45 protein-coding genes (1 of these 45 only partly in view) are annotated in these 57671 nt (G+C 33.1%); 21 read left to right on the plus strand and 24 right to left on the minus strand.

The features are described from left to right. Positions 1-509 precede the first annotated feature (509 nt). The 5 genes from radA to panC form a co-directional block, all read right to left on the minus strand. Entirely contained in the window at positions 510-1868 is a 1359-nt protein-coding gene (radA, locus tag M4I23_RS03165) for a DNA repair protein RadA (protein ID WP_158846759.1), read from the minus strand. 44 nt (positions 1869-1912) lie between these two features. Beyond that, positions 1913-3064 carry an alpha/beta hydrolase gene (locus M4I23_RS03170; RefSeq protein WP_158846761.1) on the minus strand — a complete coding sequence of 384 codons (1152 nt, stop codon included), beginning with the start codon at positions 3062-3064 and terminating at the stop codon, positions 1913-1915. A gap of 74 nt (positions 3065-3138) precedes the next feature. Beyond that, a complete protein-coding gene (locus tag M4I23_RS03175) occupies positions 3139-4110 on the minus strand; it encodes a lysylphosphatidylglycerol synthase transmembrane domain-containing protein (protein ID WP_158846763.1) in 972 nt (323 codons plus the stop codon). A gap of 4 nt (positions 4111-4114) precedes the next feature. After that, a complete protein-coding gene (gene panD, locus M4I23_RS03180) occupies positions 4115-4465 on the minus strand; it encodes an aspartate 1-decarboxylase (protein ID WP_042499542.1) in 351 nt (116 codons plus the stop codon). 13 nt (positions 4466-4478) lie between these two features. Then, positions 4479-5330 carry a pantoate--beta-alanine ligase gene (gene panC, locus M4I23_RS03185; RefSeq protein ID WP_158846765.1) on the minus strand — a complete coding sequence of 284 codons (852 nt, stop codon included), beginning with the start codon at positions 5328-5330 and terminating at the stop codon, positions 4479-4481. A gap of 162 nt (positions 5331-5492) precedes the next feature. On the opposite strand from panC, the gene M4I23_RS03190 reads away from it, so the two are divergent. The 7 genes from M4I23_RS03190 to M4I23_RS03220 all read left to right on the plus strand — a co-directional run bounded on the left by M4I23_RS03190 (position 5493) and on the right by M4I23_RS03220 (position 16515). After that, positions 5493-6302: a glycogen/starch synthase gene (locus tag M4I23_RS03190; RefSeq protein ID WP_158846767.1), complete on the plus strand. Its 810-nt coding sequence runs from the start codon at positions 5493-5495 to the stop codon at positions 6300-6302. Between the two features lie 28 nt (positions 6303-6330). Beyond that, positions 6331-8016, plus strand: a complete 1686-nt coding sequence (locus tag M4I23_RS03195; RefSeq protein WP_249753428.1) for a DUF4270 domain-containing protein — start codon at positions 6331-6333, stop codon at positions 8014-8016. 11 nt (positions 8017-8027) lie between these two features. Continuing rightward, positions 8028-9881 (plus strand): glutamine--fructose-6-phosphate transaminase (isomerizing), encoded by a 1854-nt coding sequence (gene glmS, locus M4I23_RS03200; protein WP_158846771.1) that lies wholly within the window; start codon positions 8028-8030, stop codon positions 9879-9881. 217 nt (positions 9882-10098) lie between these two features. Continuing rightward, a complete protein-coding gene (locus M4I23_RS03205) occupies positions 10099-12882 on the plus strand; it encodes a TonB-dependent receptor (protein ID WP_249753429.1) in 2784 nt (927 codons plus the stop codon). Between the two features lies 1 nt (position 12883). After that, positions 12884-14455 (plus strand): G-D-S-L family lipolytic protein, encoded by a 1572-nt coding sequence (locus M4I23_RS03210; RefSeq protein WP_249753430.1) that lies wholly within the window; start codon positions 12884-12886, stop codon positions 14453-14455. 158 nt (positions 14456-14613) lie between these two features. After that, on the plus strand, positions 14614-16122 hold the full coding sequence (gene atpD / locus M4I23_RS03215; protein ID WP_158846775.1) for a F0F1 ATP synthase subunit beta: 1509 nt from the start codon (positions 14614-14616) through the stop codon (positions 16120-16122). Positions 16123-16236: 114 nt separating this feature from the next. Beyond that, complete coding sequence (locus M4I23_RS03220; RefSeq protein ID WP_158846777.1) at positions 16237-16515, plus strand: F0F1 ATP synthase subunit epsilon; 279 nt, start codon at positions 16237-16239, stop codon at positions 16513-16515. 78 nt (positions 16516-16593) lie between these two features. On the opposite strand, the gene M4I23_RS03225 is transcribed toward M4I23_RS03220, so the two are convergent. Beyond that, positions 16594-17040, minus strand: a complete 447-nt coding sequence (locus tag M4I23_RS03225; protein ID WP_158846779.1) for a LexA family transcriptional regulator — start codon at positions 17038-17040, stop codon at positions 16594-16596. Positions 17041-17143: 103 nt separating this feature from the next. Continuing rightward, positions 17144-17926: a LexA family transcriptional regulator gene (locus tag M4I23_RS03230; RefSeq protein WP_158846781.1), complete on the minus strand. Its 783-nt coding sequence runs from the start codon at positions 17924-17926 to the stop codon at positions 17144-17146. A gap of 79 nt (positions 17927-18005) precedes the next feature. On the opposite strand from M4I23_RS03230, the gene M4I23_RS03235 reads away from it, so the two are divergent. Further along, positions 18006-20999, plus strand: coding sequence for a DNA polymerase III subunit alpha (locus M4I23_RS03235; RefSeq protein WP_249753431.1), 2994 nt, complete (start codon positions 18006-18008; stop codon positions 20997-20999). A 76-nt stretch (positions 21000-21075) separates the two neighbouring features. Here M4I23_RS03235 and M4I23_RS03240 read toward each other — a convergent pair whose 3' ends face one another. From M4I23_RS03240 to metG, 5 genes are all read right to left on the minus strand, one after another. Continuing rightward, positions 21076-21780: an OmpA family protein gene (locus M4I23_RS03240; RefSeq protein WP_158846785.1), complete on the minus strand. Its 705-nt coding sequence runs from the start codon at positions 21778-21780 to the stop codon at positions 21076-21078. A 9-nt stretch (positions 21781-21789) separates the two neighbouring features. Next, positions 21790-22263 (minus strand): lipocalin family protein, encoded by a 474-nt coding sequence (locus M4I23_RS03245; RefSeq protein WP_249753432.1) that lies wholly within the window; start codon positions 22261-22263, stop codon positions 21790-21792. A 459-nt stretch (positions 22264-22722) separates the two neighbouring features. Then, positions 22723-23241, minus strand: coding sequence for a ferritin (locus M4I23_RS03250; protein WP_158846789.1), 519 nt, complete (start codon positions 23239-23241; stop codon positions 22723-22725). A 67-nt stretch (positions 23242-23308) separates the two neighbouring features. Next, positions 23309-24712, minus strand: coding sequence for a hypothetical protein (locus M4I23_RS03255; RefSeq protein WP_249753433.1), 1404 nt, complete (start codon positions 24710-24712; stop codon positions 23309-23311). 74 nt (positions 24713-24786) lie between these two features. Further along, on the minus strand, positions 24787-26853 hold the full coding sequence (metG, locus tag M4I23_RS03260; protein WP_249753434.1) for a methionine--tRNA ligase: 2067 nt from the start codon (positions 26851-26853) through the stop codon (positions 24787-24789). A gap of 164 nt (positions 26854-27017) precedes the next feature. Here metG and M4I23_RS03265 point away from each other — a divergent pair, with 164 nt between their 5' ends. Beyond that, on the plus strand, positions 27018-28037 hold the full coding sequence (locus tag M4I23_RS03265; protein WP_249753435.1) for an LD-carboxypeptidase: 1020 nt from the start codon (positions 27018-27020) through the stop codon (positions 28035-28037). Positions 28038-28077: 40 nt separating this feature from the next. Further along, on the plus strand, positions 28078-28311 hold the full coding sequence (locus M4I23_RS03270) for a hypothetical protein (RefSeq protein ID WP_158846799.1): 234 nt from the start codon (positions 28078-28080) through the stop codon (positions 28309-28311). Positions 28312-28393: 82 nt separating this feature from the next. On the opposite strand, the gene M4I23_RS03275 is transcribed toward M4I23_RS03270, so the two are convergent. Beyond that, complete coding sequence (locus tag M4I23_RS03275; protein ID WP_158846801.1) at positions 28394-28846, minus strand: DUF1569 domain-containing protein; 453 nt, start codon at positions 28844-28846, stop codon at positions 28394-28396. A gap of 460 nt (positions 28847-29306) precedes the next feature. Beyond that, positions 29307-30308, minus strand: a complete 1002-nt coding sequence (locus tag M4I23_RS03280) for an NAD(P)H-dependent glycerol-3-phosphate dehydrogenase (RefSeq protein ID WP_249753436.1) — start codon at positions 30306-30308, stop codon at positions 29307-29309. Positions 30309-30483: 175 nt separating this feature from the next. Between M4I23_RS03280 and M4I23_RS03285 the strand changes: the two genes are divergently transcribed. The 4 genes from M4I23_RS03285 (at position 30484) to M4I23_RS03300 (ending at position 35055) form a co-directional block, all read left to right on the plus strand. Next, positions 30484-31428, plus strand: a complete 945-nt coding sequence (locus tag M4I23_RS03285; protein WP_158846805.1) for a nicotinic acid mononucleotide adenyltransferase — start codon at positions 30484-30486, stop codon at positions 31426-31428. A 203-nt stretch (positions 31429-31631) separates the two neighbouring features. Beyond that, on the plus strand, positions 31632-32129 hold the full coding sequence (lysM, locus tag M4I23_RS03290) for a peptidoglycan-binding protein LysM (RefSeq protein WP_158846807.1): 498 nt from the start codon (positions 31632-31634) through the stop codon (positions 32127-32129). 204 nt (positions 32130-32333) lie between these two features. Beyond that, positions 32334-34460 carry a Tex family protein gene (locus tag M4I23_RS03295; protein WP_249753437.1) on the plus strand — a complete coding sequence of 709 codons (2127 nt, stop codon included), beginning with the start codon at positions 32334-32336 and terminating at the stop codon, positions 34458-34460. Positions 34461-34779: 319 nt separating this feature from the next. Continuing rightward, a complete protein-coding gene (locus M4I23_RS03300) occupies positions 34780-35055 on the plus strand; it encodes a GIY-YIG nuclease family protein (RefSeq protein WP_249753597.1) in 276 nt (91 codons plus the stop codon). 169 nt (positions 35056-35224) lie between these two features. Here M4I23_RS03300 and M4I23_RS03305 read toward each other — a convergent pair whose 3' ends face one another. From M4I23_RS03305 to nhaA, 8 genes are all read right to left on the minus strand, one after another. Next, positions 35225-36067, minus strand: coding sequence for a DMT family transporter (locus M4I23_RS03305; protein ID WP_249753438.1), 843 nt, complete (start codon positions 36065-36067; stop codon positions 35225-35227). Positions 36068-36144: 77 nt separating this feature from the next. Continuing rightward, on the minus strand, positions 36145-36540 hold the full coding sequence (locus M4I23_RS03310) for a hypothetical protein (protein WP_249753439.1): 396 nt from the start codon (positions 36538-36540) through the stop codon (positions 36145-36147). Positions 36541-36557: 17 nt separating this feature from the next. Beyond that, on the minus strand, positions 36558-37151 hold the full coding sequence (locus tag M4I23_RS03315; RefSeq protein WP_158846813.1) for a TetR/AcrR family transcriptional regulator: 594 nt from the start codon (positions 37149-37151) through the stop codon (positions 36558-36560). A 6-nt stretch (positions 37152-37157) separates the two neighbouring features. Next, a complete protein-coding gene (locus M4I23_RS03320) occupies positions 37158-38573 on the minus strand; it encodes an efflux transporter outer membrane subunit (protein ID WP_249753440.1) in 1416 nt (471 codons plus the stop codon). Positions 38574-38578: 5 nt separating this feature from the next. Next, positions 38579-41716: an efflux RND transporter permease subunit gene (locus M4I23_RS03325; RefSeq protein ID WP_158846817.1), complete on the minus strand. Its 3138-nt coding sequence runs from the start codon at positions 41714-41716 to the stop codon at positions 38579-38581. 22 nt (positions 41717-41738) lie between these two features. Beyond that, complete coding sequence (locus M4I23_RS03330) at positions 41739-42872, minus strand: efflux RND transporter periplasmic adaptor subunit (RefSeq protein ID WP_249753441.1); 1134 nt, start codon at positions 42870-42872, stop codon at positions 41739-41741. Between the two features lie 11 nt (positions 42873-42883). Next, positions 42884-43387 (minus strand): GbsR/MarR family transcriptional regulator, encoded by a 504-nt coding sequence (locus M4I23_RS03335; RefSeq protein ID WP_158846821.1) that lies wholly within the window; start codon positions 43385-43387, stop codon positions 42884-42886. A gap of 163 nt (positions 43388-43550) precedes the next feature. Next, the gene (gene nhaA / locus M4I23_RS03340; RefSeq protein ID WP_249753442.1) at positions 43551-44858 is read right to left on the minus strand and encodes a Na+/H+ antiporter NhaA; all 1308 of its coding nucleotides are present in this window, start codon (positions 44856-44858) and stop codon (positions 43551-43553) included. A gap of 310 nt (positions 44859-45168) precedes the next feature. Here nhaA and M4I23_RS03345 point away from each other — a divergent pair, with 310 nt between their 5' ends. Continuing rightward, on the plus strand, positions 45169-47526 hold the full coding sequence (locus tag M4I23_RS03345; protein WP_249753443.1) for a prolyl oligopeptidase family serine peptidase: 2358 nt from the start codon (positions 45169-45171) through the stop codon (positions 47524-47526). A 302-nt stretch (positions 47527-47828) separates the two neighbouring features. Next, positions 47829-49046, plus strand: coding sequence for a DNA polymerase IV (gene dinB, locus M4I23_RS03350; RefSeq protein ID WP_249753444.1), 1218 nt, complete (start codon positions 47829-47831; stop codon positions 49044-49046). A gap of 92 nt (positions 49047-49138) precedes the next feature. On the opposite strand, the gene M4I23_RS03355 is transcribed toward dinB, so the two are convergent. After that, positions 49139-50254 carry a formylglycine-generating enzyme family protein gene (locus M4I23_RS03355; protein WP_249753445.1) on the minus strand — a complete coding sequence of 372 codons (1116 nt, stop codon included), beginning with the start codon at positions 50252-50254 and terminating at the stop codon, positions 49139-49141. A 155-nt stretch (positions 50255-50409) separates the two neighbouring features. Here M4I23_RS03355 and M4I23_RS03360 point away from each other — a divergent pair, with 155 nt between their 5' ends. The 3 genes from M4I23_RS03360 (at position 50410) to nadD (ending at position 52509) form a co-directional block, all read left to right on the plus strand. Continuing rightward, on the plus strand, positions 50410-51267 hold the full coding sequence (locus M4I23_RS03360; protein WP_249753446.1) for a YicC/YloC family endoribonuclease: 858 nt from the start codon (positions 50410-50412) through the stop codon (positions 51265-51267). Positions 51268-51330: 63 nt separating this feature from the next. Continuing rightward, the gene (gene gmk / locus M4I23_RS03365) at positions 51331-51918 is read left to right on the plus strand and encodes a guanylate kinase (protein ID WP_158846839.1); all 588 of its coding nucleotides are present in this window, start codon (positions 51331-51333) and stop codon (positions 51916-51918) included. A gap of 12 nt (positions 51919-51930) precedes the next feature. Beyond that, complete coding sequence (gene nadD, locus M4I23_RS03370) at positions 51931-52509, plus strand: nicotinate (nicotinamide) nucleotide adenylyltransferase (RefSeq protein WP_158846841.1); 579 nt, start codon at positions 51931-51933, stop codon at positions 52507-52509. Between the two features lie 131 nt (positions 52510-52640). On the opposite strand, the gene M4I23_RS03375 is transcribed toward nadD, so the two are convergent. Beyond that, complete coding sequence (locus M4I23_RS03375) at positions 52641-53933, minus strand: aminopeptidase P family protein (RefSeq protein ID WP_249753447.1); 1293 nt, start codon at positions 53931-53933, stop codon at positions 52641-52643. 151 nt (positions 53934-54084) lie between these two features. Between M4I23_RS03375 and M4I23_RS03380 the strand changes: the two genes are divergently transcribed. Then, complete coding sequence (locus tag M4I23_RS03380) at positions 54085-55815, plus strand: T9SS type A sorting domain-containing protein (protein ID WP_249753448.1); 1731 nt, start codon at positions 54085-54087, stop codon at positions 55813-55815. A 561-nt stretch (positions 55816-56376) separates the two neighbouring features. Then, positions 56377-57671, plus strand: the 5' portion of a protein-coding gene (locus M4I23_RS03385) for an aspartate:alanine exchanger family transporter (protein ID WP_158846847.1). Its footprint extends 322 nt past the window's final position; the window shows 1295 of its 1617 coding nt (coding positions 1-1295); the start codon lies at positions 56377-56379; its stop codon lies off the right edge, out of view.

The raw sequence follows: 57671 nt of genomic DNA on the forward strand, positions 1-57671 counted from the left end.
GATATGTATGCTAAATGTTTTTTTGTAACAAGACATTGGTTATCGTAATTTATCCTCATAGGTTAAAACTTTAATTAGTTTGGGACTATTAAATTTTGACTATAAACTATTTTTTGATAAATGGATATATTAAAAAAATATTTACGAGGGAAGTAAACTTATAATGTGTTAATTTTTTTCGGTTTGTAAATCTAAATTAGACTTATATTGAATGTAATATTAATACTTTTCATCGTTATAAGAACTAAAATAATCGTTAAAAAGCATTTTTTTGATATAAAACACTTAAATAATCGTTAAAAGGTGTATACGGAGGGAAATTTTATTGTTTTTTAAATGTATTCTAGCTAATTGAAATATATCGAGGGAGTAAATTTTCAATTATTTAAAACTGTTCCGTATAAACATTTCGACAAAATTAAAGAACTAAATTTGTAATTCAATAAATATTCGTTGAAACAGCTGGTTTTTAGCGACCAATTGCGCTTTACAGTAGTTTAATAGATTTTTTAAGTCAAATTTGATACTAAATCTTCAATTTTAGATATTAACTGAATTTTAATCGTTGTGTTTTTAAGAGAGATTTTATTGTATTTAGATACAAATATGGTTGCGAATCCAAGTTTTTCAGCTTCTAAAATACGCTGTTCAACACGTTGAACGGGACGGATTTCTCCAGAAAGTCCAACTTCGGCTGCAAAACAAAAATCTTTTTGTAGAGCGACATCTTCATTAGAAGACAGGATAGAGGCAACCACAGCTAAATCTATTGCGGGATCATCTACTGTTATGCCTCCTGTAATATTTAAAAAAACATCTTTTGCGCCAAGGCGGAAACCTGCTCGTTTCTCTAAAACAGCTAAAAGCATGTTTAAGCGCTTGGCGTTAAAGCCTGTGGCGCTTCGTTGTGGTGTGCCATAAACGGCTGTGCTTACTAAGGCTTGCACCTCTATCATGAGCGGGCGCATGCCTTCAAGTGTTGCGGCAATGGCGTTGCCTGATAAATCTTCGTCTTTTTTAGAAATTAAAATTTCACTTGGGTTAGTAACTTCACGCAGACCAGAACCTTGCATTTCATAAATGCCTAATTCGTTTGTTGATCCAAAGCGGTTTTTGTTTGCTCTTAAAATTCTAAATACATGATTTCGGTCGCCTTCGAATTGTAAAACTGTATCTACCATGTGTTCTAAGATTTTTGGACCTGCAATGTTACCGTCTTTGGTAATATGGCCAATTAATAACACGGGTGTTGCTGTTTCTTTTGCAAATTTTATAAGTTCGGTTGTACATTCTTTTATTTGAGAAATACTTCCGGAAGACGATTCGATATAATCGCTATGCAAGGTTTGAATAGAATCTATTATAACAATATCGGGCTCTAAAGCTTCAATTTGTTTAAATATGTTTTGCGTTTTAGTTTCGGTTAGAATGTAGCAGTTGTTATTGTTAGGATTAACGCGTTCTGCACGCATTTTTATTTGTTTTTGGCTTTCTTCACCTGAAACATATAAAGTTTTATAAGGTAATTTTAATGAAATTTGAAGTAGTAGTGTGCTTTTTCCAATACCTGGCTCACCGCCTAAAAGTGTTAATGACCCTGGTACAATACCACCTCCTAAAACGCGATTAAATTCACCATCAAAAGTGTCTAGTCGCGCTTCTTTAGAAGAATCTATATCTTTTATCCTTAATGGAATCGATGCTCTTTTCGTCGAGGATGTTGGTGTTTTCCAATCACTTTTTTCTGGTTTTTGCACTACCTCTTCAACTATGGTGTTCCAGTTTTTACAGGCATTACATTGCCCTTGCCATTTGGCGTATTGCGTGCCGCAGTTCTGGCAAAAAAAAGTGGTTTTTACTTTAGCCATTTTTTAGATTTGGAATTTAAGTTTTGTTTTGAAAATTTTAATAGTTAGTAACCAAAATCTTCTTTAATAAGGTTTGCTTTTTCTAACATTTCATCTTTAGTAATACCAGCAACCTCCTCTAAAGTATAGGCAGATTGATAAGTGCGCATCGCTTTTTTAGGTTCACCTGTCTCTTCGTAAAAACGTGCGATATAATAGGAGCCTAAAAGTGTTTCGGGATATTCTTTTCTTGCTATTTTGCCTAATTCTTCATAATACTCGTAAAGCTCATTTTTTTCGATTGCTGCCGAAATTGCTTTAAAATCATTAATTAGAATTTTTTTGTCAATTCCGAATAATTCGTTGATAGCATCGTATTTTTCTTGAAGATATAAAGCCGGTGAAATTTCTAATTCGAGAATGGTTTCTTTATATTCCTTTTTTGAAATAGGTTGAAATATCTGAAATATATCTTCGATAGCATTTGGAATAGCATGTGTTGGCACAGAATAATGTGATGGGCCATCGAAACTATCAAAATTATAAACTATATTTTTATTATCTAATGCTGCAATATCTGTGTTTAGAGCCTTGGTCATTTTTTTTATAGAAGACCCGTCGTTATTCGTGTTTGCTAAATAATAGAATATTTTAGATTCTGCTTTAGCTAAGCTTTCGGGAATATAATCTATCATGCTTGGCGCCAATTCGGGACTAATAGATATATAACCTTGAAATAGTGGTTGAGGTTTTAATAAATAATAATTAATAAAATTTGCTGTTTGTCCGTGACCAACGACAACTCTAAAATTTACTGTACGGTATGTTTTTTCGATATAAGGAACTAGTTCTTGGCCAATAAATTCGAAAAATGCTGCTCCAGTTTCAACAGGTAAAGAGTTTTGTTCAGAATATAAACAATCGTCATATCTGGTTTCCATTTGGTTTACCCCAACGACTATAGATGCTGGCATATCTTCCCAGTAGGAATAGTAATCTACATTTCCAGCTACGGCTTCAAATAGATAATCGCCATCTAGAACAATGAAAATAGGATAGCTTTTATTATCGTTAGAGTTGTAGCCACGTGGTAGTTGAATTTTTATCTGGCGCGTTTCTCCAAGTTTAGAAGATTCGATAGTTTCATATTTTACTTGAGCTTCAGTATTATTAATAACAAGGCTAAATAGGAAAAATAAAAGGATAGATTTCTTCATTTTAATGATGATTTGAGATTTAATATGGCAAGGTATGAAATATGCATTTACAATTCAAAAAAAGATAATTTGTTCTATTGCACAGTTTTATTTGTTTTTTTTCTATTGTAAATTGGAAGGTAAATTAATGAAAGGCCACCAAAAATAATAACCATTAAAGTTTGTGATGCCCACATAATCCAGCCGAAAGCAATACTTGGTTCTTCTGCAATTCCAAAAATTGAAAAGGCTGCGTAAATAGCTAAAGGGTAGGAGCCTATTCCTCCATTGGTGGCAGCAATACTAAAGCTTGCCGAAATAAAACCTATTAAAATGGCGCCTGCAGAAATACCGTGTAAATCTGTTAAGGAAAAGGATGTTATGTAGAACATGAGTAAGTACATGCCCCAAATGAAAAGAGTGTGGAAAATGAACGCCCATTTCTTCTTCATTTTAAAAATGCTCAATGCGCCTTCAATTAATCCGTTAGCAAAACTTCTAATTTTTAATGCTATTTTAGAATGACTTCTTCTTAATAATCGTAAAAATAAAAAACCTAGCAAAATACATATAGCAAGTGCTATTCCTATTTTTACAGGATTAAACTTTTCGACTAAAAAACCATAAATAAAATCGAATTGTAGAAAGAGTGTTATTGCAATAATACTAAGCATAACAATCATGTCTGCGATACGTTCGGCAACAATAGTTCCGAAGCCTTTTTCGAATGGCACACCTTCGTAATTTGTAAGTATCGATGCTCTTGCAACTTCGCCAGCCCTTGGTATGGTGTAGTTTATTAAATAAGTTGCAAAAACAGCCATGATGCTATTTCCGAATTTTATTTTGTAACCCATGGGTTCTAGCATAAAAAGCCAGCGGTAAGAGCGTGATAAATGACTTAATAAACCTAAAAAGACACCTAATATAATCCATTTATAGTCGGCATTTTTCGCGTATTCAATGATTTCTTCTATCGATACTTTAGATAGTGAATACCAGACTAAAAAAACTCCCAATAGTAATGGGAGTGTGATTTTAAGTATATTTTTTGCTTGTTTATTCAAAAGCTTATTTCAGTAGATTGGTCGCTTCATCAGGAAATACTAACGATGGTTTAAATACTTTAGCTTCTTCAATATCCATGAAGGCATAAGTTATTAAAATAAGTACATCGCCAGGTGCAACTAATCTTGCAGCAGCGCCGTTTAAAGTGATTTCGCCACTGTTTCTTGGTCCTGGAATGGCATAGGTTTCTAGTCTTGCTCCATTATTGTTGTTTACAATTTGGACTTTTTCACCCTGAATAATGTTAGCAGCTTCCATTAAATCCTCATCGATAGTGATACTACCAATGTAATTTAAATCGGCACCTGTAACTTTTACTCGGTGTATTTTAGATTTTACTACTTGAATTTGCATGCGGCAAAGATAATTAATTTAGTGCGATATTATCAATTAGTCTAATATCGTCTGCATATACTGCAATAAACGCTCTATATGCTTTGTTGTTCGTTTTTCGTTTTAAAGGTTTTAATGTTTCAACTTCGGAAATTATGAAATACTCTAATTCTAATAAATCATGATTTTTAAATTGCCTCTCAACCCATTCCATTACTTTCTTAGCACTTTTTGTGCCAAATTTTATTTTGGCAGTTTTTAGTGTTTCATAGATGAAGGGTGCTGCTTTGCTGAAATGCGGTTTTAGCCTTGTGTTTCGTGAGCTCATAGCTAAGCCATTAGCTTCGCGATGAATTTTACAACCCACTATTTCTAATGGCATTTGATGTTTTTCAACTAATTTTTTAATAATTTGAAGTTGTTGGAAATCTTTCTCACCAAAATAAGCTTTGTTTGGTTTTACAATTTCAAAAAGGCGTTTTACTATGGTTCCAACACCATTAAAATGCCCATCACGAAATTTGCCTTCCATTTCAAATTCTAATCCGTCGAATTCAAAGTCTTCCGAAACCGTATTGCCTTCATAAACATCATCTACAGAGGGTGCGTAAACCATAATTTTGGTTTCACTAACTGTTTTTAATAATGCGACATCACTTTCCAATGTCCTCGGGTACTTATCGAGGTCTTCAGGATTATCAAACTGGGTTGGGTTAACAAAAATGCTAACCACAACCATATCATTTTCTTCTAAAGCCTTTATTACTAATTGCAAATGCCCTTCATGTAAAGCGCCCATTGTAGGCACTAATCCTAAAGTTAGTTTTTTAGCTTTTACAGCATCAATTGCAGCTGTAATTTGTTGTTTTTCCGAGTAAACTTCCACCTTTTATTTAAAATTTAACGCTTGCAAACTTAAGATTTTACAAGCAATCTGCATAAAATTTTGTACTTTTGCGTGTTTTTTAACGAGAATTCGCAACAAACTAAGGGTTTTTTCAATGAATTTTTATAAAAAAATAAGTTAAAAGTCATCAAAAATATACATATGAAAGATAAGAGGGTATTATACGTATCATCTGAGGTAGTTCCTTATTTACCAGAAACGGAGATTTCGTCAATGTCGTTTGAAGCGCCAAGATTAGTAAATCAACAAGGAGGGCAAATAAGAATCTTCATGCCTAGATACGGGAATATTAATGAGAGAAGACATCAATTACACGAAGTTATTAGGTTATCGGGAATCAATTTAGTGATAAACGATTTAGATATGCCTTTAATTATCAAGGTTGCATCTATTCCGAAAGAACGTATTCAGGTTTATTTTATCGATAATGATGAGTATTTTAAAAGAAAAGCGACGTTAACGGATGAGGCTGGGAAATTGTTTTCGGATAATGACGAACGTGCTATTTTCTTCGCAAAAGGCGTGATTGAAACGGTTAAGAAACTTAATTGGTCTCCAGATATTATTCATATACATGGTTGGTTAGCATCATTATTGCCAGTTTACTTAAAAGAATATTATAAAGATGAGCCTCTTTTTAACGAAAGTAAAATTGTGACTTCGATATACAATCAAAGTTTTAACAATACGTTAAATAAAGATCTGATTAATAAAGTTAAATTTGACAATATTAATGAAGATGCTATTAAAGTGCTTGAGGAGCCAACTTATAACAACCTAATGAAAGTTGCTATTGATTACTCTGATGCAATAATAGTAGGGTCTGAAGACATAACAGAAGAAGTAGATGCGTACATAAAAGCATCTGACAAGCCTATTTTAGAGTATAAAACTAAAGATGAATTTGGTGAAGCTTATACAAACTTCTTTAATAACGAAGTTTTAGGCTAGCCTACTCAAAATTCATTTAAAAAAATTTATGAAAAAGACATTTAAAGCCCTTAAATTCCCTGCTGCATTCCTATTTTTATTAACTAGTTTTGTTGCTTGCGATAAAGAATTTACCGAGTTGGATAGTGCCGTTTTAGGAAAAGACAACGCTAATTTCGATACTGGTTTATACGAAATTCCAATTGTAGCGTATAATAAAAAGTTAGAGTCTGTTCAGGTTAATAATTTGGCTTCTTATTTATTAGGAGTGTTTAACGATCCTGCTTACGGACAAACTACCGCTAGTATTGTTACGCAAGTAACCCCATCTAGTTATGATCCAGATTTTGGTGATAATCCGGAGATAACTTCAGTCGTACTTACAATTCCTTACTATAGTAGAATTAATAATTACGATGAAGATGGTAATGCGGAATATACTATTCAAGATTCTTTATTTGGTGATTATACGGGTACAGTAAAACCGTTTAAGTTGTCTATTTATAAAAACGACTATTTTTTAAGAGACTTTGATCCTTTTGCTGATGCCGATGGAGATACTACTCAAAAATATTATTCATATCCCGATGGGAGTTCTGATAATGTGGCCTACAACGGAAGCTCTACTATTAATTTCGATAATCTAAAAGGAGAATTAATTTTTGAGGATGAAAGTGTGGAGCCGAGTTCTGATGTTATTATAACTGTTACAGATGTAGGAACCGATGATGAGTTAACAACAAGAAGTGCACCCGCTTTTAAAGTTGAGTTAGATCCTGAATTTTGGAAAAACCTTATAATTGAAAAAGAAGGTGAATCAGAATTAAGTAATGCTAATAATTTTAATAATTATTTTAGAGGTCTGTTTTTTAAAGCAGAAGCTGTAGATGATGATGGGAGTATGGTTATGCTTGATATGAGTTCTACAGAGGCTAATATTGTTATTAACTATAGTTATGATTCTACTATTGTAGACGAAACTATAGAAGGAACTTATACTTTGTCTTTTACAGGTAATACACTAAATACTTTTGTAAATAAAATTACAGAGGTTACTCTAGCAGATGGAGATGAAACTAATGGAGATGAAGAACTTTATTTAAAAGGTTCTGGTAATTCTATGGCTGTGGTTGATTTGTTTGAAAATGATGAAGCTAAAAAAGACTTCTTAGATAGTTTTAGAATTCCTAGTGGAGATAATTACGAAAAAGACGAAGATGGTAACTATATTTTAAACAGGTTAGTGAATGATGCACAACTTGTTATATATGAAGATGAGGTTATGCAGGCGTTTCCAGACGATTCTAATGGTAATAACTATAGTCATTTCAATAGAATTTATGCTTACGATGTAAATAATAGTCAATCTACTATCGATTATGATTTCGACCCAATTGAATCAGATACGGATCCGTTTAATTCTAAATTAATTAGCCAAGGACAACGTGTTGGTGATGAAAATGGTAATTATAAATATAAAATTCGTTTAACTGAACACTTAAATAATATCTTGGTTAACGATTCTACAAATACTAAAATTGGTTTAGTATTATCTACCAATGTGAACTATATAACAAATGCTAAAATCGCGGATAGTGATGATGAAGATGTTACTAATGTACCTGCAGCATCCGTTATTACCCCAAGAGGAACAGTATTGTATGGTTCTAATGAAAGCGTTGATCAAGAGAAAAAAATTAAACTTAAAGTGTTCTATACAGAGCCAAACAAATAAAACATTAACATATGTGCGGAATTGTAGGTTATATAGGTTATAGAGAAGCTTATCCGATAGTAATAGAAGGGTTAAAACGATTAGAATATAGAGGGTATGATAGTGCCGGAATTGCTCTTTTTGATGGCAAAGATCTAAAAGTTTCTAAAACTAAAGGTAAGGTTGTTGATTTAGAAGCACGTGTAAAAGCTGAGATTACAAATACAGGTAGTGTTGGTATTGGTCACACACGTTGGGCAACTCACGGTGTACCAAACGATGTTAACTCGCATCCACATCTTTCAAATTCTGGTGAATTAGTTATAGTTCACAACGGAATTATTGAAAACTACGATTCCCTTAAGCAAGAGCTAATTTCTAGAGGATATACATTTTATTCTGACACGGATACTGAAGTCCTTGTTAATTTAATTGAAGATGTAAAAAAGAAAGAAAACGTTAAGTTAGGTAAGGCTGTACAAGTAGCCTTAAACCAGGTTGTTGGTGCTTATGCTATTGCTATTTTTGATAAAAACAAACCAGAAGAAATAGTTGTGGCTCGCTTAGGAAGTCCATTAGCTATTGGTATTGGGGAAAACGAAGATGAGTTCTTTATTGCAAGTGATGCTTCACCATTTTTAGAATATACAAAAAATGCTGTTTATTTAGAAGATGAAGAAATGGCTGTTATTAGATTCCATAAAGGAGTTAAAGTTCGAAAAATAAAAGACGATTCTATCGTTCAGACTTACGTTCAAGAGCTTCAATTAAACTTAGAGCAAATTGAAAAAGGTGGATACGAGCATTTTATGCTGAAAGAAATTCATGAACAACCAAAGGCAATAACAGATACTTATAGAGGTAGATTGTTGCGAAATGAAGCGATTATAAAAATGGCTGGTGTTGAAGATAATATGAAAAAGTTTTTAAACGCTAATCGTATTATCATTGTTGCTTGTGGAACGTCTTGGCATGCTGGATTAGTTGCAGAATATATTTTTGAAGATTTAGCTAGAATACCTGTAGAGGTTGAATACGCTTCAGAATTTAGATATAGAAATCCAATAATTACAGAGAACGATATTGTTATCGCTATTTCACAATCTGGTGAAACTGCCGATACTTTGGCTGCTATAAAATTAGCAAAATCTAAAGGTGCATTTGTATTCGGAGTTTGTAACGTAGTTGGTTCATCTATTGCTAGAGAGTCCGATGCTGGAGCATATACTCATGCAGGTCCAGAAATTGGAGTGGCATCTACTAAAGCATTTACAACTCAAATTACGGTTTTAACGCTTATTGCATTAAGATTAGCAAGAGCAAAAGGAACAATTAGTAGTTCTGATTTTCGTCAGCATTTATTAGAATTAGAAATGATTCCCAAGAAAGTTGAAAAAGCTTTAGAATCTGATGCTCATATAAAAATGATTGCGGATATCTATAAGGATGTTAGTAATTTCCTTTATTTGGGTAGAGGTTTTAATTTCCCTGTTGCTTTAGAAGGAGCATTGAAACTTAAAGAAATTTCATATATACATGCTGAAGGTTATCCTGCTGCCGAAATGAAGCATGGACCAATTGCATTAATTGACGAAAATATGCCAATTGTGGTTATTGCAACCAAAAAAGGACATTACGAGAAAGTTGTAAGTAACATTCAAGAAATTAAATCGAGAAAAGGAAAAATTATTGGTATAGTTACCGAAGGTGATGTGCAAGTGAGAGATCTAGCAGACCACGTTATTGAAGTTCCTGAAACTTTAGAGTCCCTGTCTCCATTATTAACAACTATTCCACTTCAATTATTATCTTACCATATTGCGGTGTTATTAGATAAAAATGTCGATCAACCACGTAACCTTGCAAAATCGGTTACGGTAGAGTAATATTTAGCATAAAAAATAAATTTATTAGCCTGGTTTCATTTTTTTTTGAAATCAGGCTAATTTTCATTTATACCATCTTTATTTTATGAAAATCACAATTTTATCTCTGGTTTTTTGTTAATAAGTGCTATGCGCGCATAATTTTTATGCTTTTTTGTATGTAAATAATACTTAATATACATATATTGCTATTCTAAATTAAAACTAACTAATATAAATGAAAGCAATTCTCCCCCTTGTTATGTTGTTTTTTTGTGGAATAACTTTTTCACAAACTACAATTTCTGGTTCTGTTGTCGACGATAACAGTCAACCTATTCCTGGAGCGAATATTATCGTTCTCGGTACTTCTACAGGAAATATTACCGATTTTGATGGTAATTTTTCTCTAACTTACAATCAAAGTCCTCCTTTCACAGTACAAGCAAGTAGCGTTGGCTTTGAAACGGTTACAATTGAAATTACAAAAAACAATCAAAAAGTCGATTTTATTTTAAAAGAAGGTAATGCTTTAGACGAAGTAGTTATTTCAGCATCTAGAACGCCAGAGCGAGTATTCGAGTCTCCTGTTACAGTAGAACGTTTCGGCCTTAAAGAAATTAAAAATACAGCTTCTGCCGATTTTTACGATGGTTTGGAAAACTTAAAAGGTGTAGATGTAAATACTAATAGTTTAACATTTAAGTCTATTAATACAAGAGGGTTTGCTACATTTTCTAACAACAGGTTTATGCAGTTGGTAGACGGTATGGATAACTCAACACCAGCATTAAATTTTCCTTTAGGGAATTTAGTTGGTATGACAGAAACTGATGTTTTAAGCGTAGAATTGCTGCCCGGAGCGTCTTCTGCATTATATGGAGCAAATGCCTTTAACGGTATTTTATTTATGAGAAGTAAGAGTCCTTTCGATCATCACGGTATTAGTGCCTCTGTTAAAAGAGGGATTACTTCACAAGAAGCTTCTGGTGATAACGCATATACCGATGTTAGTATTCGCGCAGCTTATAAGTTTAGTGATAAATTTGCTGCTAAAGTAAACTTCGGGTATTTAAAAGGAACCGATTGGGCTGCCGTTAGTGAAGAAGATAAAACTAATATCGGTGGAACAAGAGCAAATATAGATTACGATGGTATTAATGTTTATGGAGATGAGGTATCTACAAATTTAAAAAATGTAATAGAAAGCGAGACTTTTTTAGCAAATTTACCTAACCCGTCGTTGGTCGATTTGGTACCACTTGTAGATGTAAGTAGAACAGGTTATGATGAAAGAGATTTAACAAATTATGATGCAAGTAGTATTAAATCCGATTGGGGATTGTACTATCGTCCATGGGAAAACGATTTTGAAATATCTTATGTTGGTAAGGTTGGAACAGGTTCAACAATTTATCAAGGAACAAATAGATATAATATCAATAACTTTTTTCAAGAACAACATAAAATTGAATTCAAAAATGACAACTTTTTTGTAAGAGGCTATGTTGTATCTGATAAGGCAGGAGACTCCTATGATATGGTGTTTACTGGTATTAATATAAATAGTGCTTGGAAAGATAATAATACATGGTTTGGAGAATATACTGGAGCATTTATTTCTGCAACTCTTGGTGGTGCCGATGAAAATCAAGCACATGCAGCAGCAAGAACAGTTGCTGATACAGGAAGATTTCTTCCAGGATCGGATGAGTTTGTAGCAGCTTTTAATAGAAGTATAAATGATCCAGACTTAACAACAGGTTCTAAATTTCAAGATGCTTCTACGTATTATCATGCAGATGCAAATTATAACTTTAGTCATCTTATAGATTTTGCAGATATTCAGGTTGGTGGTTCTTATAGAAAATATAATTTAAATTCATCTGGAACCATTTATACAGATATCGATGGGCCTATTACTTATTCGGAATTTGGAATTTATACACAAATTCAGAAAAATTTGGAATTAAGCGATGATATGGAATTAAAACTAACGGGTTCTGCTCGTTATGATAAATCGGAATTTTTTGATGGATTTATCTCTCCAAGAATTTCTGGAGCTTTAACACTTAATCAAAATCATAACATTAGAGCGTCAGTTCAAACTGGATTTAGAAACCCAACAACTCAAGATTTATTTATTGGTTTAAATGCAGGTAGAGCAATTTTAGTTGGTTCTGCTCCTACTAACTTGGATAGATGGACAAGAAATTATGAGGTATCAGCTGGAGGAAGAGCACTTTTACAACCAGCAAGTATAACGCAAACAGGATCTGCTGCTTATAATAATTCATACACGGCTAGTTCTGCTTTAGAACTTGCAGAGACAGGTAATCCTGCGGTATTAGAAGTTGCAAATCCAGAAATAGTAAAACCAGAACAAGTAACCTCAGCAGAGGTAGGTTATAGAGGTAAATTCAGTAATATTACTGTTGATTTAAGTGCTTATTACAATAGTTATAAAGATTTTATTTCACAAGAAGTTGTTGTTGCACCATATTACGGAACCGTTGGTGATGGAGGCTTATCCATTGCAGCATTAGCAAATGGGGATAGTCAAGCATATAGTACATATACAAATTCTGAGGCAAATGTTAATTCATATGGGGCTTCTGTCGGTTTATCAACTAAAGTATTTGAAGATTTCGATTTAAGCGCAAGTTATACTTACGCAAAATTAGATTTCGATAGAAATAAATACCCGGATTTTGCAACAAACTTTAATACACCAGAACATAAATTTAAAGCTACTTTTGGGAATCCAAATCTATTTAAAAATTTCGGTTTTAACGTAGCTTATAGATTTAGTGATGATTATTATTGGGAAGCAACCTTTGCAAATGGTGTTGTTCCAGAATTTCATGTTGTAGATGCACAAATTAACTTAAAGGTTCCATCTATGAAATCTATTTTTAAGGCAGGTGCAACCAATCTTTTAGGAGATGAATATTTCACAGCAGTGGGTACAGGGCACATTGGGTCTATGTATTATGTTTCATGGACAATTAATAATTTATAAGATGAAGAACACAATAATAAACTCAAAATATATATTAGTATTATCAGCTTTAATTGGTTTTACAAGTTGTAACGAAATTGACGATGTTAGTAGAGAAGAAGCGGCTGAGGTTCTACCAGAGCTAGTTTCTGGGTCAGCAGATTTTACAAACTACGTGTCTCTTGGGGCATCTTTTACAGCTGGATATACAGATGGCGCGCTTTTTATAGCCGGGCAAAATAATTCTTTTCCAAACTTATTGGCCAATCAATTTGCCTCTCTAGGAGGAGGTGATTTCACACAACCTTTAACCGATGATAATTTCGGAGGCTTGGCAGCGGGCGGTACAAGAATAGCAGAACCAAGACTTGTTTTTGGAGGGTCTACTCCGGTGCCTTTAGAGTCGTTGGTTGGCCCAGTAACGGTATCTACAGATATTGTTTTAAATAATCCAACAGGGCCTTTTAGTAATTTAGGTGTGCCTGGAGCAAAAAGTTTTCATTTACTATCAGATAGCTATGGGAATATTGCGGGTGTAGGTTCTTATGCTAATCCTTACTTTGTAAGAATGGCATCAAGTCCAAGTGCAACCATATTAGGAGATGCTATGGCACAAAGCCCTACGTTTTTTACTTTATCAGAAATGGGAGCGAATGATGTTTTAAGTTTCGCTGTTTCTGGTGGAAGTGGTGTAGATCAACAAGGGAATTTAGATCCTTCTACATACGGAAGTAATGATATCACAGATCCTAATGTTTTTGCTAATGTTTTAAGTGGTTTAGTTGCCACATTAACAAGTGGAGGCGCTAAAGGTGTGGTAACTAATGTGCCTTATATAACAGATTTACCACATTTTACAACAGTGCCTTATAATCCAATTCCATTAGATGCAGCTACAGCAGGATATTTAAATAGTGCAGCAGCTTACGGCGCATACAATGCGGGAATTGTTCAAGGTTTTGCATATCTAGTTGGAAATGGTTTAATGGCGCAAGTAGATGCCGATACCGAAATTATAAAACGTACAATTCAATTTTCTGAATCGGCAACTAACGCGGTTGTAATTATGGATGAAGATTTAACCGATTTAACAGCAATAAATCCAGCATTAGTTAGTATGAGACAAGCAACCGCTGAGGATTTGTTAGTGCTTAGTGCCTCTTCTTTTATAGGAACAGAAGCTGTTCCCGGGAACCCGCTAAGTGTAAATGGAGTAGCTGTTCCTCTAGCAGATAAATGGGTTTTAACACCAGAAGAACAATTAGCAATTAAAGATGCTACAGATGCATATAATGTAACGATTAAGGCTGTATCAGATGCTAATGATAATATTGCTCTAGTAGATTTAAATACTATTTTATCAGAATTAGCAACAACAGGAATTTCTTTTGGAAATTACACTTTAAAAGCTAACTTGGTAACTGGTGGAGCTGTTAGTTTAGATGGTATTCATTTAACAGGTAGGGGATATTCTTATATGGCATATAAATTTTTGGAAGCTATTGATGACTCTTTTGGGGCTAATTTTATAGCATCTGGTAATGTGCCAAATCCAGGAGATTATCCAACAAACTATTCTCCAACATTGCAATAAAAAAGTAATTTAAAAAGATACAAAAAGGGTATTCCATCAGGATACCCTTTTTTATTCTAAAAAACGACTTTCATTTTAAATTAAAACCATTATATTTGCACGCGAAAACCCAAAAGGTTTTTGTTGAATTAAAACGCATAATATTAAACATATAAGTAATGTCTAAAGTTACAGGTAAAGTTGCACAAATAGTAGGTCCAGTTATCGATGTTGAATTCGGAGCTGGTGCTGAACTTCCAAAAATTTATGATTCATTAGAAATTAAAAGAGCCGATGGATCGCTTTTAGTACTAGAAGTACAATCTCACATAGGTGAAGATACTGTGCGTACTATCGCTATGGATTCTTCTGATGGATTAAGTAGAGGAACAGAGGTTGCTGCTACCGGTGCGCCTATACAAATGCCTGTTGGCGATGATGTTTACGGACGTTTATTCAACGTAATTGGAGATGCTATTGATGGTCTTGGAGATTTACCTAAAGCTGGAGAAGCTGGGTTACCAATTCACCGTCAAGCACCTAGATTTGAAGATTTATCAACTTCTACTGAAGTTTTATTTACAGGTATTAAAGTAATCGATTTAATTGAGCCTTATGCAAAAGGTGGTAAAATTGGTTTATTTGGTGGTGCTGGAGTAGGTAAAACAGTATTAATTCAAGAGTTGATTAACAATATAGCAAAAGGACACGGTGGTTTATCTGTATTTGCTGGAGTGGGTGAAAGAACTCGTGAAGGAAACGATTTACTACGTGAAATGTTAGAATCAGGAATTATCAAATATGGTGATGACTTTATGCATTCTATGGAAGAAGGCGGATGGGATTTATCTAAAGTTGATAAAGCTGGAATGAAAGAATCTAAAGCGACTTTCGTATTTGGACAAATGAATGAGCCTCCTGGAGCTCGTGCTCGTGTAGCTTTATCTGGTTTAACTATTGCAGAATATTTCCGTGATGGTGCTGGTGAAGGACAAGGGAAAGATGTATTATTCTTCGTAGATAATATCTTCCGTTTTACACAAGCTGGTTCTGAGGTATCTGCATTATTAGGTCGTATGCCTTCTGCGGTAGGTTACCAACCAACATTAGCAACAGAAATGGGTGCTATGCAGGAGCGTATTACTTCAACTAAAAGAGGTTCTATTACATCTGTACAAGCGGTTTACGTACCTGCAGATGATTTAACGGATCCTGCACCGGCTACAACGTTTGCTCACTTAGATGCAACAACAGTATTGTCTCGTAAAATTGCTGAGTTAGGTATTTATCCTGCGGTAGATCCATTAGATTCTACTTCAAGAATTTTAACTGCTGATATTTTAGGTGATGATCACTATAACTGTGCACAACGTGTTAAAGAGTTATTACAACGTTATAAAGAATTACAAGATATTATTGCTATTCTAGGTATGGAAGAATTATCTGAAGAAGATAAACTAGCTGTAGGTAGAGCAAGACGTGTACAACGTTTCTTATCTCAACCTTTCCACGTAGCAGAGCAATTTACTGGTCTTAAAGGTGTTTTAGTAGATATTAAAGAAACTATTAAAGGATTTAACATGATTATGGATGGTGAATTAGATCACTTACCAGAAGCAGCGTTTAACCTTAAAGGAACTATTGAAGAAGCTATCGAAGCTGGAGATAAAATGCTTGCAGAGGTATAAGCCGAAGAAGTAAATACCGAACTTGGTTCGGTCTCTAGTATCTTTTAAATAGAATTTTCAATAAAAATTAAAAAGACTCTGAAATAAATTCAGAGTAGTAAAATAAGTTTTACTATGTATTTAGAAATTGTATCGCCAGAAGCAGTATTATTTAGCGGAGAAGTAACTAGCGTTGCTGTACCAGGAGTTAATGGTGAATTCGAAATGTTAAATAATCACGTGCCAATTATATCTATTTTAAAAGAAGGATTTGTAAAAATTTCGGGAAACATAGAATTAGATGAAGAGGTTCAGGATAAATTTACTAAAAATGCAAAAGGAGCGACATTATTAAAAATTAACTCTGGAACGTTAGAATTAAAAAACAATAAGTTGATTGTTTTAGCAGACTAAAATATCGATTTTATTTTATATTAAAAATGCGAAGTGTAAAGCTTCGCATTTTTTTATGTTCTAAATTTAACTTTAAAATTATACTTTTTTAATTACATTAGTAACAATTCCCCAGATAAGAAATTTGTTGTCACTGGTGATTTTAATAATAGGATAGTTTGGGTTTTCTGGTTTTAACCACATTTCATCTTTATCTACTTTTAAACGCTTCACCGTAAATTCACCGTCTAGAAAGCAAACTGCAATTTTATTATTTGTTGGTTCTATACTTCTATCTATAACCAACAAATCATTGTCGTCTAAACCAGCTCCAATCATTGATTGCCCACTAACACGTGCATAAAATGTGGTTTCTTTATTTCGTACAAGTTCATTATCTAAAGATAAGTGTTGCTGTTGTTGACTAAAATCTTCGGTAGGAGCAGGGTAACCTGCAGAAATTCCTGTATCGAAAAAAAGGGCACCTAAACTATCGGTTTCTTCAGGATTAAAAAGCGTTAATGGTGTTGATTTTGGTCGTAGCATGGCGGTGGTTTTTATTTTTTAATGATACTTTGGTTTTTAAAAGAACTTAATTAATTATCATTATTACTCTGGTTAAATATAGTATTAAAATCGAATTTGGTTATTATAAAGCATAGTTTTCTAAACCTTTAATAGATTTTAATTCAATTTTTAGTTCCTGAAACATGTTTATAATACTACTTAGTTTAAGTTCTTCCTCACTATATTCTTGTGTATTGATACAGCAAGTAAATTCCCATATTTCCATAATATCGGCAGTTTTCACATCGTAAGGCGTGTATAATTTATTATCAGATCGAAGTTCTAAACAGTTTTTTTCTTTAATTTTATTATAAACTCTTTTATAAACAAGTCCATCATCTTTAGTTAAAACAATATAAGTTCGTCCGTTTTTCACATCGTTTATAGAATCGATAAATTTAGCAACAATAAAAGATCCGTCTTTTACAGGTAGCATAGAATCTCCACTTATCGGAAATGCACGATGTGTTCCCGTAGGTAAAAACGGTAATTTTATTTTCTGAAGTTGCTCAATATATTCAGGATCGGCATAACCTTGTAAATAACCCGCCGAAGCTTTCGTAGGGACAATCTCGATTAAATCTTCGTCCATATCGTTTACCGTTACCGGAAATAACACACGCTTGTTCCCTACCTCTATAAACGACGTGTTTTTAGTGCGGCGTAAGTCATTTTTAACCAAAATATCTATTGGTATATTAAAGTAAGTAGAAAGCTCAATTAAACGATCTATTGGTGGCTCTGAGCGTCCTTCTTCATATGAACCCACAATTGAGCGCGTCCAACCTAATTCGTCCGCAAAACGTTCTTGCGAAAAACTTTTCAGACTTCGTAAATGTTTAATATTCGATTGAATAAATTTCATTAACCTTTAAATATTTAATTTGGTTTACTACAAATGTAAGCAACAATTACTTTTAAATGTAGCTAATTTTGTAAAACTTATGTATTTAAATTGTCATTCATATTTCAGTCTGCGTTACGGGGCAATAAGCCCTGAAAAACTACTTGCTATTTCTTCCGAAAAAGGGTTTGAAACTATGGCGTTAACTGACATTAATAATACATCGGCTTGTTTAGATTTTGTTCGGTTATCGGAGAAATATAAAATAAAGCCAGTCTTGGGTGTCGATTTTAGAAACGGAGCAAAGCAACAATTTGTAATGCTTGCTAAAAGTAATCAAGGCTTTCATAATATTAATACATATTTGTCAACCTTTTTACATAATACTAGTTTTGTTATACCCGATATAGCTCCCGTATTAGGCGATACATTTGTTATTTATCCTTATAAGCATGATAGAGATTTCAATCTAAAAAAGCATGAGTATTTAGGTGTGAAACCGCAAGATTTGAACCGACTTAAATTCTCTAAAAAAAATAATAGTCGAAATAAATTAGTGATTTTACAAGCGGTTTCTTTTGAAAATAAAAAGGGATTTAACACGCATAGATTACTTCGGGCGATAGCCAATAATTGTCTGTTAAGTAAATTACCTAAAAATGAAGAAGGACAGGAAACGGATGTGATGCTTTCTGCTAAGGAGTTATTTGAAATTTACCATGAATTCCCTGAACTTATTGAAAATACTAAGTCTATTTTAAATAAATGTTCTGTGAATTTTGAATTTTCAACAGGGATACCAAACAATCAAAAAGCATATACCAAAAGTGAAGATTTAGACTATAAATTACTAAAAAAGCTTACTTATGATGGTTTACCATATCGCTATCAAAAGCCTGATACCGTTGTTTTTAATCGTATAAATAAAGAATTAAGTATTATTAAAGAGAAGAAGTTTGTGTCTTATTTTTTAATGAATTGGAAAATTTTGAAATATGCGAGAAGTAAAAATTATTATTATGTAGGTAGAGGTAGTGGAGCCAATAGTATTGTAGCGTATTTATTAAGGATTACAGATGTAGACCCCGTAGAACTTGATTTATATTTTGAGCGTTTTATAAACCTTTACCGTAAAAATCCACCAGATTTTGATATCGATTTTTCGTGGACCGATCGTGATGATATTACGCAATTCATTTTTAAAACTTTTAAAAATACGGCGCTTTTAGCAGTTTATAATACGTTTAAATTTAAAGCTTCGGTGAGGGAGTTAGGAAAGGTTTTTGGATTACCAAAAGCTGAAATTGATATGCTGAGTAAGGGGAGATATAATGTAAAAACCTTAGATAAATTGTCTCAATTAGTGATTATTTACAGTGAGTATATTCAGGGTTTTCCTAATTATTTGGGTATTCATGCTAGTGGCATTATCATTTCAGAAAAACCTATACATTGCTATACGGCAACATTTTTTCCGCCGAAAGGCTTTGCTACTACACATTTTGATATGGTAGTTGCTGAAGATATTGGGCTTTATAAATTTGATATTTTGAGTCAGCGTGGTTTAGGGAAAATTAAAGATACAGTAGATATTGTAAAATATAATCATCCAGAAAAACCGCCTATTGATATTCATGATATTAAAGGTTTTAAAATAGACGAAAAAATAAAGCACATTTTGCGACATGCTCAAGCTATTGGTTGTTTTTATGTGGAATCGCCTGCTATGCGTATGTTGTTGAAAAAATTACAAGTCGATAATTATTTAGGTTTAGTGGCTGCGAGTTCTATTATTCGTCCGGGTGTTGCAAAATCTGGTATGATGCGTGAATACATTCTGCGTTATCGAGATCCCGAACGTTGCAAAAAGGCACACCCTGTTTTACTCAAGATTATGCCTGAAACTTATGGTGTTATGGTGTATCAAGAAGATGTGATAAAAGTAGCGCATTATTTTGGAGGTTTAACTTTAGCTGAAGCTGATAAGTTGCGCCGTGGCATGTCTGGTAAATTTAGATCGCGCGATGAGTTTTTATCTGTAAAAGAGCTCTTTTTTAATAATTGTAGGCAAAAAGGAGAACCTCATGATGTAGTTGAAGAAATTTGGAAACAAATTGAAAGTTTTGCTGGCTATGCATTTGCAAAAGGGCACTCGGCTTCTTATGCTGTAGAAAGTTATCAAAGCCTTTTTCTAAAAGCCTATTTCCCGTTGGAATATATGGTAGCAACTATTAATAATTTTGGCGGTTTTTATAGTACAGAACTTTATGTGCACGAAGCCCGAATGCATGGTGGTATTATTGAAGCACCTTGTGTTAATAGAAGTTTTAATGAAACTATTATCATGGGTAAAAATATTTATTTAGGGTTTATGTTTTTACATGGTTTAGAAGTTAAAACTATTAAAAAATTACTTTTAGAGCGTACAGAAAATGGTGCTTTCAATTGTTTAGATAATTTTATTCAACGCATGACTATATCAGTCGAACAAACGGCCATTCTTATAAAAATAAATGCATTTCGATTTACAGGGATTAACAAACGTGAATTGCTTTGGGAAGCACATTTAAAAACAAGTAAAACAGTGGTTCAAGAACATGTTATTAATTTATTTGAAACTGAGCGTGTTGATTATAAAACACCAGAATTATCAAGCACAACATTAGAAGATGCTTTTGATGCTATGGAACTTTTAGGTTTCACCTTATGTAACCCGTTTTGCTTGTTAGAGCAAACGGCTGTACAGCCTTTACGTGCAGCCCAGCTTCCAAAGTTTAAGAACCGTAATATTTCTATTGAAGGCTATTTGGTAACCACTAAAAACACCATAACATCTAGTGGTAAATACATGCATTTTGGAACATTTTTAGATTATGATGGTGATTTTCTTGACACGGTTAATTTTCCTCCAGTAGCCAGTAAATATCCGTTTAGAGGAAAAGGGATTTATACCATTACAGGAAAGGTTATCGAGGAATTTGATTGTGTAACTATTGAAGTTATCACTATGGAAAAACTGGCAATTATCCAAGATCCTCGTTACAGTGACCCATCACCAAAATTTGTAACTAATACAAAATTAAGTATAAGCTAGTTTCTTCAAACCAAAAAAAGGCTATCCTACAAAAAGAATAGCCTTAATATTATATGAATGAATCTAAAAAATAAGCTTATTGTCCAGCTTCAGTTTTAGCATCTTCAATCATTTTTTCATTTGGTAAAATAGCAATATTTACCCTTCTGTTTTTTGCACGACCTTCTGCCGTTGTATTATCGTTCGTAGGTTGTTCTTCTCCGTACCAATTGGTTGTAAAACGACCACTGCTTAAGCCTTTACTTAAAAAATAATTAGTAACAGCGTTAGCTCTGTTCTTAGATAACGTCATGTTAGAATCTTCGCTACCAACACTATCGGTATGGCCTACAACTAATATATTGGTCTCTGGATATTCTTTAAAAACAGCAATTAATTTATTTAAAGTTTCTTGAGAAGTTGTATTTACATCGTATTTTGCAGTCTTAAAGTATACACCACTATTTTCATCGAAAGTTACTACAATCCCATTGTCTACACGCTCTACTGTGGCGCCAGGAATTTCGTTTTCAATTTGTTGAGCCTGTTTATCCATTTTGTTACCAATAAGTACACCAGCGCCTCCGCCAAGTACACCACCAATAACAGCACCTAACTCTCCATTTCCACCTTTGCCAACATTGTTACCAATAATAGCGCCTAAAAGAGCACCACCAGCAGCACCAATGGCACCACCTTTCTGTTTGTTGTTTGCATTTTGTACCGATTTGCAGCTTGTTACATTTGCTGTAAGTACTAATGCTAAAAGAATTAATCCGATTTTATTATAAATTGTTTTCATGAGTAAGTTTTAATTTTTTGTAAAATTCATTGTAATTGTAAACGGTTTACCCTCTACGTTAACCGTTTGTTGCCATTGCATTGTATACTCGGTAAGTTGAGAAAGTTGCATTCTGTAGCCGTAATTTGTTGGCGATTTTCCTTTTTCATCTGTTGGCTTTAATAAAAAGTCATACAAATCTGTTGTAGGATCAACTTCTTGAATCGTGAAGATGAAATTACGAGCGCCAATACTACATTCTGCGTTATTAATGGTGTAGATTCCTGTATTATTATTCGGAATAAATTGCCAATCACTACCTTCAAAACAAGCTTTCGGAGCATCATCAAGTAGCGAAACATTATAAGTTCCTTTTTCACTATAAGAAATGGTGCTTAACGTCCAATTTCCTTTCATCACTTTTTTTGAAGTACGTACTACTTTTGATGAGCCGCAGGATACTAGAACCAAGGCTAACACTAATAAAATTGCTATTTTTTTCATTTGCATGGAATAATTAGGTTAATATTTGGGTTTGAAAATCATTAATTATTTGGTTTGTATTTTTTGTATAAAATGACAACCTTTTGTACGCAAGTTAAGACTCCTATTCGAGAGAAGGAGTCACTATAAATTATTTTTTTAACGTTATCGGGTTTTTTTATAACTAACAAAACACGGATGGTTTTTGTTACGAAGTATATTAGATGTTTTTTTAAGGAAAATTAGGCAACTTTTTTAAGTAAATCAAAACAAGGGCACTTTTTACACCGCTTATTTTCTCCTTTTTTAAATTTTTTACAGCAACTACTTTTTACTTTATCAGGAAGATTTATTCCCGATTTTCGTAACATTTTAATTGCCTCTTTTTGCTTTTTTTTGCCCAAAACAGAATAGATATAAAATTTATCTTGGGCAAAAATAGCTATTTTTATTAAATCTAAATAAGATTAAATGTTAAAATTATTGCAAACCTTCTGCAGATGCGGAAGTTACAGTTAAGTTTTGGATATCTCTATCAAAAAGGTACAGTCCGCCTTTATCATCTCCAATAAGATTTATTTTATCTAAAATAGTACGTGCTACGGCTTCTTCTTCAATTTGCTCGGCAACATACCATTGTAAAAAGTTATGCGATGCATAGTCTCTTTCTTCTAGGCTAATATGAACCAAATCGTTAATGCTTTGTGAAACGAAAACTTCATGTTCAAATAATGTCTCAAACATTTCTTTAAATGATGTAAAAGTTACGTTAGGTGCTGATAATTCGGAGATTTTAGCATGTCCGCCACGCTCATTTACGAATTTTACAAGCTTTAGCATGTGTTCACGTTCTTCATCCGATTGTGCATACATAAAACTGGCAACGCCTTCTAACCCTTTAACTTCAGCCCAACAAGCCATGGCTAAATAAATTTGAGACGATTCTGCTTCTATTTTTATTTGATTGTTTAATGCGGTTTCTATAGCTTTTGATAACATGATGTTTGGGTTTTTTTATAAAGTTAGTAAATTAGACCTTCTTAAAAGTAAATAATACTTTTATTCATTACTTTTCAAATTCTATTAGATGATAATTTTTGTCTTCAGTATTTAAGTATCCAAAATACAATTTATTATTAAATGAAAATACATTGGTTAATTTAGCTTTAGGAGCATATATATTTTTACTATCAAAAGAATCTTCAAAATCCTTTATCTTGTCTAGTCCATTTTTTTCTATTTCACCTTTTAAATGTTCTAAATTTTCATCGAAAAGACAACCAATATAAGTAGATAATGCATAATTCCCATAAGCTGAAAATGTTGGGTTAAAACTAACACTTAAAGGTCCAAAACCACCAATTGGAACTCCACCGAAACCAGGCATTGAAGCTCCTCCACTAGTATTTATAACTTCACCTCCTAATAGAATGCTGAAGTTAGTATTTTGCTTATAAACAGAAATACCTATCTTATCTCTTGTAATTTTTTTTAAAAACTTACTTGTAGCCTCAATCTCTTTTATTTTACTATTTTGATGTGTTAAGCCTAGCATAGTTTCTTTTGAAGAAGTTGTTCCCTGAATGATTGGTGTGTTTTTAAACATAATTGAATCAGGTTTATTTAAAACTATATCTTTAATTAATTCTTTTGTTTTAAAATCTTTAACTGTAAACTTCATTTGCTCTCTTGAGCTACTAATTTGAAATAATTTATTATCAAAAATATATGAATTATGTTTTGAAAATTGTTGTCCAATGACCTCAGAATGTTGAAAAACATCATGTTTTACATTAAAGTTGGTTGGATTAAGTGTTACTACTATTGTTTTATTTTTATCCTGATCAAATGTGAAAATAAATTCTTCTCCTTTTAAATAGATTTTACTAGAACTTAAAATTAATCCATAGTTATTGGATAAAGCAACATCTATTGTTTCAAGAGATCCTCTAGACATAAAATTAGATGCTCTTTTTTTCTTTCCATATTCCTTCTCTTCTAAAAAATTAAATGATATTGTTTTTTTATCAAAGCTCCCTTTATCGTTATTGGTATAAAAATGAACATCATTACTTCGGTTAGTTACAGAAATTATATATAATACATTATTAAATTTTACGGTTTTCACAAATCCTTCAAAATTTAATGAAAAATCTAATTTGTGTACACTCGTTTCCTTTGTTTTAAAATCAAAATCTAACCTTCCAAATTTTGTTTTCTTGAGATTTGAGTAAAAAATCGAATAACTATTATCTTTATTAATTGTATAACCAAGATAGTTTTTAAATGATTTTGGTAAAGTTGGCATTTCAAATTCGGATTTAATTTCAAAATCACTATTAAGTAAAACCAATTTAGTCTTTTTATAATCCTCAATAAAAAGCACTAACTCACTTTTACTTTCATTTATTAAAGCAAGAGACTCTTTATCTCTATAAAATTCTGATTTATAATTTACTGGTAAATTCAAAACTGGGTTTTGAGAAAAACCAAAAAAACAATAAAATAGGACAATAAATAGTAAACGTTTTTTCATAAAAGTTATTAGCTTATCGCTAACCCATTAGCAACATTATCCGTGTCTGGATTTACAAACACCAATTTTCCATCTTCACTTTCAGTCATTAAAATCATACCTTCACTTTCAACTCCACGTAAAGCTCTTGGCGCTAAATTTACTAAAACGGTAACACGTTTCCCAACCACTTCTTCTGGTTTAAAACTCTCTGCAATGCCAGAAACAATAGTACGCACATCAATACCTGTATCTACTTTTAAAACTAGAAGTTTTTTAGCTTTCGGCATTTTTTCGGCTTCAATAATAGTACCAACACGCATATCTAATTTGGTGAAATCATCAAAATTTATAGTCTCTTTTTGAGGTTCTACCACTTTATTAGCGGCTTCGTTTGCTTTTTTACTAGCGGCTAATTTATCAAGTTGTTTTTGAATAGTTTCATCTTCAACTTTAGAGAATAATAATTCTGCTACTCCAATTTTATGTCCTGCAGGAAGTAACACACTTTTTGTGGTAACTTCTTTCCAAGTCGTATCAGCATCAAGCGCAGAATGATTTAGTATATTTTTTAATTTAGTTGAAGTAAACGGTAAAAAGGGTTCGCTTAAAGTTGCTAATGCAGAAGCAATTTGTAACGCCACATACATAATGGTTTTTGTGCGTTCTGCATCTACTTTAATAACCTTCCAAGGTTCAGCATCGGCTAGGTATTTATTCCCTAAACGAGCTAAATTCATCATTTCTTGGCTTGCTTCTCTAAAACGATAACGCTCTATAGAACTAGCAATAACATCTGGATAAGCTTTTATAGCGGCCAAAGTTTCTTCATCTACTTGCAAAAATTCAGAAGGACTTGGCACAATACCTTCATAATATTTATTGGTTAAAACAACTACACGGTTAATAAAGTTTCCGAATATAGCTACCAACTCATTATTATTTCTTGCCTGAAAATCTTTCCAAGTAAAATCGTTATCCTTAGTTTCTGGTGCGTTTGCTGTTAATACGTAACGTAAAACATCTTGTTGCCCCGGGAAATCTTCTAAATATTCTGGTAACCAAACCGCCCAATTTTTAGAGGTTGATAATTTGTTGCCTTCTAAATTTAAAAACTCGTTTGCAGGTACATTATCTGGTAAAATATAAGAGCCTTCAGCTTTTAACATTGCAGGGAAAATAATACAGTGAAACACAATATTATCTTTACCTATAAAGTGTACTAATTTAGTGTCTTTATCTTTCCAGTATGGTTCCCAATCTTTGCCTTCGCGAGCAGCCCATTCTTTGGTAGATGATATATAACCAATAGGAGCATCGAACCAAACATAAAGTACTTTACCCTCACCGCCTTCGGCAGGAACAGGAATTCCCCAGTCTAAATCTCGAGTTACTGCTCTTGGTCGTAAACCATCGTCTATCCAAGATTTACATTGTCCGTAAACGTTGGGTTTCCAATCTTTTTTATGCCCTTCAAGAATCCATTCTCTTAAAAAAGCTTCGTGTTTATCTAATGGTAAATACCAGTGTTTTGTTTGTTTTAATGTTGGTACATTACCTGTTATAGCCGATTTAGGATTTATTAAATCTGTAGCATTATGGCTAGTTCCACAGTTTTCACACTGGTCACCATAACTTTCTTCATTACCACATTTAGGGCAAGTTCCAATTACGAATCTATCGGCCAAAAATTGATTAGCTTCAGCATCGTAAAGTTGTTCTGATGTTTCTTCAATAAACTCACCTTTTGCATCTAAAGTTTTGAAAAACTCCGAAGCTGTTTCATGATGAATTGGAGCAGATGTACGAGAATAATTATCGTAAGTTATTCCAAAATCAACAAACGATTTTTTAATAATCGCGTGATATTTATCTACAATATCTTGCGGTGTTACACCTTCGTTTTTAGCTTTAATGGTAATTGGCACACCATGTTCATCACTTCCGCCAATAAATAATACATCATTTCCGGTTAGGCGTAAATATCGTGCATAAATATCTGCAGGTACATAAACACCAGCTAAATGTCCGATGTGTATTGAGCCATTGGTGTATGGTAAAGCAGCTGTTATGGTGTATCTTTTTGGTGTGTTCATCAATTTAAAAATTATATTTTGAATGTATTTCGAGTATTAGCTGGATTAAAATTAATTGCTGATATTAAAAAATATATCTATTTTACTCGGGAATACAAGTGTATTTGAAGCCGTAAAAGTAATCAATTTAAGGCCTATTTAGAAAAAAAATGTACATTTACATTATGACACGAATTACATATATTACAATTTTATTTTGTTCCATTTTTTTCTTCGGAAAAACAACATTATTAGCGCAAGACACATCATTAAAAAAATCTACTAAATTGATACAGCCTCCATACTTAAAAGCAGGTGACACCGTTGCCATTGTTGCTCCTTCGGGCGTACTAAAAAACGGTGTAAAAGTAATTGAAGAAGCCAAAGCGTTACTTAAAAGTTGGGGTTTACATGCTATTGTTGGTGAGCATGTATTTAGTAAAGCGGATCATTTTGCAGGTACGGATGATGAACGTTGTGCCGATTTTCAGAATGCTCTAGATGATTCCACAGTTAGCGCTATTTGGTGTGCTCGAGGTGGTTATGGTACGGTTAGAATTTTGGATAAATTAGATTACACTAAGTTTAAACAACATCCAAAATGGCTTATTGGTTATAGTGATATTACGGCATTGCATAATCAATTTAATAATGAAGGTATTGAGAGTATTCATGGTATTATGTGTTTAAGTTTACCCGATGATATGAGTACCATAGAAAAACCTATTGCGACATTTAAAGCGGCTATTTTTGGAAAACCATTAAGTTATACACTTGAGGGTTCTAAATATAACCGACCAGGAACTGTTACAGCTCCATTAGTTGGTGGGAATTTAACGTTATTACATACTATGTTGGGTTCTAAAACAAGTATTGATACCGATGGAAAAATTCTTTTTATAGAAGAAGTAGGCGAGTACAAATACCATATAGATAGAATGTTGCAAAGTTTAAAACGTGCTGGGTATTTTGATAATTGTAAAGGTGTTATTATTGGAGGTATTAGTCGGGTTAGAAAGAATACAACTCCTTGGGGCACATCTATTGAACAATTGTTTTTAGACGCTTTATCAGACTACGATTTTCCTATTGCATTTAATGTTCCTGCTGGTCACGAAAAAGATAATCGCGCTTTGATTTTGGGTAGAGTTATTGATTTAAACGTTAATAAAATACAGTCAACTATTATATTTAAGAATGATTAAATTATATCGTAATATAGTATATAATTTAAAATATACTCTAATGAAAAAGTTACAATTAATTAGCGTAGTAGCAATGCTTTTGTTTTCAATTAATGTAAAAGCAGATACAATTAAGTCTGAATTAAATTTATTTAATCCTGATGTTAGAAAGTGTTTAATCGAAGCTTCAAAAAATGAAGGTTGGAAACTAGATGCAGTGTACATGAATGCCCAAGACAAGTTAGTTATGATATTTGGTAAAGGGGAAGACTCTAAGGTCTATACCGATAAATAATTACCATTAAACAATTGGCTTAAATCAAGTTAATTTAAAAAGTAAAAGCCAGCTATTTAATAGTTGGCTTTTTTTATGAGTTTTAAACACCAAACTGATTTAGATGATGGTCTAAATGTTTGTAAAACATAGTATTCCATTCTTTATTAGTTAAGTTCCCGAAAGAGTGTGATGCTTTGTTTTCAAAATGACCGGAACCTAAGCGTTGTGTTCTATTAATAAAATCTACCAGTCGGTTTTTTTCTAAATCGAAGTTTTTAGTACCCTTAATTATAAATTCGGGAGCTGTACGGCTATTCTTTTTGTAAGGTTTGTCTCCAATAACTACTGGTTTTACAATAGCTTTAAGCATCCAGCGTTTAAACGCGTTTGGTTTTGGGTGCTTTTTATCATAAACCATTTCGTAAGTTACGTTGCAATGTGCTAGCATTTGATCAACACTCATTTTTCCCCAAAGAGGTTCCGCTTCCTTGTGTAATTTTTTAATTCTATCAACAACAGTCAGTATTTCTTTCTCATTGAACATGTTTTTCATAAGCCAAAATTTTGAAATAGTTTAATGGACTAAATTTATCAATTAATGCACTTAGAAACAAATGTTTTAGATGAAAATACTTCCTCCGGAAATGGTATCTATAGAATGGTGTTAAAGTTTGAAATTTTAATAAAAGAAGCGTTCTATTATACCGTTTGTTTGATGTTTATATGGTTTAATATATGTGTGCTTTATTTCTAGTTCAGAGAGTGTTTTTTCAAAAGAAAGAGGTCTTGAGTTTTACTTATTTTTTTCTAATTAAAATCCATTATAGGTTAAATCTTCTTGAAACTTAATATTATAATGATAAGCAATAATATCACATATTTAAAATCTTAAATTAACTTAAGTATTTAGTTTTGCGTTAGGGATTGAACGGTTTGTTTGAGCTCCCCGACCAAAGGAAGGGAGCGAGTAGTGAAAGCCCGACCCTTTTTCGGGTAACGCCCAAAAGTAAGTTTTAATCTAACTTATCGGTCAGTTTTTTAAATACTTTTTTCGGGTTTTTGTTTTCGTATAATATCTCGTAAACGGCATTTATTATGGGTAATTGCGTCTTTTTGGTGTTTTTTACGTTTAATAAATGTGCCGATTTTGTGGCGTAATAGCCTTCGGCCACCATGTTCATTTCCATCTGTGCAGATTTTACGGTGTAGCCTTTACCAATCATGTTTCCAAACATACGGTTTCGGGAAAAAACAGAGTAACCGGTAACTAATAAATCGCCTAAATAAGCGGAATTATTGATGTTACGTTTCATTTTATGCATTTTCTTGATAAAACGTTTCATTTCACGAATGGAATTACTCATAAGTACACTTTGGAAATTATCGCCATAACCCAAACCATGTGCTATTCCGGCTGCTATAGCATAAATATTTTTAAGCATTACGGCATATTCTATACCGATAATATCGTCGCTAATTTTTGTTTTTATATAATCTGAAGATAAATTATCGGCAATTTGTTTGGCTTTAACTTGATCTGAACACGAAATAGTTAAGTAAGAAAGGCGCTCTAGGGCAACCTCTTCGGCATGGCATGGACCAGCTATTACGGCTATATTATCGTAAGGTACGTTGTAGATGTCGTGAAAATGCTGACCGACCAATAGTCCGGTTTCGGGCATAATACCTTTTACGGCCGATACTATAGTTTTATTTTCTATGTTAACATTAAGTTTTTCTAATTCACTGTGTATAAATGCAGAGGGAATTACAAAAATGAGCACATCGGCATATTCTGCAATTTCGTTTATGTTGTTACTAATTTTAAGTTGGTCTAAATGAAACTCTACCGAACTTAAATAATTAGGGTTGTGTTGCTCTCGTAATAAATGTTCTTTGGTGTAAACACTGCGCATATACCAACCAATTTCGTCAAGATTTTCGCTAAGCATTTTTACAATAGCTGTAGCCCAGCTTCCTGCGCCAAAAACCGCGTATTTTAAAGGTTTATCCATGATATTGAATCAAATTTATATATCAAAAATACGGAAAATTTTAGTCTTATATAAGTAGATTAAGGATAATGAAATTATTTTTTGGCACGCGTTTTGAAACCTGTAATATAGAAACATTAAAAATGCTTGTTTTTAGGATTATAGAACACAGCCATTTTTACTAAAATATTACAATATGAAAACTATAAAATTACTTTCGAGCTTTGCTTTAATCGCGACACTTTTTACGTCTTGCTATACCGAAGTTATAGTAGACGATTATATTGATGAGCCTACAATATCGGTTAATCAATTACTAAACTCATACGAGTTGTGGTACGTTGATATTAATGCGACTAAAGGTTTTGGTGAAACGGCTTTTTTACAAAAGGCTTTTACTATATCGTTTAAAAATGGGGTTATGTATGCGAATAATAATATTGTTGGTCTTGGCGATACCGGAAATGGTTTTGGTATAGATGTGGCCACTTATAATACCTACGAAATGATTTTGGATGTGGAGCATGATGCCGATGGTTTTAATACGTTTGATGTATATCAAGTTGATTATAATACCATTGAATTGTATAACCCAAATAACGATACCTCTTATTTTTTAGATGGTTATGAACGTAATACGTTTGATTACGATTTTGTGTTCTACGATAATATTCATTATTTTTTACAAGAATATAATGCTTGGGAAAAAGTTTATACAAGTAACCAGGGAGCTCTTAACGATTTTGATAACGAAAACTATTTACAGTTTTTAGCCGGAGGAAATGACTCGGAATTTAAAAGTTCACAAGATGATAGCGGTAAAAATATAAACAATTTATATTGGGATTATACAGGGGTTTACGGGGTAGGTGATGTTAGTAATGATGTGTATTTAAAAACCCTAACCTTGGATTACGATTATTTTGATAACGAACAATTTGAGTTAAGCGTAATTAACGATGGTAAAATAGAATTGTATCACGCAGCATCTGGAACTACATATGAGTTTGAAGGCCGTGGATATATCCAGTATTTAAGATCTGCAAAATCTAAGGTAACAACAACAGATACTAATAGTGATAAAATGCGTAAGTTTAAAAAGGAACGTGTTGAAAACCCAAGAGAAAATAAAAGAATATAAAATAATTGAATTAGTTATTTAGTTTAGAATCCACTTGAAATGAGAGTTTTAAGTGGGTTTTTTGTTTTAATGTGCTTTTAGTCTATTTTTTTCATAAAACATGTGACCCTTCGGAAGATTTAGTGTCTTAATTATAGAAGGTGTTTAATAATTTATTAAATTGCTTTCAAACCAAATATTAAACCTAAAACAATAAACTAAATATGGGATTATTTTCATTTATTAAGAATGCCGGAGCCAAAGTATTTGGAATTGGTAAAACAGATGCAGAAGAAGCAGTAGAAGTTGCAACAGAAGCGGCGGCAGCAGAACTTAAATTAGAAGAAGCTGCAGCAAGAAATTTACAAGAAACTGTTTCAAACTTGAAATTACAAGTTGAAAATTTAAAGATATTTATTGATGATGATGCCGCTACCATTACTGGTGCAGCTTACGATCAAGCTACTAAAGAAAAAGTTATTTTAGTAGTAGGTAACTCGAATGGTATTGCTACTGTAGACGACCAAATGACGGTTGAAAACGTAGAGCCAGAAGCGCAGTTCCATACCGTAGCAAGTGGTGACACATTAGGAAAGATTGCAAAAAATTATTACGGAAATGCTATGAAGTACCCGGTTATTTTTGAAGCCAATAAGCCTATGCTTACTGACCCTGATAAAATTTACCCAGGACAAGTATTACGTATACCTGCCTTAGACTAAAAATTACCTACAAAATTTATGTTATAAGTAAAGAACCAACCTTTTTCGGGTTGGTTTTTTTTGTTAAAGACTTTCCTTAAATATATAGCCTTAACTTTTAAGGTTTTTTAATGCTTAAAGTATTTCTGTTTAAAAGAAAAGCGCTAGCCTAGTCACTACATTTTATAGAACTTTATTACATTCGCTTTTATATTTTTTAAACTTATGAAATCACTTGTTTCCTACATCATTTCAAATACCAGTTTATCTGAGCAATCGGTTAAAAATACGGTCGATTTATTAAATGAAGATTGTACCATTCCCTTTATTTCGCGATATAGAAAAGAGCGTACCGGAAATTTAGATGAGGTCCAAATTGGAGACATCGTAAAATTTAAAGAACAATTTGAAGCTTTAGAGAAACGGAAAAAAGCAGTTTTAAAGGCTTTAGAAGAACAGGGTGTTTTAACTACGGAATTAAAACAAAAAATTGAAAGTACGCAAGATTTAACGGCTCTTGAAGATTTATACTTGCCTTTTAAGAAAAGCAGAAAAACTAAAGCTGAAAAAGCACGACTTAACGGTTTAGAGCCTTTGGCAAAAATAATAATGAGCCAGAATGCCAGTGATGTAGAATCTATTGCTTTTAAATATGTAAAAGGCGAGGTGTCATCGGTTGAAGAAGCTTTGGAAGGTGCAAGGCATATTATAGCAGAATGGATCAATGAGCGTGCGGATGTTAGAAATAATATTCGTCGTCAGTTAGAACGTTTCGCTATGATTTCCACGAAAGTGGTAAAAACAAAAGCTAAAGATGAGGATGCTCAAAAATTCCGTGATTATTTCGATTGGGAAGAAAGTCTGAGTAGAATTCCATCACATAGATTATTAGCCATTTTACGCGCAGAAAAAGAAGGTTTTATTCGCGTGAAAGTTGAAATAGATCGCGACCGTGCTTTCGATAACATAGAACGTCGTATTATTAAAAGTAATAACGCTTGCGCGGAAGAAATACAGCTCGCCATTAAAGATGCTTACAAGAGATTATTACTACCGTCTTTAAGCAACGAGGCGATGCAAATAGCAAAAGATAAAGCCGATGAAGCTGCAATTACTGTTTTTGCTAAGAACTTAAAACAACTTTTATTAGGTTCTCCATTGGGTGAAAAACGTGTTTTAGCAATAGATCCAGGTTTTAGATCGGGTTGTAAATTGGTGTGTTTAGATGCACAAGGACAATTAAAATATAACGAAACAATATATCCACATCCACCAAAAAGTGATAGTATTGGTGCTATGAAAAAGATAAGTTCGCTTTGCGATGCTTATAAAATTGAAGCCATTGCCATTGGTAACGGTACGGCATCTCGAGAAACCGAAACTTTGGTGCGTAAAGTGCATTTTAAAAATGATATACAGGTTTTTGTAGTTAGTGAAGCTGGAGCAAGTATTTATTCGGCCTCTAAAATTGCGCGCGAAGAATTCCCTGATTACGATGTTACCGTTCGTGGTTCTGTGTCTATTGGGCGCCGTTTACAAGATCCATTGGCGGAGTTGGTTAAAATAGATGCCAAATCTATTGGTGTTGGTCAATATCAACACGATGTAGATCAAAATAAACTACAAAAACAATTGGATGTTGTTGTGGAGAATTGTGTAAATGCTGTAGGTGTAAATATTAATTCGGCCAGTAAAAGTTTACTGAGTTATGTATCTGGAATTGGTCCAAAATTAGCCGAAAATATTTTTAATTACCGAAATGAAAACGGTGTTTTTAAATCTAGAGCAGCTATTAAAAAAGTGCCACGCTTAGGCGGAAAAGCTTTTGAGCAAGGTGCTGCTTTTTTAAGAATTAAGGATGCTGAAAATCCGTTAGACGATTCTGCAGTGCATCCGGAAAGTTATGCTATTGTTGCTAAAATGGCGAAAGATTTAAAAACATCGGTAGAAGAGTTGATTAGCAATAAAGCCCTTCTTCAAACTATAAATTTAAAAAACTATTGCACCGGAACTGTTGGTTTATTAACGCTGGAAGATATTGTAAAAGAACTGGAAAAACCAGGTTTAGATATTCGTGAGCAGGCTAAGGTATTTACCTTTAATCAAAATATAAAAACCATTAACGATTTGCACGAAGGCCAACTGCTTCCAGGTATTGTAAACAACATCACCAACTTTGGGTGTTTTGTTGATGTTGGTATCAAGGAAAGTGGCTTGATACACGTATCAAACCTTTCCGATAGTTTTGTAAAAGATGTTAATGAGCACGTAAGTTTACATCAACAAATTATTGTAAAGGTTTTAGAAGTCGATGTTCCGCGAAAGCGTATACAGCTTAAATTGCATAAATAATAATACTATTTTTTACGTGCAGTTTATTGTTTTAACCATTTGGCTATTTCCTTGTTTGTCATTTCGATCGAAGAGAGAAATCACATAATATTTTTGGTTGTTTGAGCTACTTTGCAGGAATTATCCTATAGTCGAAATGACAAAGGTTAGTGTTTTTTTTCATAGAGCTTGTCATTTCGACTATAGGATAAATCTCATAAACAAGCTCATGATTTACATTCTCACTAAGTTTGAAGTACCAATTTATACAAATATTTTTTCTTACCTTTAAAACAAAATGCTAAACCCATAAAAAGGATTTCACACTTATTATGTTTACATAATTACAGATAGATACCGTTCTACATTTTATGTTGGAGTAACCAATAACTTAAAAGAACGTTTACAACAACATAAAACAAACATCATTGAAAAGAAGAAAACATTTGCAGCAAAATATAATATTGAATTTTTAGTTTATTACGAAAAACATACTTGGATTCAACTAGCCATTGTAAGAGAAAAGGAACTAAAAAAATGGAGACGTGAGAAGAAATTAGCACTTATAAAAGAAATGAAGCCTTCTTTTACTTTTTTAAATAGTGAGTTTGAATAGATTTCAACACAGTTTTGTCCTTTCGACCAAAGGGAGAAATCTCATAAAAAAACTCTGGTTTGTATGCTCACTGTTATGGGACTTCTCTTAAAGTCGAAGTGACAAAAATTTGATGGGTATGCTCTCTGAGCCTTTAGTTAAACAACGATACCAAAAAGATTAACAAAAATCAATCCCGCTTTCTCTTTAAATAAATATTATAAAGCAACCCGAACATTATTAAAAAGACCCCAAATAAGGTCCACAAAGTATAAATTTCATCAAACCAAAACGCACCAATTATAATCATAAATACAACTTCTAAATATTTTAATGGCACCACTATATTGGTTTCACTTGCCTGCAAAGATTTCGTCATAAATATCTGGCCAACATATCCAAAAACCCCTAAACTTAATAAAAGTAGCCACTCTGTTAAATTAGGTGTTTTCCAGTATTTTATAGACATTATCCCTCCAAACAAAAAAGCTAAAACCATAAAATAATTTATGATGATTAATGGGTGTTCTGAATCTCCTAATTTTCGGATTACAATAAATATGAGTCCTAAAAAAATGGCTGATAATATTGCAAAAATCACCCCCAAAGAATTAACATCTGCCCCAAATCCTTTAATAACTAAAACACCTAAAAAAGCGATTACAAACAAAATCCATTGTATCGGTTTTATTTTCTCTTTTAGGTAAAATAACGCAAAAATTGCTGCAAAAATTGGTGATGTATATCGCAATGAAGCCGCTGTACCCAACGAAATATAGTTTAATGATTGAAAAAAACACGTTAAAGAAATAACACCAAAAAGACCTCTTAAAAACAATAGTTTTTTATTATTTCCTAGAATAGGAATCTTAGCTTTTACAATTAACGGCACTGTAAATAATAAAGTTCCTATAGATCTAAAAAATACTATTTGATAAGCACCAAAACCACTAAGGCATTTTACTACGGCATTCATTAATGAAAATGCAATAACACTCAAAATCATATAAAAAATAGCTGTTGAGCTTTTCATAAAAAACTTGTTTCTGGTAAATATTAGACGAAAATAGGATTAAACATAAACTTCTCTTCTTCTAATTAAAAAAAGTTTTACTTTACTAAAACACCTTTTACTTGCATAAGCGGTAAGGCTTGTAAGGCTTTCAAATTAACAGTGTTTTCACGGAATAAATATGTTTTGTCGAACATTTTATTGCCTTCGAAAAAAGAGACTTTAAAAGTGTTGTTTATCGCGAATAAATCTTCGTGCATCAATTCTATTTTTGCGTAACTTTTTTTAGGAAGCTTGTCTAGTTTTTTTCTAAAAACAGAAGTTGTTTTTTTTTCAGAATAACCACCAGTAACAATCAAGACCATTTCTAAATCAACATCTTTATCGTTTATAATGTAGGCATTCCAGTCTTGAGTTTTATAAATATCGTTGTATTCGTTAACTATAGCAACGTAAACATCTTCAACTTTGGGGATTTTAATATCTTCTTTCATTTGGCAAAAATACAAATCTATTCAAAATAAGGATTAGAATATGTGTTTGAAATAATACCTTTTAAATTATAAACAACCATGTGTTTAAATAAAGTGTCTTTTCCGTATAAATCGAAGAGGTTCTTTTTTTTGAAAGCCACGTTGTCAATTCTTAAAAAGTAAATTTTTACAGCTAATCTTAAATTTACATCGGGCTTAATGTGCCCGTTTTTTTGTGCGTCTTTAAGTAAATTGTAAACGGTGGTAAAGGCGAGTTCTTCAGTGAAATCCTGAAATAATTTGTATGCTTTGGGGTAGTACTTTTCTAAGCCAAAAATGAAAGAGGGCTTGAAGTATTTTAAATACTCAAACCCTTTTTCGTAAATTAAAACAACACAAAAAACAGGATCGTTACCGTTGCAAGCAACAATCCCATTTATTTTTTCTTTATACTCATTTAATAAACTCTCTAAACTAGCGCTTACTAAATCTTCTTTATTTTTAAAGAAAGTATAAATTGTTTTTTTAGAAATGCCTAAAGTTTGCGCTATTTCATCTAGTGAAACATGTTTACTACCTAGTTGAGTAAACTTGTTGATAGCACAACTTAGCAATTCTTTTTTAGTAATCATTTCATTTTATTTCCATCCGCCACCAAGTGCTTCGTATAAATCTACAATAGAAACTAATTGTTGTAATTTAGTGTCTATTACGTTAAGCTCTGCGCTTAAAGCACTTTGTCTAGCTGTTAATAAATCCAGATAATTTGCATAACCATTTTTAAGTAACTCTTCGGAGTTTGCTTCGGCGGTGCGTAATGCTTCAACTTCATTAGTTCTAAATTGAAATTTTTCGGTTTCAGCTTTATAAGTATATAGAGCGTTAGAAACTTCATTTCCAGCAATCAATAGTGTTTTCTTAAAGTTTAATAAAGCACTTTCTTGATTTGCAAGAGCGACTTCTTTTTGAGTTTTAAGTTTTCTTTGATTTAATAAGGGTTGTGTTAAACCACCAACTATTGTTGCAAATAATGAGTTTGCATTAAACAAGTTATCTAACTCTAAACTTTGTAAACCACCAGATGCCGTTAATGTTAATGATGGGTAAAAATTACTGTTTGCCACATTGGTTAACTCAAAAGCATTAATTAAGCCGTACTCGGCCGCCATAACATCTGGTCTGTTGTTTAATAATGTTGCAGGAACACCAAGCGCAATATCTTGCTGTATTTTTTGAGTGTCTAAATTGCTACGTTCAAAATGTTGAGCCGTTCTGCCTAATAAAATACTTAGTGTGTTTTCAGTTTTAAAAATGGCTGTTTCTAAATCTACTTGTAAAGCTCTGGCGCTGTTGTACTGTGCTATATTTTGGTCTACAGCAACTTGAGTGACTTGTCCCGCATCTTTAAGTGCTTTTATAGTTTCTACACCACTTTTTCTAGTTTCAATAGTTTCTTTAGTCACTTCTAATTGTGCATCTAAAGCTAACAGGTTGTAATACGTGTTCGCAATACTAGAAATTAATTGTGTTTTTACTGCTTGATGACCAGAAACACTTTGTAAGTATGCGGCTTGAGTAGCGCGTTTGTTACTTCTTATTTTTCCCCAGATATCGGCTTCCCATGATAGGTTTGCGGTAACGTCGTAAGTGTCTAAACCGCCACTAAATATAGAGCCAAATTGACTGTTTTCTGAATATTCTTGGTGTGTATAATTAGGCCCAACGCTTAATGTTGGAAAATAGCCGGCTTTACCTTGTTTGGCATAAGCATTCGCTGCTGCCATTTGCTGAATTGCAATACGGACATCCATATTGTTTTCAAGACCTTCGGCTATGTATTCATTTAAAAACGGATCGGTAAAAATAGTTTTCCAAGATACATCGGCCATAGAAATACTATCGGTTGGCAAATTATCGGTACGATATAGCGCTTCGTTAGCAATTAATTCTGGTCGGTCGTAATCTTTTGCAACAAAGCAACTTTGTAAGGTCACTAAAACCAAGCCTAATAGCATGGTTTTAGTGAAGTTTTTATGGTTTATAATTGATTTCATAGTTTTTATTCTTCAATTGTTTGTACTGCTGGTTTACTAGAAACTTTTTCTTGTAACCATTGAAATAATATAAATAGAATAGGAATTACGAATACTCCTAACATGGTTCCGATTAGCATTCCTCCTGCGGCACCTGTACCGATAGAGTTATTTCCTTCTGCTCCAACACCTTTTGCTAATACTAATGGCATTAAACCTAGAATAAAGGCAAACGATGTCATTAAAATTGGACGTAAACGTGCTTTTGCACCATGAATTGCTGCATCTACAATGCTTTCTCCGTTTTTACGTCTTTGTAGAGCGAACTCTACAATAAGTATGGCGTTTTTGGCGAGTAGACCAATAAGCATGATTAAGGCAATTTGGAAATAAATATTATTTTCTAAGCCAAAGAACTTAGTACTAATATAGGCTCCAAATACCCCAAATGGTAGTGATAACACTACGGCAAACGGTAATAGGTAACTCTCGTACTGCGCACTTAACAAGAAGTAAACAAATAGAATACTTAATGCGAAAATGAATATGGTTTGGTTACCTGCACTTACTTCTTCTCGTGTTAAACCAGAATAGGCAACGGTATAATTGTTTGGTAACTTCGCGACTTCTTCCTCAATAACTCTAATCGCATCACCCGTACTAAAACCTGCGTTTGTAGCACCAGTTATAGATGTAGAATTAAATAAGTTAAAACGTGTTACCGATTGTGGTCCATAAACACGCTCTAATTTTACAAACTGTGTAATTGGCGTCATTTCACCAGAATCTGTACGTACATACATGCTATTTAAATCATCTACATTTGCTCTGTCGTCTGGCAAAGCTTGAATATACACTCTAAATTGTTTCCCAAATCGAGAGAAATCTGAAGCGTAAATTCCACCAATATAACCTTGTAATGTTGAGAATATGCTGTTAATCGGTACACCTTTTTCTTTTGCTAACGGTACATTAACTTCCATTTCGTACTGTGGATAGTTTGTACTGAAAGAGGATTGCGCGTATTTAATTTCTGGATGTGCCATTAAAGCCATCGCGAAATCTTTATTCGCTTTATCTAAGTCTGAAAACTCGCCACCAAACTTATCTAATAAATTTACCTCAAAACCAGCCGAATTACCAAAACCACGGATACTTGGTGGTGAAAAGAAAATAATATTTGCATCTTTTATTCCTGCAGCAACTCCAAATAACTTACCTGTAATGGCTTGTACGGAAGTTGAAACATCTTCACGGTCGGCCCAATCTGCTAATTTTATAATACCAAAACCATAATTACTACCTGTTCCGTTAATTAAACTTCTACCTTTAATAAAGTTTACGGCAACAATACCTTCAATATCTTTTATTTTACCGTATAAATCTCTAGAAACAGCATCTGTTCTATCTAAAGAAGAACCTTCTGGTAATGCAATATTTGCGAAAATAATACCTCTATCTTCATTTGGTACAAATCCAGTAGGTGTTGTGTTAGATGCCCAAAAGATTCCAGCAACAGCTAAAATTAATAATAAAGGCGATACCCATTTTACTTTGTATAAAAAATGAAGTGATTTCCCATATCGGTCAATTGTAGCATTAAAACCACGATTAAAAAGTTTATAAAAACGCTTTAATGGACTCTTTCCTTTTAGCTCTTCATCATCTTTATGTGCCTTTAATAATAAGGCACATAATGCCGGACTTAAAGTCAATGCGTTTACTGCTGAAATTAAAATAGCAATAATTAAAGTAACACCAAATTGCTCGTAAAATACACCTGTAGGACCAGTTACAAACGTTACCGGAATAAATACCGCTGCCATTACCAAAGTAATAGATATAATAGCTCCAGATATTTCGTTCATGGCAGTAAGTGTCGCCTTTTTAGGGTTCTTTTCGCCTTGGTCCAATTTAGCATGTACAGCTTCCACAACCACAATAGCATCATCTACCACAATACCAATAGCAAGTACTAGCGCGAATAGTGTTAACAAGTTAATTGAATACCCGAAAATATTCAAGAAAAAGAACGTACCAATAATAGAAACCGGAACGGCAATTGCTGGAATTAATGTAGATCTAAAATCTTGCAAGAAGATAAACACTACTAAGAACACCAATAAGAAGGCTTCTAATAAAGTACTAATTACCTTTTCGATAGAAGCATTTAAGAATAAACTCGTATCGTAAGGTACAAAAACGTCTAATCCTTCTGGAAGGTCCTTTTTAACCGACTCTAAAGTCACTTTAATGTTTTCAATAATTTCTCTTGCATTCGATCCTTTGGTTTGGAAAATACCCATAAAAACCGCTGGATTACCCATACTCATAGCGTTAGCTGCATAAGATTGTGCGTCTAACTCTATAGTTGCCACATCGTTTAGACGTAGAAACTCTCCATCACCTAAGGCTTTAATAACGATGTCTGCATATTGTTGTTCATTTTTAAAACGTCCTCCATAAGTTAATGTGTATGAAAACGCTTCACCATTATTCTGACCTAAAGAACCTGCAGCTGCTTCTAAATTTTGTTCTGCTAATGCTGCTGTAATATCTGAAGGTATTAAACCATAGGTTGCTAGTTTGTCAGGTTTTAACCAAATACGCATAGCATAATCTTGTTGGGAGAATAAACTAACATCTCCAACACCACTAATACGTTGCATAGCAGGTACTACGTTTATTTTTAAGTAATTCTGAATAAATGTAGCGTCATAATCTTCATTTTCAGAATACATTGAAATAAACATTAAAGCACTCGTTTCTTGCTTTTGTGTTATTACACCAGTTTGAATAACCTCTTGAGGTAATAAAGCACTTGCACGTGACACACGGTTTTGAACGTTAACTGCAGCAATATCTGCATCTACTTCTTGATTAAAGTAAACGGTGATTTCTGCTGTACCTGTATTAGATGCTGTAGAGGTAATGTAACTCATACCTTCCACACCATTAATTTGTTCTTCTATAGGTATAATTACACTCTCTAAAACAGTTTCTGCATTGGCTCCTGCATAAGATGCCGTTACTTTAATTGTTGGTGGTGCAATATCTGGATACTCTTCTATAGGCAGACTCGATATACTAATAACACCAAGTACTACTATGATAATAGAAATTACCGTTGAAAGAACCGGTCTTTCAATAAATGTTTTTAACATAACTAAATAAGTTTATGGTTTTCTAATTTTTAAATAATACAGCTACGGGCTTAATAGCCTCCTCAAAAGGTGTGTCTTGTGGAGTAATAGGCATTCCTGCTCTTAATTTTCCTACTCCAGAAACAATAAGTTTATCACCTACTTTAAGTCCAGATTCTACAACATATAAGTTACCTACAGTACCTTGTACTTTTATAATATTAGATTTTACTTTATTATCTTGATCAACAGTAAAAACCATGATATCTTTTTGCTGTTCAAACGTTGCTGATTGTGGTACCACAATAGCGTCTTTGTATTCTATTGGAAGTCTAATTTTACCACTGTTACCATTGGTTAAAATCTCGTTTGGATTATCAAAAGCAGCTCTAATTTTTATAGTCCCTGTACTTTCGTTAATTTGACCTGTACTGGTTTGAATACGTCCAGTTTCAGAATAAATTTTTCCATTAGCTAAAACTAAACTTAGATCTGGTGAGTTTTTAATACGCTCTGCTTTGTTTTGTCCTTCAAACCTTTGTAAGTGATCTATATATTGCGCTTCGTTAAAACTAAAAAAGGCATAGACTTGGCTAATGTCACTAACAGTAGTTAACGGGTTACTATCGTTTGGGCTAATTAAAGCACCTTCTCTAAAGTTAATAGCACCAACGTAACCGTCTACAGGACTTTTAATAGTGGCATAACCAATATTAGCAGAAACTCCACTTAGAGCAGCTTTTGCTTGTGCTAAATTAGCTTTTGCTGTTTCTAACTGTACAGCACTAATAATATTTTTTTCGACTAAAGGAACTAATTTTTCTACTTCCACTTGTGCCACATTTACACGTGCTTTTGCAGCACCTGCATCTTGGCTTAAAGACTGTGTTTCTAATTTAAATAAAGGTTGTCCTTTACGAACTTTTTGACCTTCATCTACTAATACGTTTTGAATGTAACCCGAAACTTTGGCTCTTACATCACTATTTACAATACCTTCTATGTTTGTTGGGTATTCCTGGTAACCAGTTACTGTTTTTTGTTGTATCGCAGTTACAGGAAAAGCGGGAGGAGGAGCTTGTTGTGTTGCGGCAGCTTGTTCGGTTTTATTGCCACAGCTAAAAACGACTAAAATAAGACTTAGCGTTAATATGGAGTATAAGTTATTCTTTTTCATTGTTGTTAACTTTAAATATGGAATTGGTTGTTTATTAATTTATCTCTTAATTCTTTAACTGAAGCTGTAGCTTCATCTACAAATTTGACGTAATCGTTGTGAAATGTTAAATCGAACTTCTCGTCGTTGTTTTCAATTTTTATCTCATTTTGAGTTTCTTTATAATCTTTAATTTCTAAATGAATAGCGCGTTCTTGATCCCAGTGGCTTATCATTCTATCCACATGTTGGATAATGGTATTTTTATTGATTATGAAATACTTTTTACGATCGCCCGTTTTTGTGAAATATTCAATTTTATTTAAATCTTGTAAATGGTTAAGATGGGTTGAAATCGTGCTTTTACTAGCACAAAGAATGGATACCATATCTTCGAAAGTGGCACCTCTTTTTCCCGTAAGAATTATGTACGCCAATATACGTGCAGCAACTGGGGCTAATTGCTCTCTGGCTTCTAAATGCACTCCTAGTTTCTCAACTAAGCCCATTTTTTTTTGACAGATATTATTTTTCATTTTTAATTATTTTGTTTCTATTTTCTGAAAACGAATTATTTATTTTCTGAAAATTCTCTGCAAATATATTTTTTAGTTCGGAACAAACCGAACTAATCGAAGTTAATTTATTGTTAAATAAAAAAAGCTCGTAGACTTTTTTAAAATTTAAAAGAAAAATAGGCTAAGTTTTGGATGTTTTACTAGATCCCACACGAAGTATGAGATACCCAATAATTGCGGAAATAAAAGACCCAATAAGGATGCCTATTTTAGCAGAATCGATAAATTCTGGTGTAGAAACAAATGCCAAACTAGCTATAAATATAGCCATTGTGAAACCAATACCCGCTAAAAAAGCAACGCCTATAATTTGCTTGAAACTAATATCGCTAGGTACTTCTATCCATTTTAATCTTTGAGCAATAAATACAATAGAAGTAATCCCTATAGCTTTTCCTAAAACTAAACATATTATTATATTAATGACTAAAGCGATATCTAAATTATCCGAACCAGAAATTAACACACCTGCGTTGGCAAGCGCAAAAATAGGAATGATAAAATAGGCCACCCAGCCGTGTAAGCTATGCTCTAAATGCTGTAATGGCGATTGAAATTTAGCCGACCAATCGTTTAAATTATCTACATGGCCAATTTGCTCATGCGAGAGAATGGGTTTTTTTAACACACTAGCGGTTCTAATATTATTATATACATTTTCTAGTTCTACTAAAAATTTAGAAGTATCAATTTTTTGTCTAATAGGTACAGAAAAAGCTAACAAAATACCGGCTATCGTTGGGTGAATACCAGATTTTAAGAATAAAAACCAGATAACAATTCCGAAGAAAAACATGATAAATTTAGAATAAATCCCTTTATAAGATAGGAAGTATAAAATGGCAAGCATAGCTAGTGCAATCAACAATAAAGTGATATTGATGTTTCCACTATAAAAAATTGCAATAACTAAAACAGCTCCTATATCATCTACAATAGCAAATGCGGTTAAAAATATTTTAAGACTTAAAGGCACGCGTTTGCCAAGTACATTTAAAATAGCTAGTGAAAACGCAATATCCGTAGCCATGGGTATACCCCAGCCTTTAGCAGTTTCAGGGTTTTGATTTAAAACTAAAAAGAAGATTACCGGTACCAACATACCTCCTAAAGCACCAACCAACGGAAAGGCTATTTTTTTCGGCGTATTAAGTTCACCAATTAATAACTCTCGTTTTATTTCTAACCCAATTAGAAGGAAGAATATAGCCATCAGCCCATCATTAATCCATAAAATTAAAGGCTTCTTAAACTCAAAAGTTTCTGTTACAATTCCTAAATCATATTGCCAAAGTTCTCTATAACTATCTCCATAAGGAGAGTTTGCCCAAACCAAAGCAAGAAGCGTAGCAAACATGAGTAGAATACCACTGAAACTTTCAATTTTTACAAATTTTTGAAAGGGTGTAAGGAAAACTCTTTTAATCATATAAATAAGGTTTTTATAAATAAATGTTAACTTCAAATATAAGATTCCGAAGTCATAAAAACCTCACGCTATTGTTGACTTTAAAGAATATTTAACATTAAAAACACACTGAAAAACAGCCCTTTAGCTAATGCCTTTTATTTAGTTTTTACGACGGTTTTTTCAGAAAAACAAACCATGATGTGTAATTCCGAAGCAAATTCATTAAACAATATTAAAACTACTTTAAAAAGGTATTTCATTCTTCAATCTAAAACCGCTAAATTCGTAACATAACAATTGGTTTACTTCAAAATCTTAAAATTTCAATATGAAACAACTTATAGCACTTTTATGTCTTGCTTTTACAGCATTTACTTTCGGGCAGGTTAATAACGATTCGGCTCTTAGTATCGATGAAATTATGCAAGGTGAAGATTTTGTAGGCTATTTACCAACAAGTGTTAAATGGGCAGATAATAGTAAAGCTATTTATTTTAGTTGGAATCCGGATAACGATACCATTCCGTCTACTTATCAAGTAGATATTAAATCAAAAAAAATAAGTAAATCATCGTTTGAAGCGCTTAAGCAAAAATCAAATTTAGGTGAATATTCCAAAAACGGAAAATGGATGGTTTACCAAAAAGATGGCGATTTATTTTTAATGAATACCGGTAATTATTCTAAAAAACAAATTACAAATACTATTGATCGAGAATCTAATCCTGTATTTTCTGGTGATGAAAAATCGATTGTTTATAAGCGAGATAACAATTTATTTCAATGGCATATTAGCAATGGTACCATTATGCAACTCACTAATTTTAAAACGGGAAGTGAAAAGGAGGAGCCTAAGCTTAGCACGAAAGAGCAATGGCTAGAAGACGATCAATTACAATATTTTAATATCCTCGAAAAGCGTAAAAACGAAACTGACGCCAGAACATATAGAAACGAACAATTGGTTTCTAATCATCCTAAACCTATATTTTTAGAAGATAAAAATTTGGTTGATTTTGATATTTCTGCCGATTTAAACTTTGTAATTTATAGCTTAAGGATTCCTCAAAAACATAAAAACACTAACGTACCTAGTTACGTTACCGAAAGTGGTTATACCGAAAATTTAAATGCTAGACCTAAAGTTGGTGTTACTCCAAATAGCTACGAATCTTGGATTTTAAATATTAAAACCGGAGAAGCCTATCAAATAAAAACCAATGAGCTAAGCGGTATTAAAGACAAACCAAAATACTTAAAAGAATATGCTGAAAATCCATCAGAATATAAAGATACTTTTGATGACCCGAGAGGTGTGGAAATAGGTAGTCCTGTGTTTTCTGGTAATGGAAAAGCATTAGTAAATATAACATCTCAAGATAATAAAGACCGCTGGATTATGTTGGTGAATCTAGAAGATGGAAGTTTAAAACAGATTGATAAACAGCATGACGATGCATGGATTGGTGGCCCTGGAGTCGGTTGGTTTTCTCGTGCCGAAATGGGCTGGATAGATGAAAGCAATATTTGGTTTCAGTCCGAAAAAACAGGCTATTCACACTTGTATACAGCCAACATAAATTCTGGTAAAATAAAAGCGTTAACTCAGGGTGAATTCGAAATTCAGGAAGTTAGCCTGTCAAAAGATCGTAAAACTTTCTTTATAACGAGCAACAAAGTGAGTCCGCACGAACAGCATTTTTATCACTTACCAGTAAAAGGAGGCGAAATGGTACAAATTACATCGCGCCAAGGTGGACATGAAGTAACCATTTCTCCAGATGAAACTAAGCTGGCTATTCGTTATTCTTACACTAATAAACCTTGGGAATTATATGTGATGCCTAACAAAGCTGGAGCGAAAATGACGCAGTTAACCGAATCGACCACCGATGCTTTTAAATCTTATAAATGGATAGATTCCGAAATTATAAACTTCACTGCTCGCGATGGCGAAAAAGTTCCAGCAACACTTTACAAACCTACCGAAGCTAAAAAAAATGGTGCCGCCGTAATATTTGTTCATGGCGCAGGTTATTTACAAAATGTACACCGCTGGTGGCCGGGCTATTTTAGAGAATATATGTTTCATAATATTTTGGTAGATAATGGTTACACGGTTTTGGCTATAGATTATAGAGCTAGTAAAGGTTATGGTCGCGATTGGCGAACCGCAATTTATCGCCACATGGGCGGGCAAGATTTAGACGACCAAGTAGATGGTGCTAAATATCTAGTAGAAAACCAAGGTATCGATAAAGATAGACTCGGTATTTACGGCGGATCTTACGGTGGGTTTATTACCTTAATGGCTATGTTTAATGCGCCCGATACTTTTAAAAGTGGTGCGGCGTTGCGCTCTGTCACAGATTGGGCACATTACAATCACGGCTATACAGCACCTATTTTAAATACGCCTTTTGAAGATCCTATAGCTTATCGACAAAGTTCACCTTTGTATTTTGCTGAAGGTTTAAAAGGTAACTTATTAATACTTCATGGTATGGTTGATACTAATGTCCATTTTCAAGATGTGGTTCGTTTATCTCAGCGGTTAATTGAGTTGAAAAAAGAAAACTGGGAATTAGCTGTTTTTCCAATGGAAAGTCATGGATTTGTTGAAGCTTCAAGCTGGTCCGATGAATACCGACGCATATTTAAACTTTTTCAGGAGACGCTTAATTAATTATTTATTTTGTTTCGTTTGAAAGAGAGAATTGTTTTAGATGAAGTTTGAAATATATCACGCATGAATTAATTATTTATTAACAATAAATCTTTGATTATTTTGCCATAATTAATCTTCTGAGAGCTGCAGTAATTATTGAAAAATTCAAATTATTAGCAGTCAATTGGGTAGCGTATTTCACCTTTTTATTTAAGTCTATATTCGGTTTTCGAGTAAAATAATTGACGTTTGTATTTTATTTTATGGTAATTTTAATGCAGAATTATCATCATGGTTTTGCTGCCATAAATCACCCCAACATGAGTAAAAACCGATCTATTGTTCATATGGATTTAGATACATTTTTTGTGTCTTGCGAGCGCCTACTTGATAGTCGTTTAATAGGTAAGCCTGTGCTTATTGGTGGCACATCAGACCGTGGTGTTGTGGCGTCTTGTAGTTATGAAGCTCGAAAATTTGGTATTCATTCTGCAATGCCTATGCGTTTGGCAAAATCACTTTGTCCGGAGGCTGTTGTTTTACGAGGGAATTCTGGAATTTACAGTAATTTTTCTAGAGATGTTACCGATGTTATAAAGGAAAGTGTTCCAGTTTATGAGAAATCATCTATCGACGAATTTTATATCGACTTAACAGGTATGGATAAGTTTTTTGGTTGCCATAAACTAGCTTCGGAATTACGACAACGTATTATGAAGGAAACGGGACTGCCTATTTCTTTTGGACTATCTATTAATAAAACGGTTTCTAAAATAGCGACAGGAGAAGCCAAGCCTAATAATGAAATAAGAATTTTATCGGGTAATGAAAAACCTTTTTTAGCACCGCTTTCTGTTCGGAAAATACCGATGGTTGGCGAGGTTACGTATAAATCACTTTGCGATTTGGGTGTAAAACGCATCCAAACCGTGCAAGAGATGCCAATGGATTTAATGCATAAAGTACTTGGTAAAAATGGGTTAAGTATTTGGAAAAAAGCAAATGGTATTGATCTTAGTCCTGTAGTGCAATATCAAGAACGAAAATCCATTTCAACCGAGCGTACCTTTAATAAAGATACCACAGATGTTTCTAAACTAAAAAGTATTATTGTGGCCATGACCGAGAATTTGGCTTATCAATTACGGCGAGGTAATAAATTAACGGCTTGCGTTACTTTTAAAATTAGGTATTCCGATTTTCAAACGTATACCCAACAACAGCGTATTCCGTACAGTGCCATGGATCATAATATTATTCCGGTCGTTTTAGATTTGTACAGAAAGCTGTATAATCGCCGATTGTTGGTGCGTTTAATTGGGGTGAAGTTTAGCCATTTGGTAGAGGGCGGTCATCAAGTTAACTTATTTGAAGATAACGAAAAGCAAATTCATTTAACCGAAGCTATCGATAAAATGCGTCAGCGTTATGGAGATCGCGCTATTGTGAGTGCTGCAGGTATGGATGCTAAAAGTATTAGTAGGTGGAACCCTTTTAATGGTGAGCCGCCGCCACTTTTACCAAATAGGAGGCGCTAGTTTTTTTTCTTCTGAAACTTACCTAAAACGAAAAACCTTCATTTTAATAGCTTTAGAGCATTAAAATGAAGATTTTTATTAAGTTGATTTTTTTACTTTTTAACTAACATATCTGGAGTAGCAACGGTTCTAAAACCAACATGCTCTGCAGAAGAATCTAAACTTGTACCCATGCGGGATGATACTCTGTAGCTTGCACAATAGGAGTCGCTACATAAAAAAGAACCACCTTTAATAATTTTTTCTTGAATGTATGGGGCGTTTGGGTTGTATGCTTTAGCGGCACCTTTTGGGTTATCAATAGAGGTGTTTAAAGCAGCAAGTTCGTCGTAATAATTTAGGTTGTACCAATCGGAAGTCATTTCCCAAACATTTCCAGCCATATCGTACAATCCAAAATTATTTGCAGGATATGTTTTTACAGGTGCTGTGAGTTCAAAACCATCTTTTAAAGTGTTGTTTACAGGAAATTCGCCTTCCCAGCTATTTGCTTGTTTTGATAAAATGGAGAGGTCGTCGCCCCAAGAATACGTTGCGTTTTCTTGGTTTGCTCTAGCAGCAAATTCCCATTCGGCTTCTGTAGGTAAGCGGCGTCCTGCCCAAAGGCAGTAAGCTTCAGCATCTTCATAACAAACGTGTACAACAGGATGGTTATCTTTACCTTCTATATTGCTATCTGGTCCACTTGGGTGTTTCCAGTTTGTACCAATAGACCAGCGCCACCATTGTGAGAAATCGTATAGATTAGGAACCGATGATTTTGTTTTTTTAAACATTAAAGAGCCGGGTTGTAAAACAGAATCGTGAGGTTTTGGAGTGCCTTCAGGAAGTTGTTTCTTCATTTCGTTCCAATCAATTTCACGTTCCGCCATAGTTACATAACCGGTAGCTTTAATAAATTTAGCAAACTCGGCATTAGTAACTTCGGTAATATCCATAAAAAAACCATCGACAGATACTGGGTGCTGAGGTTTTTCATGTTTCATGGCTGCTTGATCTTGCGGCACAGCACCTTGTAAAAAAGAGCCACCAGGAATCCAAACCATACCTTTTGGTGGGTTGTTGGTTATGCTATCATTTATTATTTTTTTTGCTATAATTTCTTCTGTTTTTGTAGAAACTTCAATTGCTTCTGTGTTTTTATTTTTACATCCAAAAACAGTAGTAATTATAAAGAACGCTAAAAAGTAATGTGTGTGTAGTTTCATTTAATTGGTTTTAAATTTTTAAGGAAAACAAAAATATCGATAATATATTCAATAGGTTGCTATGTTTATATTAAAGAATCTATTTTAACATTTAATAAACGGTTTCCTATCCGTTTGGTTTTAATTACCTTTGCGCAACTTATATAATTTGGTGTATGATTTATTCAATGACGGGTTACGGAAAATCTGTATTACAATTACCTACAAAAAAAATAACAATAGAACTAAAATCTTTAAACAGTAAAAGTTTAGATTTAAATGCGAGAATGCCTTCTATTTATAGAGAAAAGGAGCTTTCTATTCGAAAACTTCTTGCCGATAAATTGGTACGTGGTAAAGTAGATTTTTCTATTTATGTTGAAGCTACCGCTGAAGATACATCAACCCAAATTAACACACCCGTTGTTAAACAATATATGGAGCAGTTACGGCAAGTTGTTGATGGAAACGAGCTTGAATTATTGAAAATGGCAGTTAAATTCCCCGATGCGTTAAATACGGTTCGTGAAGAAATTGACGAAAATGAGTGGAAAACAATTTCAGGTGAAATAAATACCGCTGTTGCCGATTTAAATAGTTACCGATTAAATGAAGGAAAGGTGCTTGAGCAAGATTTTATTAATCGCGTAAATTCTATTGATGCTGTTTTAGAACAAGTTATTAAAATGGATCCTGAACGTGTTGAAGGTGTTCGAGAACGTTTACATAAAGGTGTTGCGGAGCTTAAAGAGAAATACGACGAAAACCGTTTTGAACAAGAATTGGTGTATTATATTGAGAAATTTGATATTACTGAAGAAAAAGTTCGATTAAAAAATCACTTAAATTATTTTATAGAATCGATAAATTCGGAAGAATCTAACGGTAAAAAATTAGGGTTTATTAGTCAGGAAATGGGGCGTGAAATAAACACAATTGGTTCAAAAAGTAATTATGCACCTATGCAACAATTGGTAGTGCAAATGAAAGATGAACTAGAGAAAATAAAGGAACAGTTATTGAATGTGCTTTAAAAAAGTCGCGTTTCATAGTGGCAATGCTCAGTTGCCAGTGGCAGTAAAATAGTATTATAGATTATGGCAGCAACAAATAAAAAACAAGGTAAACTTATAGTGTTTTCTGCACCTTCGGGTTCTGGTAAAACAACTATAGTGAGGCATTTATTAGGCTTAGATAAGTTGAATTTAGAATTTTCAATCTCGGCAGCATCTCGGGAGGCTAGAGGTACAGAAATTGATGGCACTGATTATTATTTTCTTTCAACTAGTGAATTCAAATCTAAAATTAAGAATGATGAGTTTTTGGAGTGGGAAGAGGTTTATCGCGATAATTTCTATGGAACTTTAAAAACTGAAGTAGAACGTATTTGGGCAAAAGGTAAAAATGTGATTTTTGATATTGATGTTTCTGGTGGGTTACGAATTAAACGAAAATTCCCAGAAGAAACCTTGGCTATTTTTGTAAAACCACCAAGTATCGATGAGCTTAAAATTCGACTTAAAAAACGTAAAACCGAAAGTGCCGATAAAATAAATATGCGAGTAGCCAAGGCGTCTGCCGAGTTAGCAACTGCACCACTTTTTGATGTTATTGTTGTAAATGACACATTGGAACATGCGCTAGAAGAAGCTGAAACTTTAGTAAGCAACTTTGTAAATTCTTAAAATAAGTTATCAATGAAGATTGGATTGTATTTTGGGTCGTTTAATCCTATTCATATTGGGCATTTAGTGATAGCAAACCATATGGCGGAACATAGTGATCTAGATCAGGTCTGGTTTGTGGTAACACCACATAATCCGTTTAAAAAGAAAACAACTTTGCTTGATAATTACCAGCGTTTAGAGTTGGTGTATTTAGCTACTAAAGATTACGATAAGCTTGAGCCTAGTGATATAGAATTTAATTTACCGCAGCCAAATTATACTATAAACACTTTAGTTCATGTTCAAGAAAAATATCCAAACCATGAGTTTTCTTTAATTATGGGGGAAGATAACTTGAAGAGTTTCCATAAATGGAAAAACTACGATGTTATTTTGGAAAACCATGATATTTATGTGTATCCGCGTATTTCTAAAGATACTGTAGATACTCGATTTACTGGTCATGATAAAATACATGTTATTAATGCACCTGTAATGGAGTTGTCTTCTACGTTTATTCGGAATGGTATTAAAACTGGTAAAAATGTAAAACCCATGTTGCCAGAAAATGTTTGGGAGTATTTAGATGAAATGAATTTTTATAAGTAGTTTTATTTTATTCAGTATGGGTTCAATTGTAATTATCCAAAGAGTTTTTTATTTTAGAACGAACGAGAGTGTATTTAATAATTATGATAATAAGTAGCGTTGTAAGGCCGCTTATTATCATAATTTATAATTTAAGAATTCATTAAATCTTCAATTTCATCAGCCTCTAAGGGAATGTTTTTCATTAAATTAAAAGGTGCTCCTGTTTTTTGGATAACAACATCATCTTCTAAACGAATACCAAAACCTTCTTTTGGGATATAAATAGCAGGTTCTACGGTAAAAACCATGTTTTCTTGCATAGGCTCTGTTAAAATACCATAATCGTGTGTGTCTAACCCCATGTGGTGACTTGTTCCATGCATAAAATATTTTTTATAAGCAGGCCATTCTGAGTCTTCATTTTGTACGTCAGCTTTATTAAGTAAGCCTAGGTTTAAAAGTTCGCTTGTCATTATTTTTCCAACTTCAGCGTGGTATTCAGCCCAGTCAGTACCCGGAATAAGCATTTTTGTTGCTTCATTTTTAACATTTAAAACAGCGTTGTAAACTGCTTTTTGTCTGTCTGTAAAACGACCAGATACAGGTATTGTTCTTGTCATGTCACTAGAGTAGTTCGCGTATTCTGCGCCAACATCTAATAATATTAAATCGCCTGCTTTACATTGTTGATTGTTTTCTATGTAATGAAGTACATTAGCATTGTTTCCCGAAGCTACAATAGGTGTATATGCAAATTTTTTCGATCTATTTCTTAAAAACTCATGCATAAATTCGGCTTCAATTTCGAATTCCCAAACGTCTGGTTTAACAAAGGATAAAATTCTACGAAAGCCTTTTTCTGTAATATCACAAGCTTGCTGAATTAAATCTAACTCAATAGGGTCTTTTACAGAGCGTAACCGTTGTAAAATAGGGTTGCTTTTTGCTACGCTATGTGCAGGATATTTATCTTTTATCCATTTTGTAAAGCGATCTTCACGAGTTTCTGTTTCTACATTAGCGCGGTAATGTTCGTTGGTGTTAATGTAAACAGTATCACATTGCGTCATGATTTCAAACATGATTTTTTCCATGTCTTGCAACCAGTATACCGTTTTTATGCCACTTGTTTCAAAGGCTTTTTCTTTAGTTAGTTTTTCGCCTTCCCAAATCGCTATATGCTCATTGGTTTCTTTTAAAAAAAGAATTTCTCGGTGTTTTTCCTTTGGGCAATCAGGAAATAATACTAAAATACTTTCTTCTTGGTCAACTCCACTTAAGTAAAAAATATCACGATGCTGTTCAAATGGCATCGTGCTATCTGCGCTTATTGGATAAGTGTCGTTCGAATTGAAAACAGCTAAGCTTTTAGAAGTCATTTTATTGGCAAAATTTCTTCTGTTTTTTACGAATAGATTAGCGTTTATTTGATGGTATTTCATGATGATGTATTTAAAATATGTATTTAAAATACAAAAATAATGTTTTATTCAAAGATAAGTTAGCATAAAAAAAATATTGGGATATAGCCAAAATATGGTAAATTGCCCCTCTAATTAATTAATCCTCATTGAATTATCTAAAATTGTTATTATGAAAAGAACAAATACACGAAAAGTACTTCTCTCGGTACTAGCTAGCTTATTCGGTGTGGCTAGTTTTAATGCGCAGGTTATGCTGAAAGAAATACCTCTAAGTCAGCAAATTGAATCTTCAGGCTTAGTTGTTGAAGGAAAAGTAATTTCAAAAGAATCTTTTTGGAATGCAGATCAAACTAATATTTATACTATTAATACCGTTGAGGTTTACAAGATTTTTAAAGGAAATCCAGTAGAAATAGTACAAGTTATAACTACAGGAGGTACAGTAGGGAATATGTCACAAAAAGTTTCACCCAGTTTAAATTTAAATGCCAATGATGTTGGTATATTTACTTTGGCTAGCGATGTTAATGTTACTAGTAATGGGTTTAGACCTTATAGTGGTGTTCAAGGTTTTTATAAATATGATTTAAATAGAGATGTTGTAATAAATCCATTTAATAAAAGGGAAGGTATTGAAACATTATATACTGAAATTCTATCTAAAACTAAAGCTGATTTTTCTGAGGTTTTAAAATATAATGTTGCAGAACAAGCAAACAAAGCAGCAAAAAGTGCAAAAGTATTAGCTCCTGCTAGTATTTCTTTTACGGATCAACCAGTTAGCGCAGGAACAAAAACTGTTTTAACAATAAATGGAACTGGATTCGGCTCTGTAAAAGGTGGTGTTGGATTTGCTAATTCTAGTGATGGAGGAGCATCTGTTACTTATGCTTTAGACTCACAAGTTTTAACTTGGACAGATGAACGAATTACTGTTGAGATACCTTCTTTGGCAGGAACTGGGCTTGTAACTATTGTTGATTCAAATAATGATTCATCAGTATCGGAAGAGGTATTAATAGTGTCTTTTGCATTATTAACTAATGAAAATGCTGGTAAGGCTTATCCTGTTCAATATTATGGGGCAAACGGAAATGGAGGTCTTACTTGGAGCATGAGTACTGATCTTTCAAGTAATAGTAGCGCTAATCTGGCTTTTATGAGAGCATTTGAGACTTGGCGTTGTGAAACTGGAATTAATTGGGGAGTAAGTGCTAATACAACAACTCAGAATAGCGCAGGACTTGATGCTGAAAATGTTATAGCTTTTAGCCCTAATTTACCTGAAGGGTATTTAGGAGCAACAACTGTGTACTATGATTCTTGTAATGCTTCTGATTGGGTTGTTGCTGAAGTAGATGTAATATTTGATGGTAAAACAGACTGGTTTTATGCTGAGGATGGTTTTGTTTTTGGATTTGATTTTGAAACTGTGGCATTGCACGAGTTGGGGCATGCTCAATTACTAGATCATGTAATTGATGAAAGTGATCCAATGCATTTTAATATACAAAGTTTTATTGCGAATCATGAATTAAGTGATTCAAATAAAGAGGCAGCAAATATTATTGTAACCAATAGTACAACTAATGCTGTTTGTAGTTATCAGTTAATGAGTGGATATTCATGTCTATTAGGAATTGAAGAAGATGTTTTAGAAAGTGGTGTTGATTTATATCCAAACCCTGCCAAAACAGAATTTTTTATTAAAAAATCAGTTTCAATTAATCTAGAATTTGTAATTATTTACGATGTTAATGGTCGTTTAATTTCTAAACATGATGTTTCTAAGACTTCAGGACTTCAAACTATAAGTTTATCTGGAATTTCTAAAGGACTTTATTTTGTAAATATTAGTTCCGATTTAGCTTCAATTACTAAAAAACTTATTGTAGACTAATAATTACTTTTTCAATGTATTAAACTCATCTTATATTTTCTAAATTTAGAAAATATAAGATGAGTTTTTTTTGATTATAATCCTTCAAAAGGAAAAATAAAACGATTATTAAAACATGTTCGAAGTATTCAAGGTGATTACTTTTATGTATCTTCAACTTATTATGGAATAAAGAGCAAATTTTTTAAAAACACATTTAACGTTAAATGTTATGTCTTTGGTTAGTATAACGGATTTTTAATAAAGAGTCTCTTTTTGAGAATCAACTAGTTAGTGAGAATAGCTATAAAAGTCATTTTAATTTTCGGTTTTATTTTTAGTTTATAAAGGTAGTTTGTCTTAAAATTGAAAAATAAAATATTCAATTTTATTAAAAAAATTACTACAACGTATTCGTTCAACATACATAGTGTCTGCGAGGTGTAAATATAAGGAGTATCAATGCTAGTAAGAGTTTTAGGTGACAATTATCATAAAACTTATTTTAGTAAAATTATATTTTTGCTGGGTAGATAAAACTAAATTTTTCATAATATTACAATAAAATAAATATTATTACTCATGGAACTTTTTTTAGAATTACTCACTAAAGACTACTTTGTGTTATTTCTAGTTATTGGCTTCGGAATTGCTCTTGGAAACGTTAAGATAAAAGGGGTTAATTTCGATACTTCAGCTGTTATTTTTGTTGCGATTTTTTTCGGCTATTTATACAATCTGTATGGCATTACTTTTAGTATCCCTCCTATTATACAAAGTGTGGGGCTGGTTATGTTTATATATACCATAGGGATGCAAGCAGGACCTTCCTTTTTTAGTTCTTTTAAAGAACAAGGCATAAAATTAATAGCTCTAGCAGGAATTACCGTAATTACGGGCGGAATTACGGCGGTATGTATCTCTTATATTTATGATGTAGATATGAACATGATGAGTGGTTTATTGACAGGAGCATTAACATCTACGCCAGGTTTAGCTGCGTCTATTGAGGCTTCTCATTCTTCTTTGGCATCTATTGGTTATGGAATTGCGTATCCTTTTGGTGTTTTAGGTGTTATCTTATTCGTGAAATTAGGGCCGGCCTTATTTAGGGTAGACATAAAAAAAGAAGAAAAAAACTTTGAAGAAATGTCGAATTCTTCCACTCCGATGATAATTAATAAAAACTTGATTATCTCTAATGAAAATGTTAATGGCAAAACCATTAAAGAGTTGAGAATACGCTTCATGACAAAGGCTAATATTTCGCGTGTAATGAAGCCTAATCAACTTCCTATCTCTCCAACAAAAGATACCGTTTTGGAAACGGGAGATATTATTAAAGCCGTGGGAACTGTAAACGCGTTAGAACGGATAGAAGTTTTATTAGGGAAAGTTACTGATATACAAATTCCTCGCAGTGAAACTTTCGAAGTTAAATGGTATGTAGTAAGTAATGATGCTGTTGTAAATAAAACGATTAGAGAATTAAATCTTCTTGAAAACTATGCGGCCACAATTACACGTATTAGAAGAGCAAGTATCGATTTGGCTCCGCACCCAACAACTCAAATAAAATATGGTGATAAAATTCTGGTTTCTTGCTCTGTAGGTAATGTTTCTGCGGTTACGCAGCTCTTTGGAAATAGTCTAAAAAGAATTGGGCAAACTAGTTTTTTACCAGTAGCATTCGGAATTGTTATAGGTATCATTGTTGGAGCTATTGCTATTCCTTTAGGCGGTATACATCTTAAACTGGGTCTTACCGGTGGGGTGCTTTTAGCTTCCATATTTTTAAGTTGGAAAGGAAAAGTAGGACCAATAATTTGGAACTTACCTGGTCCTGCAAACCAAATATTACGACAGTTAGGGCTTCT

Source organism: Algibacter sp. L4_22 (assembly GCF_023473045.1).
GTDB lineage: Bacteria > Bacteroidota > Bacteroidia > Flavobacteriales > Flavobacteriaceae > Algibacter.

Excerpts from the sequence above, each read along its gene's own strand:
- radA (WP_158846759.1), bottom strand. The coding sequence starts at position 1,868 with ATGGCTAAAGTAAAAACCACTTTTTTTTGCCAGAACTGCGGCACGCAA.
- M4I23_RS03170 (WP_158846761.1), bottom strand. The coding sequence starts at position 3,064 with ATGAAGAAATCTATCCTTTTATTTTTCCTATTTAGCCTTGTTATTAAT.
- panD (WP_042499542.1), bottom strand. The coding sequence starts at position 4,465 with ATGCAAATTCAAGTAGTAAAATCTAAAATACACCGAGTAAAAGTTACA.
- M4I23_RS03190 (WP_158846767.1), top strand. The coding sequence starts at position 5,493 with ATGAAAGATAAGAGGGTATTATACGTATCATCTGAGGTAGTTCCTTAT.
- M4I23_RS03195 (WP_249753428.1), top strand. The coding sequence starts at position 6,331 with ATGAAAAAGACATTTAAAGCCCTTAAATTCCCTGCTGCATTCCTATTT.
- glmS (WP_158846771.1), top strand. The coding sequence starts at position 8,028 with ATGTGCGGAATTGTAGGTTATATAGGTTATAGAGAAGCTTATCCGATA.
- M4I23_RS03205 (WP_249753429.1), top strand. The coding sequence starts at position 10,099 with ATGAAAGCAATTCTCCCCCTTGTTATGTTGTTTTTTTGTGGAATAACT.
- M4I23_RS03210 (WP_249753430.1), top strand. The coding sequence starts at position 12,884 with ATGAAGAACACAATAATAAACTCAAAATATATATTAGTATTATCAGCT.
- atpD (WP_158846775.1), top strand. The coding sequence starts at position 14,614 with ATGTCTAAAGTTACAGGTAAAGTTGCACAAATAGTAGGTCCAGTTATC.
- M4I23_RS03220 (WP_158846777.1), top strand. The coding sequence starts at position 16,237 with ATGTATTTAGAAATTGTATCGCCAGAAGCAGTATTATTTAGCGGAGAA.
- M4I23_RS03225 (WP_158846779.1), bottom strand. The coding sequence starts at position 17,040 with ATGCTACGACCAAAATCAACACCATTAACGCTTTTTAATCCTGAAGAA.
- M4I23_RS03230 (WP_158846781.1), bottom strand. The coding sequence starts at position 17,926 with ATGAAATTTATTCAATCGAATATTAAACATTTACGAAGTCTGAAAAGT.
- M4I23_RS03235 (WP_249753431.1), top strand. The coding sequence starts at position 18,006 with ATGTATTTAAATTGTCATTCATATTTCAGTCTGCGTTACGGGGCAATA.
- M4I23_RS03240 (WP_158846785.1), bottom strand. The coding sequence starts at position 21,780 with ATGAAAACAATTTATAATAAAATCGGATTAATTCTTTTAGCATTAGTA.
- M4I23_RS03245 (WP_249753432.1), bottom strand. The coding sequence starts at position 22,263 with ATGAAAAAAATAGCAATTTTATTAGTGTTAGCCTTGGTTCTAGTATCC.
- M4I23_RS03250 (WP_158846789.1), bottom strand. The coding sequence starts at position 23,241 with ATGTTATCAAAAGCTATAGAAACCGCATTAAACAATCAAATAAAAATA.
- metG (WP_249753434.1), bottom strand. The coding sequence starts at position 26,853 with ATGAACACACCAAAAAGATACACCATAACAGCTGCTTTACCATACACC.
- M4I23_RS03265 (WP_249753435.1), top strand. The coding sequence starts at position 27,018 with ATGACACGAATTACATATATTACAATTTTATTTTGTTCCATTTTTTTC.
- M4I23_RS03270 (WP_158846799.1), top strand. The coding sequence starts at position 28,078 with ATGAAAAAGTTACAATTAATTAGCGTAGTAGCAATGCTTTTGTTTTCA.
- M4I23_RS03275 (WP_158846801.1), bottom strand. The coding sequence starts at position 28,846 with ATGAAAAACATGTTCAATGAGAAAGAAATACTGACTGTTGTTGATAGA.
- M4I23_RS03280 (WP_249753436.1), bottom strand. The coding sequence starts at position 30,308 with ATGGATAAACCTTTAAAATACGCGGTTTTTGGCGCAGGAAGCTGGGCT.
- M4I23_RS03285 (WP_158846805.1), top strand. The coding sequence starts at position 30,484 with ATGAAAACTATAAAATTACTTTCGAGCTTTGCTTTAATCGCGACACTT.
- lysM (WP_158846807.1), top strand. The coding sequence starts at position 31,632 with ATGGGATTATTTTCATTTATTAAGAATGCCGGAGCCAAAGTATTTGGA.
- M4I23_RS03295 (WP_249753437.1), top strand. The coding sequence starts at position 32,334 with ATGAAATCACTTGTTTCCTACATCATTTCAAATACCAGTTTATCTGAG.
- M4I23_RS03305 (WP_249753438.1), bottom strand. The coding sequence starts at position 36,067 with ATGAAAAGCTCAACAGCTATTTTTTATATGATTTTGAGTGTTATTGCA.
- M4I23_RS03310 (WP_249753439.1), bottom strand. The coding sequence starts at position 36,540 with ATGAAAGAAGATATTAAAATCCCCAAAGTTGAAGATGTTTACGTTGCT.
- M4I23_RS03315 (WP_158846813.1), bottom strand. The coding sequence starts at position 37,151 with ATGATTACTAAAAAAGAATTGCTAAGTTGTGCTATCAACAAGTTTACT.
- M4I23_RS03320 (WP_249753440.1), bottom strand. The coding sequence starts at position 38,573 with ATGAAATCAATTATAAACCATAAAAACTTCACTAAAACCATGCTATTA.
- M4I23_RS03325 (WP_158846817.1), bottom strand. The coding sequence starts at position 41,716 with ATGTTAAAAACATTTATTGAAAGACCGGTTCTTTCAACGGTAATTTCT.
- M4I23_RS03330 (WP_249753441.1), bottom strand. The coding sequence starts at position 42,872 with ATGAAAAAGAATAACTTATACTCCATATTAACGCTAAGTCTTATTTTA.
- M4I23_RS03335 (WP_158846821.1), bottom strand. The coding sequence starts at position 43,387 with ATGAAAAATAATATCTGTCAAAAAAAAATGGGCTTAGTTGAGAAACTA.
- nhaA (WP_249753442.1), bottom strand. The coding sequence starts at position 44,858 with ATGATTAAAAGAGTTTTCCTTACACCCTTTCAAAAATTTGTAAAAATT.
- M4I23_RS03345 (WP_249753443.1), top strand. The coding sequence starts at position 45,169 with ATGAAACAACTTATAGCACTTTTATGTCTTGCTTTTACAGCATTTACT.
- dinB (WP_249753444.1), top strand. The coding sequence starts at position 47,829 with ATGAGTAAAAACCGATCTATTGTTCATATGGATTTAGATACATTTTTT.
- M4I23_RS03355 (WP_249753445.1), bottom strand. The coding sequence starts at position 50,254 with ATGAAACTACACACACATTACTTTTTAGCGTTCTTTATAATTACTACT.
- M4I23_RS03360 (WP_249753446.1), top strand. The coding sequence starts at position 50,410 with ATGATTTATTCAATGACGGGTTACGGAAAATCTGTATTACAATTACCT.
- gmk (WP_158846839.1), top strand. The coding sequence starts at position 51,331 with ATGGCAGCAACAAATAAAAAACAAGGTAAACTTATAGTGTTTTCTGCA.
- nadD (WP_158846841.1), top strand. The coding sequence starts at position 51,931 with ATGAAGATTGGATTGTATTTTGGGTCGTTTAATCCTATTCATATTGGG.
- M4I23_RS03375 (WP_249753447.1), bottom strand. The coding sequence starts at position 53,933 with ATGAAATACCATCAAATAAACGCTAATCTATTCGTAAAAAACAGAAGA.
- M4I23_RS03380 (WP_249753448.1), top strand. The coding sequence starts at position 54,085 with ATGAAAAGAACAAATACACGAAAAGTACTTCTCTCGGTACTAGCTAGC.